Raw genomic sequence first — 57,671 nt, 5'->3', positions numbered from 1 at the left:
CGACCGTGGGCGCCCGGCTCTCCCGCTGGGACAGCTCGCTGATCGCCTTGGTCAGCGACAGCTTCAGCTCCTGCAGGCGGCGCGGGACCCGCACGGCCCAGCCCTTGTCGCGGAAGTGGCGCTTGATCTCGCCGACGATGGTCGGCGTCGCGTACGTGGAGAACTCGACGCCGCGGGCGAGGTCGAACCGGTCGATCGACTTGATGAGGCCGATCGTGGCGACCTGGGTGAGATCGTCGAGCCATTCCCCGCGGTTCCGGAAGCGGCGCGCGAGATATTCGACGAGCGGCAGGTGTAGCTCGACCAGTTCGTCGCGGATGCGCTGGCGCCTCGGGTCGTCGGCCGGCAGCTCCGACAGCTCCCCGAAGAGCGTGCGCGCCCGCACGCGGTCGGGCACCGCGGAGTCGCCGGAGGCCATGGCACTCGTCCTCTCGGTCACGCCGGCCTCGCCGCGCTCCGCCGCTTACGCAGCACGATCGCCATGTGGTCGGCGTTCTCCGACGTGGCGTCCACGTCGTCGGCCAGCGCCGTCAGCACCATCCAGGCGAAGTCCTCCCGGTTCGGGGAGCTGACCCCGAGCGTGTTGACCTCGACCCGGACGGTCATCTCCTGGCCGGTCAGCTCGAACTCGGCGATCAGGTCGGTGCCCGGCACGGCGTGGCGCAGGAGCATGGCGCACGCCTCGTCCACCGCGATGCGGAGGTCCTCGATCTGGTCGAGGGTGAAGTCGAGCCGTGCGGCGAGCCCGGCGGTGGCCGTCCGCAGCACGGAGAGATAGGCGCTCACGGCCGGCAGCCGGACACTCACAGCATCACGAATCCCGGTCAGATCCACCGCAGGCGTCTCGGTTTCCTCGGTCACGTTCCTCCTCGCCCTTCGAGCCGGCTGGGTGCCGTCGACTGCAACCTACCGCCACTCATCCCCTGCTGCTCCGGTTGGGCGCGCCGATTGTGGTGTTCCTTGGGAGTAACTCCTCGTAAATTCCGTGCTACCGAATCCAGATGGTCGCGGTGGTTTGACCACCCCGGAAAACGATCCGGCCCCGCACGCTCGTCATCGATCGTACGGGGCCGGGAAACAGGGCTCAGGCGGCCTTGGTCTCCCAGAAGATCTTGGAAATCTCGTCGATCTTGGCGAGCAGGTCGTCGGCCTGTGAGGCGTCGACCGTGCCCTTGGCGCCGGCGGCCCCCGCGAGCTTCGTGGCGTCCCAGAACAGCTGGTGGAGCTGCGGGTACTGCTCGAGGTGCGGCGGCTTGAAGTAGTCGGTCCACAGCACCCAGAGGTGGTGCTTGACCAGCTCGGCCCGCTGCTCCTTGATGATCAGCGCGCGGGTGCGGAAGACCGGGTCGTCGTTGTCGGCGTACTTCTTCATGATCGCCTTGACCGACTCCGCCTCGATCCGGGCCTGGGCGGGATCGTAGACCCCGCACGGGAGGTCGCAGTGGGCGGATGCCTCGTGCCTGGGTCGCAGCAGTCGTGCGAGCATCGGAATCCTTCCTTAGGAATGCTGGTGACAGCACTGTCCACGACCGACCTTACTCGTCTTCCGAATCACCGGACGGAGGGGGATGTTGTTCACCGCGGTACATGTCACGGGCGAGTCGATGTTGCCGGTTCTGCGGTCCGGCGACTGGCTGCTGGTCCGGCGCGGCGCCGGGATCAGGCCCGGCGACGTCGTGGTGGCCCGGCGGCCGCACGGCCTGATCGTCAAGCGGGCGTTCCGGCACACGGATGACGGCTGGTGGCTGGAGAGCGACAACCAGTCGGCGCCCGGCCGCCGGGACAGCTGGGACTTCGGCGCCGTACCCGAGGCGGACATCGTCGGCCGGGTCGTGCTGCGCTACTGGCCCCGCCCGTCCGCCCGGTTTCCCGCCCCGCCGGGCTGAGCCGTCCCTGGAACCGCCTCTTGGGTCGCCCCTTGGGGGTCGTCAGGCGCCGCGCCGGCGGGCCCGGTACGCGGCCACGTTGGCCCGGCTGGCGCACCTCTCGGAGCAGTAGCGGCGGGACCGGTTCGACGAGGTGTCGAGGTAGGCGTTGCGGCAGGGCGTCGCCTGGCACATCCCCAGCCGGTCGGCGCCGAGCCCGGTGACCACGCTGGCCAGGCCCATCACCGAGCCGACGGCGAGCGTGTCGGCCACCCGGCCGCCCTCGGTCAGGTGCAGGTGCCAGGGCTGGCCGTCGTGCCCGGAGATCTGCGGGTGCACCGGATGCCGGACCAGCAGCCCGTTCAGCCGTTCGACCACCTCGGCCTCGTCGCCCGCGGAGGCCGCCTCGAAGACCCCGGTGAGCTCCTCGCGCAGCTCGGAAAGGGCGTCGAGATCGCGGCGGGTGAGCCGGGCGGCTGCCTCGGTGCGGCCCGTCTCGTCGAGAAGGCCGCGCAGCACGTCGATGTTTCTGCCCTCGTCGCCCAGGTTGACCAGCAGAACGGCCAGCTCGGCGTATGACGTCAGGTCCACGGGGACGCCCAGGTGTGTAAGAGCCCGCTAGTGACACCGAGTATTACATGCCGTGCGCTGACTGGGAACACCCCGGAGCAGGGGATTCCCGCGTGATCGGCGGTCCGCCTCTTCCCGTGTGGCACAATCAGGAGACGGGTGACCCCCGTACCCCCTCTAGAGACGACCGTCAACGACGACGGCCTCCGGCGGCTACCGATGCCTGGGCTTTCGCCTGCTTGACGGCGTCACCGAAGGAAAACGTCCTTTCGACACTGGGGTCGCTGTGACCGTCTCACCTGCTTATTCGGCATCTCTCGAACTGGATCCCGCCTTCGCGCTGCACCGCGGCGGAAAGCTGGAGGTCCGGTCGACCGTCCCGGTCCGCGACGCGGACGACCTGTCGCTCGCGTACACGCCCGGAGTGGCCCGGGTCTGCACCGCGATCGCGGAGTCTCCCGAACTGGTCAACGAGTACACCTGGGTTCCCAACGTGGTCGCGGTGGTCACCGACGGCACGGCGGTGCTGGGCCTCGGCGACATCGGTCCCGCGGCGGCCATGCCCGTCATGGAGGGCAAGGCCCTGCTCTTCAAGGAGTTCGCCGGCGTCGACGCCGTGCCGATCTGCCTCGACTGCACCGACGTCGACGCGCTCGTCGAGACCGTGGTGCGCCTCGCGCCGTCGTTCGGCGGCGTCAACCTGGAGGACATCAGCGCGCCGCGCTGCTTCGAGGTGGAGGACCGGCTGCGGGAGGCGCTCGACATCCCGGTCTTCCACGACGACCAGCACGGCACCGCCATCGTGGTGCTGGCGGCCCTCCAGAACGCGGCCCGCCTCACCGGGCGGTCCCTCGGCGACCTGCGCGCCGTGGTCGCCGGCGCCGGGGCGTCCGGGGTGGCGGTGAGCCGCATCCTCCTGGGCGCCGGGATCGGCGACATCGCGGTCGCCGACTCCAAGGGCATCCTCCACTCCGGCAGGGACGGCCTGAACGCGCCGAAGGAGGCGCTGGCCCGCGACACCAACAGGGCCGGTCTCACCGGATCGACCGAGCACGCGCTGGCGGGAGCCGACGTGTTCATCGGCCTGTCAGGATCGACCGTCTCCGAGGCCGCCATCGCCTCGATGGCGCGGGACTCGATCGTCTTCGCGCTGTCCAACCCCACCCCCGAGGTGGAGCCGGCCGTCGCGGCCCGCCACGCGCGTGTGGTCGCCACCGGCCGTTCCGACTTCCCGAACCAGATCAACAACGTGCTCGCCTTCCCCGGCGTCTTCCGCGGCGCCCTCGACGTCCGCGCCACGACCATCACCGAGAACATGAAGGTCGCCGCGGCGTCGGCGCTCGCCGCGGTGGTGGGGGACGACCTGCGGGAGGGGTACGTCATCCCCTCGCCGTTCGACGCCCGCGTGGCTCCCGCGGTCACCGCCGCCGTGGCGCGGCAGGCCTGCGAGGACGGCGTCGCGCGGCGGTAGCCGCCGTAGCGGGGCCGGAGCGCGCATGCCGCGAATGGCCGTGATCCCCCGTATTCCGGGTGGTCACGGCCTTTTTCTTGGCCGCGAAGGTTTGGGAATTCCTTTAGCCGCTCACTGTGCGTGCTATAAAGAAAGCTCTCCGTTACCTATCGGCTATGCCTGTCCTGGTGAGGAGAGGGATGCGACGCGACCCCAACCCGCTGCTCCGGCAGCACCTCGCCGAGGCCGGCCTGTCCCCCACGGGGCCGGCCCGCGGGCCGGACGGCCTCGGTTCGGCCCGGGAGCTGCCGGGATGAGATACGACCACGGTTCGGTGCTCCGCTGGATCGGCGGCCGGCGTCTTCGTGAGCCGGTCCCCGGGCCGCCCGCGGAGGTCTTCTCCCCGGGGCTCGGGCGGCGGGTGCCCGCCGAGCACATCGCCCTGCCGCGGGAAACGGGCGGAACGGTCCCTCCTCACCTCGGACAGGAGTTCCCCCATTCGTGGGAGGAGGGTGTGGCAAGCGTGACAGCACTGTGGAGGGCCGACGTCGAGCGACGCAGGTTCCTGCTCGACTCCACCTTCGCCCTGGGAGCGGGCTCGGCCGGCGTCGTCAACTGGCTGACGAAGCCCGAAGGCGAGCGGCTCTCCGCCGAAGGTCCGCGCCGGGTGGGCGTCGCCGACGTGGCCGCGATCCGCGAGGTCACCCGCTCGTTCGGCGAGCTGGACAACCGGTTCGGGGGCGGCAGCATCCGCGGCCCGGTGGTCCGATACCTGCACACGGCCGTCACCCCGCTGCTGCGCGACGGCGCGTACGGCGAGGCCACCGGGCGTGCGCTCGCGACCGCCGCGGCCGAGCTGACCCGCCTGGCCGGCTGGATGGCCTACGACCTGGAGCAGCACGGCCTCGCGCAGCGATACCTGATCCAGGCCCTCGGCCTGGCCCGCAGCGCGGGCGATCACGGACTGGCCGGTGAGATCCTCGCGGGCATGAGCCACCAGGCCGTCTACGTGGGCCATCCCCGGCACGGGCTGGAGCTGGCGAGGGCGGCGATCGCCGCGGCGAAGCGGTCGGGCATCCACACCCTGACCGCCGAGGCCCGGGTGCTGGAGGCGCACGCCCACGCCACGCTGGGCGACGGCGTCTCCTGCGCGGCGTCGCTGCACGAGGCGGAGACGGCGTTCGACCGCAGGTCGCCCAAGGAGGAACCCGCCTGGATCGGCTACTTCGACGAGGCCTACCTCTCGGCCAAGGCCGCCCACTGCCTCCGCGATCTCGGCGACGGCGCGCGGGCGGTCCGGCACGCGCGGCGGTCGCTGCTGATGGACGGGCGGTACGTCCGGGGGAAGATGTTCAATCTCTCGCTGCTCGCGTCCGCCCTGATCCAGGAGGGCGAGCTGGAGGAGGCCTGCACGACGGCCGAGGCGGCGCTCGCGCTCGCGGGTGGGATCCAGTCGGCGCGGACCCGGTCGTACGCCGCGGACATGCGCCGCCGGCTGGAGCCGTACGCCGCGGAACCGCGGGTGGCGCGGGTGCTGGACAGCGCCGCGCTGGTCTCCCGGCACGAGGCGCTGGTCTGAGGGGCCGGTCTTAGGGCCGGGCTGAACGGCCGGGCTGAGGGCCCGGTCTGAAGGTCTGGTCTGAGGTCGTAGGCGGGGCCCGGCCGTCGGGGACGGGTCCCGCCTACGCCGGCTCAGCGAGCCTGGGTCTCGGTGATGCCCAGGCTGCCGTCGCGCCGCACGATCGAGCCCGACCACAACGAGTAGGCGGACTTGTAGACGGCGTAGGTCTCGCCGTCGAAGTACGCCGATGTGATCAGGTCACTGCGGTTGTCGCCGTCGGTGTCGCCGCCGAGGCTCGTGACGCCGTTGATGTAGCCGATCCGGCGGGAGCTCTGGTACTTCAGGATCCAGGGGCCGCCGGAGGAGCCGCCGGTCATGGCGCACTTCAGGCCGATCTGCTCCTCCGCCTTGACGGAGCTCTCCTGCACGGGGAAGAAGGGCTTCCCGTAGCACCACTTGAGCTTCTCGCCGGACCAGGCGTACTGGCCGTCGGCCTGCGGAGCGGCGGGGTAGCCGAACACGAAGACGGGAGCGCCGACCTTCTGGTTGTAGGCGAGGCCCTGGCCGCCGACCTTGTCGCCGAGCCGGCCGGCGTCGGACCACGTCTTCTTGGCGTGGTCGCGGACGATGCCGTTGTAGACCGTGACGAAGGCGTAGTCGTGGTCGGCGTCCTCGTAGACCTCGAAGTCGTGGTGAGTGTGGGCCGTCTTGCCGACGTAGATGCCCCATGGGGCCTTTCCGTCGTAGTAACCCGGGATGAAGATCCAGCGCTTCATCGTGCTCGCGTCGCCGGCGATGTCGTACACGCAGTGGGCGGCGGTGGCCACCAGGTTGCGGTAGCGCGACTGGATCGAGGAGCCGGAGCAGGAGTAGAGGCCGTCACCGATGGTGAAGAACACCCGGCCGGCCGTCTTCGGGAGATTGACGTTCTTGGTGACCCCGGCGGCCTTGCCACCCTGACCGATCGCCGGGACGACGCCCGGCTTGCCGTCGGCGGCGGGGCCGCCCTTCGACACCAGTTTGGGCGCGGACTTGTGCTCCATGCCATATGGTTCGGCGCTCTTGAGGTTGGCGCCGTCGTTCTCAGTCCAGAAGTCGAGGATGTCGGCGGCCGCCGCGGCTGAGGACAGCCTCGCGGCGGACGTGCTGGGCGCGGCCTGGGCCGGTATCGTCACGGCCGCGGCCGCGAGACCGGCGGCGGCGACGGCGCCGCCCAGGGGGAGAAGCGCGCGCTTCTTCATTAAGGATTCGCTCCTCGCGCTGTACGTGGGACGACACTCGCGTCCCATGCGTCAGTAAAGGGATGTCAGGGAACTTACAGCACACGAGCAGCACGGCATAAGCCGCGAGTATCGGGAAAGCCCGGATTTCCGAACTTTCCCGTCTCGGACGTCTTTTGTTTGCGGTCGCCGACCAGGAAAACGGACGGGAATGCTATTTCCGCCCGAATCTCTCAATCAGGTGTCGGTGTCGGCCGAGCCGGTCCTGAGGCGGCGGGCGGCCTCGTACACCGTGAACAACTCACCGTCGAAGTAGGGCGAGACGGCCGTCGCGCCGGCGCCGGCGATGGTGATGCCGTTGAGGTAGCCGAGCCCTCGCGCCGCCCGATACCGGGTGTACCAGGACGATCCCGCGACAGGGGGAGTCGTGGAGCGCAGGCCGAGCAGGGCGTCCGCCTTGAGGCGCGGATCGGCCAGGCCGACGGGCCTGCCGTACGAGCGGACCTGAGCGCCGGTGCGGCCGTATCCGAGGAGCAGCAGGGGAGCCCCGGCCGGCAGGTTGTAGGCGAGGCCCTGCCCGCCGACGCGATCGCCGAGACGGCCCGCGTCCGCGAGCCTGACCCCGACGTACGCGGCCGCGCCCCCGCCGGGCACGCTGTACTTGAGGCCGCCGGAGAACGCGGCGTACCGGGCCGCCGTCGCCAGCGGCGTGCGGGCCGGCGCGATTCCGTTGTAGACGGCGACGAAGGCGTAGTCGCGGTCGAGGTCGCGGTACGTGGCGAAGTCGGAGTGCGTGAAGACCCGGGCGCCGGCGTAGACGAGCCGGGGGAGCGGGTCATGGGTGGAGTCGGGCACGAAGACCCACTCGCGGAACGGGACGCCGCTCGCGATGTCGTATACACAGTGGCCCGCGGTGGCCACGAGGTCGCGGTGGTCCGAGCGGACCGAGGTGGCGGCGCACCAGTACGGCCGGCCGTCCGGGCCGAGGAAGTACGCCCGGCCCGTGGTGGCGGGCAGACGGTCGTCGGCGGCCCGGGTCGTCGTCCTGGTGGCCGGGGCGACGCCCGGCACATAGCCGGGCCTGCCGCCGGGGGCGGGGGCAGGCGGCGCGGAACGGCGGGGCGCGATCCGCGTCCCCAGTGAGTACGGCGTGGCGGCGGCGAGCGCGCGGCCGTCGCCGGTGAGCCAGTGTGCCACCGCGGCGCCGGCCTCGGCCGATGTGGCGAGCACGCGGGTGGCGGTGATGTCGTACGCCCGCGCCGGCGCGGGCGCGCCGGGGATCAGGGACAGGGCGACGGCCATCACACCCCACAGGGGGATGAGGACGCGTTTCATCGGGAACTCCTCGCGCTGTACGTGGAACGCCTCTGCGCCCCATGCGTCAGTAAAGGGATGCGTCGGAACATACAGCGCACAAGCTGCGTATCGGAAACTACGTCCGCGGTCCGGAATGACGGAGTGCCGGAAACGTCGCGGGAACACTGCGGAGACAGGCCGGGAAAAGGCACAGGGCCCGGCTGGAGAGCCGGGCCCTGTGGTGAGCGGGGGTCAGCGCGGTGGACCGCCTGACCGGGGACCGCCGTATCTCCTGGACGGAGATCAGACGATCTTGCCGGACCAGTTGGCCTTGGCCGAGCTGTAGACGCCGTAGGTCTCGCCGTCGAAGTACGGGGAGATGCTGGTGTCGATCCGCTTGTTGTTGTCGGTGTCCGAAACGGCGGCGGTGACGCCGTTCAGGTAGCCGAGGCGGCGGCTGCTCTTGTACTGCAGCAGCCACGCGGAGCCGATGGAGCCCTCGCCGGTGAAGGAGGACTTCACGCCCACCATCTCCTCGCCCTTGATGGACGGGGCGGTGGCGGCGAAGGTCTTGCCGTAGCTCCACTTGAGGGTCTTGCCGGTGAACGGCGCGGTCCCGTCCGGGTGCGACCCGCTCGGGTAACCGAACACGAACACCGAGCCGCCGACCTTCTGGTTGTAGGCCAGGCCCTGGCCGCCGACGTTGTCGCCGAGGCGACCGGCGTCGGCCAGCGAGACGTACTCGATGTACCAGGTGCCCTTGTAGTTGTACTTGAGGTAACCGGCGGCGTGAGCGTCAGCGTTCTTCTTCTGGTCAGCCGTCGCCTCGTTGTACTTGACCCGGAAGGTCTTGGCGGGGTCGATTCCGACGCCGTTGTAGACCGTCACGAACGCGTAGTCGCGGTCGCCGTCCTCGTAGACGTCGTAGTCGTAGTGGGTGTAGGCCGTCTTGCCGACGTAGATGCCCCACGGGGTCTTGCCCTGGTAGTAACCGGGGACGAAGACCCACTTGTCCAGGGTGGCCTTGTTGGACTCGGTGTCGTAGACACAGTGCCCGGCGGTGGCCACCAGGTTGTGGTACGTCGACTGCACCGACGTCGCCGTGCACCAGTGCGGCTTGTGGTCGGCGCCGATGAAGAAGACCTTGCCCGTGGTCTTGGGCAGGTTCACGTTCTTGGACGTGCTGGTGGTCTTCTTCTCGTCACCGATGGCCGGAACCACGCCGGGCTTGGTGTCGGGGGCCGGGCCACCGCTCGAGACGTGCTTCGAGGAAACGGTCGTCTCGATGTTGTACGGCGTCGCCTGCTGCAGGTTGGCCGCCGCCTGACCGAACCAGAAGGTGGCGATCTGCTGAGCCGCGAAGTTGGTGGTGGCCAGGTTGTCGGTGCTGACGGTGCTGTCGGCCTGAGCGGGGGCGGCCAGGCCGGCGGCGAGGAGGCCGGCGGTGGCGACGAGGCCACCGAAGGCGAGGGTGCGCTTCACAGGGGGCTCCTTGGTCTGTCGTGGGACGCCTCTTGCGTCCCATGCGTCAGTAAAGGGACGGTCAGGACCTTACCGGGGCGATCTTGAGCGCCGGAACCCGCACTTTGCCTCGTTACGGACACGCCAGGCTGTGAGACCGTTCTGTGATGTTTGTCGAGCGGGGCGGCGGCCGGCTCGCCGCGCTCATATGTGCAGATCACCGGTCGGTCACGGGCCCTGGGAATCCTGGGAGTTTTGGGAGAAATGGTGCTTTTGTGAAGCCGATCTGTGACGAGGATCACATGGTTGTGATGGCACCGATTGGGCGGCTGATGCGTCCGCGTGCGAAGGCGTGCGCCGCGTGGGGGAGAACAGACAAGGCCCCGGCGCGTGCGCCGGGGCCTTGTCCGGGAGCCCGTTCGCCTATGCGGACGGGGATTCCGGTCGTTATCCACAGGTCTCAGGTGAGGGGCCCGATGGTCGGACCGGGCCCCCAGTCAGGTCGTGAGTCAGGCCGTGGGTGGGTCCTGGCTCCCGTGGCGGCCGGTTCGGGGGTGCGTCCCGCCGTCCGCCTCCTGATGGATCAGACGCCTGAGAGCGATCAGACGAGCGAGCCGGACCAGTTGTTCTTGGCCGCGCTGTAGACGCCGTACAGCTCACCGTCGAAGTACGGCGAGATGCTGGTGTCGTAGCGGTTGTTGCCGTCGGTGTCGGAGACGCCGATGGTCACGCCGTTCAGGTAGCCGAGACGGCGGGTGTTGTTGTACTTCAGCAGCCAGGACGAGCCGAGCGCGCCCTCGCCGGTGAAGGACGACTTGACGGCCTGCAGCTCCTCGCCCTTGATGGCGGGCGCCTTGGCGGCGAAGGTCTTGCCGTAGGTCCACTTGAGGGTCTTGCCGGTGAAGGCCTGGTTGCCGTCCGGGTGGGTGCCGCTCGGGTAGCCGAACACGAAGACCGGCTGGCCGATCTTCTGGTTGTAGGCGATGCCCTGGCCGCCGACGTTGTCGCCCAGGCGGCCCGTGTCCTTCAGGATGAGCTGCCGCTTGACCCTGTCCCAGCCGGTGACCTGGACGCCGTTGTAGACGGTGACGAACGCGTAGTCGCGGTCGCCGTCCTCGTAGACGTCGTAGTCGTAGTGGGTGTAGGCCGTCTTGCCGACGTAGATGCCCCACGGGGTCTTGCCCTGGTAGTAGCCCGGGACGAAGACCCAGTAGTCGAGGGTGGCCTTGTTCGACTCGGTGTCGTAGACGCAGTGACCAGCGGTCGCCACCATGTTGTGGTAGGCGGACTGCACCGAGGTGGCGGAGCACCAGTGCGGCTTGTTGTCGGAGCCGCGGAAGAACACCTTGCCCGTGGTCTTGGGCAGGTTGACGTTCTTCGACTTGCTGGTCGACTTCTTCTCGTCGCCGATCGCCGGCACGATGCCGGGCTTGCTGTCGGGGGCCGGGCCGCCCTTGCTCATGTGCTTCGCCGCGACCGCGGTCTCGGCGTTGTACGGCGTGGCGTTGACGAAGTTGGAGTAGTTCTCGCCACGCCAGTACTTCACGACCTGGAGGGCCGCGACGCCCGACTTCGCCAGCGGGTCGCTGGAGACGTCGCCGGCGGCCTGGGCCGGGGCGGCCAGGCCCGCGGCGAGGAGGCCGGCGGTGGCGACGAGGCCACCGAAGGCGAGGGTGCGCTTCATAGGGGAACTCCTTGGTCTGTACGTGAGACGCCATATGCGCCTCATGCGTCAGGAAAGGGATCGCGAGGAACTTACCGGGGGATCTCTGGTCCAGGTAGCCGTAATCAGGCCGTCCCGGACGGTAGGCGGCGCCGTGATCCTCCCGTGACCACCGCTGCTTCTTTCGGCTGGACCGAAACAAAAAATCAAGTAGGCAGGTGGGACGGCATGGCGATCCCGGCCGTCCCGCCGGCTCCCGCCGCGACGACGGGCCGGTCCCGGTGACGTAAATCACACCCCGGGAATGCGCCCGGACACGCGGAAGGGCCCGGCGCACAGGCCGGGCCCTTCAGGGTGAGGCTCAGGCGATCGAGCCGGACCAGTTGCTCGCGGCCGACTTGTAGACGCCGTAGGTCTCACCGTCGAAGTACGGGGAGACGCTGGTGTCGTAGCGGTTGTTGCCGTCGGTGTCGGAGACGCCGATGGTCACGCCGTTCAGGTAGCCGAGGCGACGGCTGTTCGAGTACTTGAGCAGCCAGGACGAGCCGAGCGCGCCCTCGCCGGTGAAGGACGACTTGACGCCCTGCAGCTCCTCCGCCTTGATGGCGGGCGCGGTGGCGGCGAAGGTCTTGCCGTAGCTCCACTTGAGGGTCTTGCCGGTGAAGGCGAAGTTGCCGTCCGGGTGCGACCCGCTCGGGTAGCCGAAGACGAAGACCGGCTGGCCGATCTTCTGGTTGTACGCGAGGCCCTGGCCGCCGACGTTGTCGCCCAGGCGGCCCGCGTCGGCGAAGGCCCAGATGTAGTACTTGCCGTTCACGGTCTTGTAGCCGCGGTTCTCGCGGTAGAAGCCCGACTTGACGTACGCGTCGTACGTCGCCTTGTCGGTCTCCTTGTATCCGCCCAGGTCACTCGGCTTGGAGACGTCGGCGAAGCCGCCGGCCGGCAGCTTGAGGCCGTTGTAGACGGTGACGAACGCGTAGTCGCGGTCGCCGTCCTCGTAGACGTCGTAGTCGTAGTGGGTGTAGGCCGTCTTGCCGACGTAGATGCCCCACGGGGTCTTGCCCTGGTAGTAGCCCGGGACGAAGACCCAGTAGTTCAGGGTCGGCTTGTTGGTCGCCGTGTCGTAGACGCAGTGCCCGGCGGTCGCGACGAGGTTGTGGTAGGTGCTCTGCACGGAGGTGGCCGAGCACCAGTGCGGATTGACCGCCTTGAGGTGCTGCTTGCCGTCCGTGCCGGTCTCCCACTTGAAGCCGTCCGCGAAGAACACCTTGCCGGTGGTCTTCGGCAGGTTCACGTTCTTCGACGTGCTGGTCGACTTCTTCTCGTCGCCGATGGCGGGGACGACGCCGGGCTTGGTGTCGGGGGCCGGGCCGCCCTTGCTCACGTGCTTGGTGGTGACCTTGGTCTCGACGCCGTACGGGGTCGCCGTCTGCAGGTTGGCGGCGCCCTCCGCGAGCCAGAGCGCGGCGATGTTCTTCGCGGCGATGCCGGTCGAGGCGAGCGTGTCGCTGGAGACGTCGCCCGCGGCCTGGGCGGGGGCGGCCAGGCCCGCGGCGAGGAGGCCGGCGGTGGCGACGAGGCCACCGAAGGCGAGGGTGCGCTTCATGTGGTGCTCCTTGGTCTGTCGCGGAACGCCTCTTGCGTCCCATACGTCAGGAAAGGGATCGCCAGGACCATATCGGGCGGATCTGGGAGGAAAGCAGCGATCCGGCGACCTCACAGGAAGCGCACATCGCCGTTATCGTTCCGTTATCGACGTCACAGGGTGGCTTCGGGCGCCGGGAGCAGGATGAGTGCGCAGGTGGGGGCGGACGAGCCTCGCGGGGCCGGTGGGAGAGGGTGCCGGGATCCGGCCCGAGCGGTGTGGGCCAAATCACATCGAGGATCTGGATCCGAATCGAGCCCACGACCGTCTAAATCGCCCGATCTTGCTCAGGCTCTGATCGCCGGAAACGCGCGCGAGGCCCCCGGGAACGCCGAAAGGGCCCGGCTCGAAAGCCGGGCCCTCCGTTGGCCCGTCAGGGTTTGGACCCCTGACCGCCGATCGATTCGCCTCTCAGAAGAGAGAGTTAGGCGATCGAGCCGGACCAGTTGCTCTTGGCCGCGCTGTAGACGCCGTACAGCTCACCGTCGAAGTACGGGGAGACGCTGGTGTCGTAACGGTCGTTGCCGTCGGTGTCGGAGACGCCGATGGTCACACCGTTCAGGTAGCCGAGGCGACGGCCGTTGTTGTACTTCAGCAGCCAGGCCGAACCCAGCGAGCCCTCGCCGGTGAAGGACGACTTGACACCCTGCAGCTCCTCCGCCTTGATGGCGGGGGCGGTCGCAGCGAAGGTCTTGCCGTAGCTCCACTTGAGGGTCTGGCCGGAGAAGGCGTGGTTCCCGTCCGGGTGCGATCCGCTCGGGTAGCCGAAGACGAAGACCGGCTGGCCGATCTTCTGGTTGTACGCGAGGCCCTGGCCACCGACGTTGTCACCGAGGCGACCCGCGTCGGCGTACTTGAACACGAAGTAGTGGGTCTTGCCACCCTCAACCTTCGTGTAGTAGCCGAAGCCGGGCTTGTAGAACCCGCCCCTGACGTAGGCGTCGTAGGTGGCCTGGTCGACCTCCTTGTAGCCCTGGTACTGCGCAAGCTCGTCCCACTTGTGAGCCGCGACGAGGTCCGAGAGGTCCTTCAGGCCACCCGCGGGCAGCTTCAGGCCGTTGTAAACGGTGACGAACGCGTAGTCGCGGTCGCCGTCCTCGTAGACGTCGTAGTCGTAGTGGGTGTAGGCCGTCTTGCCGACGTAGATGCCCCACGGGGTCTTGCCCTGGTAGTAACCGGGGATGAACACCCAGTTGTTCAGGGTGGCCTTGTTGGACTCCGTGTCGTAGACGCAGTGCCCGGCGGTGGCGACCAGGTTGTGGTAGGCGGACTGCACCGAGGTGGCGGAGCACCAGTGCGGGTTGACCGCCTTCAGGTGCCACTTGTTGTCGGCACCCTTCTCCCACTTGACGCCGTCGGAGAAGAACACCTTGCCCGTGGTCTTGGGCAGGTTGACGTTCTTCGACTTGGCGGCGGTCTTCTTCTCGTCGCCGATCGCCGGCACGATGCCCGGCTTGCTGTCGGGAGCGGGGCCGCCCTTGCTGAGGTGCTTGACGGCGGCCTTCGTCTCGACGTTGTACGGCGTGGCCGCGATCAGGTTCGCGGCGTTCTCCGACAGCCAGAGCGCAGCCACGTTCTTGGCGGCGATGCCGCTCGCGGACAGCGGGTCACTGGCGACGTCGTTGGCGGCCTGAGCCGGGACGGCGAGGCCCGCGGCCAGGAGGCCGGCGGTGGCGACGAGGCCACCGAAGGCGATAGTGCGCTTCATTGGGGAACTCCTTGGTCTGTCGTGGAACGCCTCTTGCGTCCCATGCGTCAGTAAAGGGATAGCCAGAACCATACAGCGAAGATCTTTCGCCGGAATGCCCCAATTGCGGAGGTTGGCGGGGCGGTCGGCCTCGTGATGTTTTCGTGATGTTCATGACTGACGGTGGTTAAGACAGTCAGCAAAAGTCGCGGGTGTTCTCGCAGCTTGACCGGGATTCACGGAGGATTGGCTCCGGTTCGTCAGCCGGTTCCACGGGTGCATGTCAACCGCATGTGTGACCGACATCACATGTAGGTGATGGCACCAAAGGGAACCCTGACCCGTCTAAGGACCTCTTGATTGGGCCCAATGTCCCGTTTTGGTAGCTTTTGGCGAGTCGGCGGCGGCCGATGAGAGCTAGCGTGTCGACGTGCCGCGAAAGCGGCCCCGGCCGGACGCTCGACGGCCCGTCCGGGTTTACCACCGAATTAAATAAATATCGCGGAATTTCCGGGATGTTTAGTCTTCGGTCCGCACGGCGCGCGAGAGAACGCGCGGGAGAGCGGGAGAAAACGGAGGCCCCGCCGAGAGGTTGGGCGAACCGCTCGCCGGCCGTGAAACGCCGAAAGGGCCCGGCTGGCAGCCGGGCCCCTCGGGTGGATCTTCGGTTCAGAGAGTGCGACCTCTGACCCGTGACTAGTGCAGGGCGGGCGACTCGAACGGCACCGCGATGGAGCCGGACCAGTTGTTCTTGGCCGCACCGTAGACACCGTAGGTCTCACCGTCGAAGTACGGCGAGATGCTGGTGTCGAAGCGGTCGTTGCCGTCGGTGTCGGAGACGCCGATGGTCACACCGTTCAGGTAGCCGAGGCGACGGCCGTTGTTGTACTTCAGCAGCCAGGACGAGCCGAGCGCGCCCTCGCCGGTGAAGGACGACTTGACGCCCTGCAGCTCCTCGCCCTTGATCGCCGGCGCGGTGGCGGCGAAGGTCTTGCCGTAGCTCCACTTGAGGGTCTTGCCGGTGTAGGCGTAGTTGCCGTCCGGGTGCGACCCGCTCGGGTAGCCGAACACGAAGACCGGCTGGCCGATCTTCTGGTTGTAGGCAAGGCCCTGGCCACCGACGTTGTCGCCGAGGCGACCCGCGTCGACGAAGGCCCACACGTAGTACTTGTTGCCCTCGTGGCACCAGTAGCCGCTCTGCACGGCCTTGAACCACATCGGGAACTTGGCGAAGGTCTCCGCCGAGACTTCCTTCCACCCGCCCGGGTTGTCCCGGTACGGACGGACAACGCCGTCGTGGAGGAAGCTCAGGCCGTTGTAGACCGTGACGAACGCGTAGTCGCGGTCGCCGTCCTCGTAGACGTCGTAGTCGTAGTGGGTGTAGGCCGTCTTGCCGACGTAGATGCCCCACGGGGTCTTGCCCTGGTAGTAACCGGGGATGAACACCCAGTTGTCCAGGGTGGCCTTGTTGGACTCCGTGTCGTAGACACAGTGCCCGGCCGTCGCGACCAGGTTGTGGTACGCCGCCTGCACAGAGGTGGCGGAGCACCAGTGGGGCTTGTTGTCGGCGCCGGTGAAGAACACCTTGCCCGTGGTCTTGGGCAGGTTGACGTTCTTCGACTTCGCGGCGGTCTTCTTCTCGTCCCCGATGGCGGGAACGATGCCGGGCTTGCTGTCGGGAGCGGGGCCGCCCTTGCTCAGGTGCTTGGCGACGGCCTTCGTCTCGACGTTGTACGGGGTCGCGCCGATCAGGTTGGCCGCGTTGTTGGCCTTCCAGTAGGCGGCGACCGAGTACGCGGCGATGCCGTTGGTGGCCAGCGCGTCGGAGGCGACGTCACTGGCGGCCTGGGCCGGGACGGCGAGGCCCGCGGCCAGGAGGCCGGCGGTGGCGACGAGGCCACCGAAGGCGATGGTGCGCTTCATGGGGAACTCCTTGGTCTGTCGTGGAACGCCTCTTGCGTCCCATGCGTCAGGAAAGGGATGCGGAGAACATAGCGCACACACGCTGATGGCAAAGAGAGGGAAATCAACCCGAATCGCGTCGCGGCCCGACGGCCGGGCGTCCCGGTGTGTCCTTATGTCGGCCGCGTGCGGGACCGAAGCGGCCACGGCCCGGTGTTTACGCAGATTGCGGTCTTTCCCGATGGCTTTTCCACAGCCGGTAAAGCGCGACGGTGGAATTTTCGGCGCGACCGGTGTGACTGAGATCACACGTCGGGAAACCCGACGGCTGACCAGCCGATTTACCTCCTAGTAAGAGGCGCCGGGACGCGTCGCCCGATCGGGCTATCCGGTTTACCGGAAAAGGGGGCGAACAGCTGTCAAACCTCATGCCCGTGGCTTGGCCGGTTGTGCCAAGAATCGGGCCGGAAACACGACGGAAGGAGGAGTCTCGAAAACCCGCCTTACCGGATCGGCCGGGTTCCGTCGTGACGGGTCCGGAAAGCGGTCTGTTGGCGTCCTGTGCCGTCGCCGGACCGCTTTTTCGGCGGAATCCGCCCGAACACCGACCCGGAGAACGGCGGAGGCCCGGCCGCGACGCGCGCGACCGGGCCCCGTTGAGCCGGGTGAAGCCGGTGGTTGTCAGGCGATCGAGCCGGACCAGACGCTCGCGGCGGCCTTGTAGACGCCGTAGAGCTCGCCGTCGAAGTAGGGCGAGACGCTGGTGTCGATGCGCCCGTTGCCGTCGGTGTCGGAGACGCCGCTCGTGACGCCGTTCAGGTAGCCCAGGCGGCGGGCGCTCTTGTACTGGAGCAGCCAGGCGGAGCCGGAGGAGCCCTCGCCGGTGAAGGACGACTTGACGCCCTGCAGCTCCTCCGCCTTGACGGACGGGGCCTTGGCGGCGAAGGTCTTGCCGTACGACCACTTGAGGGTCTGCCCGGTGAAGGCGTGGTTGCCGTCCGGGTGCGACCCGCTCGGGTAGCCGAAGACGTAGACGTACTTGCCGAGCTTCTGGTTGTAGGCCAGGCCCTGCCCGCCGACGTTGTCGCCGAGGCGGCCGACGTCGGTGAACTTGATGATGTAGTACTTGCCGGCCTTGGCCTTGCGGATGTGCGCGTCGTACTTGTCGTACGTGGCCTTGTCGACCTGCTTCCAGTCCCATTCGGCGGTGTCGCGGAGGTTGCTGCCGCCGCCGGCCTTGATGCCGTTGTAGACCGTCACGAACGCGTAGTCGCGGTCGCCGTCCTCGTAGACGTCGAAGTCGTAGTGGGTGAAGGCCGTCTTGCCGACGTAGATGCCCCAGGGCGCCTTGCCCTGGTAGTACCCCGGGATGAAGACCCAGCGGTCGAGGGTGGCCTTGTTGCTCTTGGTGTCGTAGACGCAGTGCCCGGCGGTCGCCACCAGGTTGCGGTAGCGCGCCTGCACCGACGTGGCGGTGCACCAGTGCGGCCGGCCGTCGGCGCCGCGGAAGAACACCTTGCCGGTGGTGCGCGGCAGGTTCACGTTCTTCGACGTGCCGCCGGACTTCTTCTCGTCGCCGATCGCGGGGACGGTGCCCGGCTTGCTGTCGGCCGAGGGGCCGCCCTTGCTGAGGTGCTTGGCGGAGACCTGGGTCTCGTACGGCGACGCGTTGACCAGGTTGGCGGCCTTCTGGTTCAGCCAGTACGCGACGACGTTCTTGGCGGCGATGCTGCTGGTGGCCAGGTTGTCGGAGGCGGTGTCGCCGGCGGCCTGGGCGGGTGCCTGGAGGGCGGCGCCGACGAGGCCGGCGGTCGCCGCGACCCCGAGAGGGAGGATGAGGCGCTTGGCTCGGGTGTTCATGAGACTCCTGCGCTGTCGTGGGACGTCAGCTGCGTCCCAACGGTCAGTAAGGGGATGGTCAAGACACTACCGGCCCGATTTACCGCGTTTTTATGGCTTTTCCTGACCGATTCGGCAGTTACTTTTCCGTGATGTTCCACAGGTGCCGTCAAGTTCGAGATCATCTCGTGACAATGTGCAGGTCGCCTCCGGTCTCCGTGTTGTCAAAGATCGCCACGTCCGGACGTCCCCGGGGCGGGTGGATGTGACGCAGATCACATTCGTTCGATGGCACCGGAGGAGGCTCTGCTACGTCTAATCTCGCCCATCGTGATCGTGTCGCCAGACCTTCCGGGCGCACACGGAACCCCCGGCTCACCCGGAACACCCGGCGCGGGCGGGAAACGCGAAAGGCCCGGCACAGGGCCGGGCCTTTGGCGGAAGCGGGGCGGTCAGCCGGTCGACTGGCGGGTGGCCTGGTTGTACACGCGCTGCGTGAGCGCGTTGAAGTAGGGAGACGAGATGGCGTCGAGGCGTCCGCCGCCGTTGAGGTTCCAGGTCAGGCTGGTGACGCCGGTGAGGTAGCCGGTCCGCTTGGCCGCGTTGTACCCGATCACCCAGGGGCCGCCGCTCGCGCCCGACGTGAAGGCGCAGCCGGGGAGCCGCACCCCGTGCTCCAGCTGCCAGGTCGGCGCGCTGACGAACTTCTTCTCCGTCGAGCCCCGGCAGGACTTGAGGCTCTGCCCGTCGTACGGGCGGCTGCCGTCGGGGTTCGCGCCCGCGGGGTAGCCGAAGGCGAGCACCCCCCGCCCGATGGGCTTGCTGGAGGCGAACCGGAACGCGCCCACCCGGTCTTCCAGCCGGCCGACGTCGGCCGTGCGGTACCTGATGGTGTTCCCGTCCTTGTACGCCTGCCAGGTGAAGCCGCGGTGCACGGTGACGAAGGCGTAGTCGCGGTCGAAGTCGCCCTGCCCGGCGAAGTCCACGTGCATGTAGAGCGTGTGGCCGACGAAGATCCCCGCGCTCGTCACGCCGTCGTGGTAGGACGGGATGAAGATCCAGTTCTCCACCGGCTTGTCCGGCCCCAGCGCGTACGCGCAGTGCCCGGCCGTGGCGACGAGGTTGCGGTAGGCGGAGTGCACGGCGGACGCGGAGCACCAGTACTCCTTGTCGCCCACCTTGAAGAACACCTTGCCCACCATCGGAGGCGTGTCCGAGGTGCCCGCGGTGCTCGCCGCGGCGGTGGCGGCCTTTCTCACGGGCCCGGCGACGCGCGTCATCTCGGCCGCCGACGTCGTGGCCCGCGCCGACGTGGAGGGCTTCGTGCTCGGCTCGTAGCTGCTGGCCTGGCGGAGCCGCTCCGGGCTCCAGTACGACGCCACCCGCTGCATGTCGGCCTGGCTGGGCGCGAGCGGGAAGGTGCTCACCTCGTTCTTCGCGGAGCCGTACATGGGGACCGTCGTGCTCGCGGCCGCGCGCCTGACGGCGTCCTGCTGCCGGAGCGCGTTCACCGAGGCCGTCGCGGCGGAGTCCTGTGCCCAGAGCATGGCGGCGGCACCCATGACGGCGACGCCGCCGATGACGAGTGCGAGCTGCCGAGCCACTGGGGACACCCTTCAGATGGAGATATGGATGGTAAGGGGTGATTTTTCCAGATCCACATGCCTTTGGGACAGCTTCTTGGCCAGCTCGTTATGGAACGAGCGGAACCGGTGGGGTCTCCGGGACGTCAGATTACGTTCGCCCCGGAGTGGTCACTTGAAGTCACGCGGCTCGGTGAGGAGGCTACGACCAGCCGAAACGGGGGATCGACATGAAGCAACTCCACTCTCTTCTGGTCGGTGCGGCGACGGCCGCGAGCATCGCCCACCTGCCCGTGCCGCCCTTCCCGGGAACTCTGGGCCGCACCGTACCGTTCGACGTCGTCAAGACCACCCCCCAGAAGGTGACCGTCACACAGCCCGACCGGGCGTCCATGGTGCGGGCCGTGCTGCTGACGGCCGCCGCCGGTGAACGGTCCCAGCCCGCGCAGCGGTACGCGTTCCTCAACTGCGAGCCGGTCGGTGGTTCGCACCCGTCGGCGGCCGAGGCGTGCCGCATCCTCGGGCAGGCGATGGAGAACGGCCGGGACGACCTCGCCAGGTTCGATGTGAACCCGGGCGCCATCTGCCCCATGATCTGGCAGCCGGTCACCGTCACGATGAGCGGCATCTGGAACGGCAAGTACGTGTCGATGCAGCACACGTTCGGCAACGATTGCCAGCGCCGGGCGGCGACCGGCGGACTTTTCGACACCTGAGCCGTCCGGACGAGACGACGAGAAGGGCCCGGCGGAGAGCGCCGGGCCCCACAGCCTGACCGAATGGCCGCGCGGTCAGGAGACGGGCGTCACTGCGTCCACCGGCCGGCGGCGACCTTGTAGACGTCGTAGGTCTCGCCGTCGAAGTACGGCGACGAGACCCGGTCGTAGCGGTCGTTGCCGTCGGTGTCCCAGGCGACGCTGTTGATGCCGTTGAGATAGCCCTTACGGGTCTTGCTCTTGTAGCCGAACAGCCAGGGGCCGCCGCTCGCGCCCGAGGTCATCGCGCATTTGATGCCGATGTGCTGCTGGATGTTGTACTTCGGTGCGGCCGGCATCGGCGTGGACTGGCCATAGCACCACTTCATGGTCCGGCCGGAGAACGGGCGGTCACCGTCCGGGTGCGGCCCCGCCGGGTAACCGAACGAGAAGACCTTGACCTTGGGGCTTCGGTTCCAGGTCAGGCCCTGGCCGCCCACGTTGTCGCCGAGCCGGCCGACCGGCGTCCTGACGGCCTGCCAGGTGTTGCCGGACCTCTCCCACTTGATCTTGTATCCGGAGGAGACGTTGACGAACGCGTAGTCGTAGTCGTAGTCCTCCTTCACCACGAAGTCGTCGTGCGCCTGGAACCACTTGGCCGGATAGATCCCGTACGGGGCCTTGCCGTCCCACGCCTGGTCGCCGTCCCAGTACGACGGGATGAAGACCCAGTTGTCGTAGAACTGGTTGCTGACCGGGTCGTAGACGCAGTGACCGGCCGTCGCGACGACATTGCGGTAGGTGCCCTGCACCGACGTGCCGGAGCAGTACTTCCAGCTCTTCGGGTCCAGCGGGTTCTTGCCGGGCAGGGTGAAGAACACCCGGCCGACCGTGTTGGGCAGGTTGACCTGCTTGGAGAAACCGGCCGCGCTCTGCTGGCCGCCGATGGGCGGGACCGCCCCCGCCTTGCCGTCCGGCCTGGACTTGCTGACCTTGCCGAAGCCCTTGACGGAGTTGCCCAGATCCTCGGTGTAGTCCTTGGCGGCGCGCAGCCGGTCGGGGGACCAGAACGCGACGGCCCGGTCGGCGGGGCTCGCCGAGGCCTTGGCCGTGACGTCGTCCGAACCCGCCTGGACGGACGACACGGAGGGGCCGGCGGCGGCGGGGGCCGCCTGGGTGACGCCGACCACGCCGGACGCGACGAGCGCTCCGGCGAGGGGGATGGTCAGGCGCCGTGCTCGGGATGACATGGAGCTCCTTTCCCCGGGACGTGTGAGGGTGCGTCCCATTCGTCAGGAAAACGCTCCGAAGATTAATGACCCGTTCCTCGCGTCGGCCCGAGGTATAACCAGAACGCCCGTGAATTGCCCCATCCGTTATCCATGCCATGTGGTTATGATGACGTCTTACCAGTTCAGGCCGGTGTTTCGGTGATGTCGCCCGGTCGGGAGAAGTGGTTTACCGCCATTCTCGACCGGTCTCGATGTGCTCTTTTCTCATTTGATTCCGCTGCCTCATGAATGTCTTCCGTCCCCGCGGGTCACACGCCGGGGGGCGGCGGGGTAGCTTTCTGGCATGTTCGCCGTAACCGCCACGCAGACCGACTCGGACGACCCGCTCAAGGGCCTGACCCTGGGAGAGCGCCCCGAGCCCGCCGTACCCGACGGATGGACGACCGTCACCGTCAGGGCCGCCTCGCTGAACCATCACGACCTGTGGACGTTGCGAGGTGTCGGGATCAGCCAGGACCGGTTGCCGATCGTCCTCGGCTGCGACGCCGCGGGCCTGGACGAGGACGGCAACGAGGTGATCGTCCATTCGGTGATCGGCACGCCGGTGAGTGGTGACGAGACCCTCGACCCGAAGCGGTCGCTGCTGTCGGAGACATACGACGGCACGTTCGCGGAGAAGGTGGCGGTGCCCCGGCGCAACATCGTGCCGAAGCCCGCCGCGCTGTCGTTCGAGGAGGCCGCGTGCCTTCCGACGGCCTGGCTCACCGCCTATCGCATGCTGTTCGACAAGGCCGAGCTTGAGCCGGGATCGACCGTGCTCGTCCAGGGCGCGGGCGGCGGCGTGGCGACGGCGCTGATCGCGCTGGGCCGCGCGGGCGGGTTCCGGATGTGGGCGGCGAGCCGTTCCGCGGACAAGCGGGCCCGCGCGCTTGAACTGGGCGCCGACCGTGTCTTCGAGACCGGGGCGCGGCTGCCGGAACGCGTCGACGCGGTCATGGAGACGGTCGGCGAGGCGACCTGGAGCCACTCATTGAGCTCGCTGCGCCCGGGCGGCCGGATCGTCGTCAGCGGGGCGACCAGCGGCACGGTCGCCCCGACCCAGCTCGCGCAGGTCTTCTTCCTGCAGAAGTCGATCGTGGGGAGCACGATGGGCACCCGCGACCAGTTGTCCCGTCTGGCGGTCTTCCTGGAGCAGACGGGGCTGCGGCCGGTGATCGACCGGGTGCTGCCGCTCACCGAGGCGGAGGACGGCTTCGCCGCGATGTGGCGGGGCGACATCTTCGGCAAGGTCGTCTTCACGCTCTGAACGCCTCCTGGATGCGCCGGGCGGCCTGGTCGAGCGCGGCGCGGCACTCGGCCAGCGCGGCGTCGCTCAGCCCGCCCTCGCCGGCGGTCCGGCGCACCTTGCCCACGAACTCGCCCAGCAGGCGTCCGAGCTCGGCGTCGTTGGCGGCGTGCCTGCCGGCACTGTCACCGGCACTGTCACCGGCGCGGTCGCCGGCACTGTCACTGGCACGCTCAACGGCGATGTCACCGGCCTTGCCCCCGGCGCTGTCGTCGGCGTCGCCGCCGGCCGAGCCGGGCCGGGGCGCGCCGCCGGGCATCGACCAGACGTCCGTCCAGACCCGCTCCCATTCGCGCTGCCAGCGCTGGGTCTCCTCGCGCCACTGCCGCTTGTGCCGCCGCCAGTCCTCCTTCTGCTGGTCCCGCTGCCGCCGCCACTCCTCCTTCTGCTCGCGCCACGCCTCGCTGCTGTCGCGGGAGCTGTCCCTGCCGATGTCCCGGGCCATCTGGGTCAGCTCCTCACGCAGGGAGCGCACCGTCTGCCGGACGTCCTCCTTGACCTCCCGGGCGATGTCCTGCACCGAGGCGGAGATCTCCCGTTCGAGGTCGGCCAGCTCGTCCATCCGGTCGTTCAGCTCCGCACGCCCCCTGTCGGTGAGGGTGAAGACCTTCTTGCCCGCCACGACCTCGTGGGTGACCAGGCCCTCCTCCTCCAGCCGGGCGAGCCGGGGGTAGATCGTGCCGGGAGAGGGCGAGTACACGCCGAGGAAGCGGTCCTGGAGCAGCCGGATCACCTCGTAGCCGTGCCGGGGGCTCTCCTCCAGGAGCTTCAGCAGGTACAGCCGGAGCCGTCCATGCCCGAACACGGGGCTCATGCGCTCTCCTCTTCTCGCCGATCCGTTGTCTGCCTGCTGAGCAGGGTGACGCCTCCGGAGACGGAGGTCGCCGCCAGGTGTGCCATGCCGCCGCCCAGCCGCCCGGTGAGCGACCGGGGCCGGGGCCGGTCGTCGCGCCGCAGTTCCGGAAAGGCCGACTCGATCCTGCCGGACGTCGAACGCACGCTGACATCGGCGTCGACCGTACGCGGCACCCGTACGACGATGGAGCCGGACATGGTGGTCAGCGTCACGTTGCCGGTGGGGGTGAGATCCAGATCGGCGGTGATGCTTCCGGACACCGTGTTGGCCCGCAGCCGGTGCGGGACGCCGTCGGCCACGGTCAGGTCGCCGGAGACGCTGGTGAAGGCGAGATCGCCGGCGAGGCCCCGGCTCTCCACGGAACCGGAGACGGTCTCCGCGTGCACCTCGCCGCTCACACCGTCGAGCACGATCCCGCCGGAGACGCTGTTGACCCGGCTCCGGCCCTCGAAGCCCGCCACCACCACGGAGGCGCTCACCGCGGACACCTGAATCGGGCGGTCCCTGGGCACGGTCAGCGTCAGGGTCGCCGACCGGGGGCCCGGCCGCAGCCACCCGAGCACGCCGTCCCAGGTCAGGTCCTTGTCGGCCACCGTGAGGCGGCCGTCCGCCTCGTCGTGCGTGACCAGCAGGGGAGCCGAGGAGATCTCGCTGACCTCCAGCGTCGGCGGACCGTCGCTGGCCAGCACGGCGAGGCGTCCGGCCACGACGCGCACGCTCAGCGCGCTCACCGCTCCGAACGTCAGCTGCCCAGGTTCATCGATCATCCATTGCGGCATCGGCCGGCCTTCCCACGCGGATCGGTCATCGTGTCGGGGTCCCCGCGTCGCGAAAGGGCCCCGGCGCGGGGGACCGAGGAGTCTCACACAAGACACGATATGTCGCGTATATGGAAAGTCAAGATGTATCGCGTTTTCGGCCGCACCCGTACCCCGGTGCGTACGGGGCGCGGGGGGTGGTCAGTCCTCCTCGTCGAGCCGGGCCAGCCACGTGGCCAGGCGCTCGACCGGCGTCTCGAACTCGGGATTCAGATCGACGAACTCGCGCAGCCGCTCGGCCAGCCACGAGACGCTGACCTCCTCTTCGCCGCGCCGCTGGGCGAGCTCCTCGATGCCCCTGTCCGTGAAATACACGCTGCTCCACCTCCCTGCCCTGAGTACGGCGGAAGTCCCCCGCGGCCGTGCGCCGAGGGGGACTTCCGCCGTCTGGTCCTTCTAGCCGAAGATCTCCGCGGCCATGGCCGCCAGCTCCGCGTCGTGCTTGGAGTGCGAGCCGGTGGCCGGCGACGAGTTCGGCGTGCGGGAGACCCGCCGCATCGTGCGGCCGCCGAACAGGCCGGGCTTCTCGACCATCTTCAGGGTCAGGTACGGCCACGGGCCCATGTTGGCCGGCTCGTCCTGGGCCCACAGCAGCTCGACGTCCGGGCGGTACCGGTCGAGCTCGGCCTTGAGCGGGTTCTCCGGGAACGGGTAGATCCGCTCCAGACGCACCAGCGCCACGTCGTTGCGGCCCGACTTCTCGCGGTGGGCGAGCAGGTCGTAGTAGATGCGCCCCGAGCTGACGACGACCTTGGTGACGGCCGCCGGGTCGACGGTCGCGTCGCCGATGACCGGGCGGAAGGCGCCGGAGGTGAACTCCGCCGTCGCCGAGGCCGCCGCCTTGAGCCGCAGCAGCGACTTGGGCGTGAACACGATCAGCGGCTTGCGCCGTTCGGACAGCACCTGCCAGCGCAGGAGATGGAAGTAGTTGGCCGGGGTGCTCGGCTGCGCGACCGTCATGTTGTCGAGCGCGCACAGCTGCAGGTAGCGCTCGATCCGGCCGGAGGAGTGGTCGGGCCCCTGACCCTCGTAGCCGTGCGGCAGCAGCAGCACGACCGAGGAGCGCTGGCCCCACTTCTGCTCGCTCGAGGAGATGAACTCGTCAATGATCGACTGGGCGCCGTTGGCGAAGTCGCCGAACTGCGCCTCCCAGGCGACCAGGGCGTCCGGCCGGACCACGCTGTAGCCGTACTCGAAGCCCATCGCGGCGAACTCGCTGAGGAGCGAGTCGTACACGTAGAACTTGGTCGTGCCGTGGTTGAAGGTCTTGAGCGGCGTGTGCTCCTCGCCGGTGACCCGGTCGACCAGCACGGCGTGGCGCTGGCCGAAGGTGCCTCGGCGGGAGTCCTGGCCGACCAGGCGCACCGGGTGGCCGTCGATCAGCAGCGAGCCGAAGGCCAGGGCCTCGCCGGTCGCCCAGTCGATCGAGTTCTCGGTGACCATCGAGCCGCGGCGCTGCAGCACCGGGGCGAGCCGCGGGTGCACCGTGAAGCCCTCGGGCAGGTTGAACTGCGTCTCGATGACCCGCTTGACGACCTCGTCCGAGATGGCCGTCTTGGTGTCCTCGTGTGACCACGGGATCGCCTCGTCCGGCTCCGGCGCGACGACCGCCCCCGGCTCCAGCGGGCGCTTGGTCGCCTCGCGGGTCTCGGTGAAGGCCCGCTCCAGCTGCTCCTGGTAGTCGCGGAGGGCCTGCTCGGCCTCCTCGACCGTGATGTCGCCGCGGCCGATGAGCGCCTCGGTGTAGAGCTTGCGGGTGGACCGCTTGGCGTCGATCAGGTCGTACATCAGCGGCTGGGTGAACGCCGGGTTGTCCGTCTCGTTGTGGCCGCGGCGCCGGTAGCAGACCATGTCGATGACGACGTCCTTGCGGAACGCCTGCCGGTACTCGTACGCGAGCCGGCCGACGCGGACGACCGCCTCGGGGTCGTCGCCGTTCACGTGGAAGATCGGCGCCTGGATCATCTGCGCGACGTCCGTGGCGTAGACCGAGGAACGGGAGCTGGCCGGGCTGGTCGTGAAGCCGACCTGGTTGTTCACCACGATGTGAACCGTGCCGCCGGTGCGGTAGCCGCGCAGCTGGGAAAGGTGCAGCGTCTCGGCCACCACGCCCTGGCCGGCGAACGCGGCGTCGCCGTGGACGAGGACGGGCAGGACCGTGAAGCCCTCCTCGCCCCGCTCAAGCAGGTCCTGCTTGGCCCGGACCACGCCCTCGAGCACGGGGTCGACGGCCTCGAGGTGCGACGGGTTCGCCACCACCGAAGTGGTGATCTTGGCGCCGCCGGGGGCGACGAAGTCGCCGGCCGCGCCCAGGTGATACTTCACGTCGCCGGAGCCGTGCGCGCTGCGCGGGTCGATGTTGCCCTCGAACTCGCCGAAGACCTGGCCGTACGACTTGCCGACGATGTTGGCGAGCACGTTGAGCCGGCCGCGGTGGGCCATGCCGATGACGACCTCGTCGAGCTCCTCGCGGGCGGCCTCGCTGATCACCGAGTCGAGCAGCGGGATCAGCGACTCGCCGCCCTCCAGCGAGAACCGCTTCTGGCCGACGTACTTGGTCTGCAGGAACGTCTCGAAGGCCTCGGCCGTGTTGAGCCTGCGCAGGATGTGGAGCTGCTCGTCACGCCCGGGCTTGGCGTGCGGCTTCTCCACCCGCGCCTGGATCCAGGCCCGCTCCTCGGGGTTCTGGATGTGCATGTACTCGATGCCGACCGTGCGGCAGTAGGAGTCGCGCAGCACGCCGAGGATGTCGCGCAGCTTCATCAGCGGACGGCCGCCGAAACCGCCCGTGGCGAACTCGCGCTCCAGGTCCCACAGGGTCAGGCCGTGCGACTTGATGTCCAGGTCGGGGTGGCGGCGCTGGCGGTACTCCAGCGGATCGGTGTCGGCCATCAGGTGGCCGCGCACCCGGAACGCGTGGATGAGCTCAAGGACCCGGGCCGACTTGGCCACGTCGTCGTCGTGGGTGGCCGAGATGTCCGAGACCCAGCGGATCGGCTCGTACGGGATGCGGAGCGACTCGAAGATCTCGTCGTAGAACCCGTCGGAGCCGAGCAGCAGCTGGTGGATGCGGCGCAGGAAGTCGCCGGACTGGGCGCCCTGGATGATCCGGTGGTCGTAGGTGGACGTGAGCGTCATCACCTTGCTGATGGCCAGCCGGGAGAGGGTCTCCTCGGACGCGCCCTGGTACTCGGCCGGGTACTCCATCGCGCCGACGCCGATGATCGTGCCCTGGCCGGGCATGAGGCGCGGCACGGAATGCACCGTTCCGATGGTGCCGGGGTTGGTCAGCGAGATCGTCGTGCCCTGGAAGTCGTCGACGCCGAGCTTGCCGGCGCGGGCCTTGCGGACGATGTCCTCGTAGGCCACCCAGAAGCCGCGGAAGTCGAGCGTCTCCGCCTGCTTGATCGACGGCACCAGGAGCTGGCGGGTGCCGTCTTCCTTCTGCACGTCGATCGCGAGGCCGAGGCCGACGTGCTCGGGCCTGACGAGGACCGGCTTGCCGTCCACCTCGGTGTACGAGTGGTTCATCTCCGGCATCGCCTTCAACGCCTGGACGATGGCGTATCCGATCACATGCGTGAAGGAGATCTTGCCGCCGCGTCCGCGGGAGAGGTGATTGTTGATGACGATGCGGTTGTCGATCAGCAGCTTCGCCGGGACCGCGCGGACGCTGGTCGCCGTCGGGACCGCGAGCGAGGCCTCCATGTTGAGGGCCGTACGCGCGGCGGCGCCGCGCAGCCGCTCCTCCGTCGCGCCCGCGGGGGCGGGAGCGGCGGCCGCCTTCGGCTTCGCGGCGGGAGCCGCGGCCTTGGGGGTGACGGCCTCGGGAGCCGGCTTGGCGGCGGGTGCGGCGGCCGGCTTGGCCGGTGGCGCAGGCGGTGCCGGTGGCGCGGCGGGCGCGGCCTGCGCCGCCGGAGCCTGCGGTGCGGCGGTGGCCGTCGCGCCGTTCGACGTCCCGCCGGTACCCTTGGCGGCCTTCCCCGCGCCGTTGTAATCGGCGAAGAAGTGCCACCAGGCCTGATCGACAGACTCGGGGTCTTCGAGATACTTCTGGTACAACTCGTCGACAAGCCACTCGTTCTGCCCGAAGCTTGTCAGCGGGTTTGTCCGCGACGACTCAGACGACACGGCGGAAATCGCCCTCTTCCGCAGATCGGCGTTGATGTTTGGTGAACCTGTCCAAGGCTACTCGCCCTGGGCGGTGAGCCGCGCCGGTCGGGTCGCAGGTCTCGCCCCATCCTCCCAGGATCGATCAAACAGGTCACGCCCGAGTAGTCCGTCTGGGGGATCAGAGCATCCTCACCGCATGGTCATCCCGGCGCCCGGCGTCCAGTCCCATCTGACGTAGGCGCCCGTAGGCCGTGCCGTGTCCGGGCAGGCCGGCAGCGTGGCGCCTCGCGCGCCGCGGCCGGCCGGGAACTTGTCGTGTTGGACCTGCGTGACGCCGTTCTCTTCTTCACGCTCAGGTCTCAGCAATCTGGAGGGCCTGCCGGCGGTACTCATTGGGAGAAACGCCGTAGGCGGCGCGGAAGATGCGGCTGAAGTGGGCGGGATCGGTGATCCCCCAGTGCGCGGCGATCGCGTGGACGGGGCGATGGAGGAGAGCGGGGTCGCCGAGATCGCGCCGACAGCGATCGAGGCGACGTCGGCGTATCCAGGCGGATACCGTCAGCTCCTCGCCTTCGAAGAGCCGATGCAGGGCGCGGACGGAGATCTGGCAGGCGGCGGAGACGCTCTCCGGCGACAGGTGAGGATCGCCGAGTTGCCGCTCGATGTAGGCGCGGACTTTCAGCTGGAGGGTTCGACGGTGCGTCTCCGACGGCACCGCGCGGTCCCGTTCGAGGTGGTGGGCGCACAACGCGGTGACGAGATCGATGACGATCGAGGCCAGCCGCGGGCCGTCCGCGACCGTATAGGAGTCGGCGTGGGCGGCCATCCGGCTGAGGTAACCGGTCAGGAGGGCGCCGACGCCCTCCCGGCCCGATAAGGGCCGGACCATGAGGTCCCGGATTCCCCTCTCCGGAAGAGAAAGGGCAGCCCGGGGAAGTTGCACCATGAGTCCCCGGACCATGGCGGTCTTCGGGCTTGTCCAACCGTGCCAAGGGCGGGAGGTGTCGTAAAGCAGCAATTCACCTGGGGAAAACGTCGCGTCCCGGTCGCCCTGGAAGATCCTCTGGCTGCCCCTCCAGGGGATCATGAGCTGGAGCTCATCGGGATCGGACCGCCGGATCAGCCTGGCGTGCCGGTACGTCTCCAGCGGCAAGTAGCTCAGCGTGTTGAGCCGCACCATGCCGAAATCCTGCATGCGCAGCTCCGCCTGGAAGTCCGCCGCGTAATCGCTGCGCATGGCGTTGGGAACCAGCGCGTCGTTCGCCAGGTCGCACCAGGCGGTGAACCGATCGGCCGCCGGCAGGTCGCTCGTCCTGAACCTGAGCATCGCCACGAATCCCCTCCCGTTCTCCGATGGAGATCTCGACGCGCGAGACGGGCATCCCTTTACAGCCGCGGAAACGCGGCAGTGTTCCGTCCAGTCAATCGAACAGCAGGGCGGCGCCCAGATCCAGGGCAATCGCGGTCATGCGCGGGATTTCACGGCCCGACCGGCCGGATCGCCCGATCGATGAGCAGCTCACGCCTGACCGAAGGAGTTCGCTAATTCCAGAACTCCTGATTGTGGACGACAAAAAAATGGGCGAGGCCCGCGTACTCGCATTGGCGTGCGAACTGCCGCCGGCACGGGCGGCTTCAGCCGATGAGCCGGGTCTCTACGCGGACCGCCGGGGAGATCTCGGCCAGGAGCCGGCCGAGGTCGTCGCCCGCCGCCCGCAACTCGTCGTGGCCGAGCGGTTCCAGCCGTTCCAGCAGGAAGAGGGCGTCCGCCGTCTCCTCGGTGATCCTGGTGCGGACGCACTGCCGCCAGTTCCACCTGCGGCAGGTGATTCCCGCGTCGTCGCGCCACACCACCTCGCCGATCTCCGGCTCGCCCAGCGCCTCCTCGGACGGCTCGTCGCCGGCCGCCCGGACGAGCCGCGCAGCTCCCTCGTACCGCCGCAGGTCCTCGCCGCCGATGGGCAACCCGTGCCGTACGGAGACGGAGTTGTACGCGTCGACGACGAGGTTGATCTCGGGCAGCGGCATCCGGCGGACCAGGGCGTCGACCGACGGCCGGGTGCGCTGGGGCTTCGCCCCGAAGGCCCGGTAGGCCGCCCGCCAGGCCTCGATCCTGGGGTCGTCCAGTGGTGTGGCCGCGGCGGCCGCGTCCGCCAGCCAGGCGCGCGACCGGTCGTCCGAGGGCCCGTTGGCCAGGCCGTACGCGGTGATCACGAGCACCGCGAAGTCGGGGCGCAGGGCGGTCACGGCGGGGTCCACGCGGATGTCGTCGATCACGGCCACAGCTTACGGCCACGCCGGAGCGGGCCGTGATGGGTGGATCGGTGGCGGGCGGGCGCCGGCTCACCGGCGCGTCATCGGGTCCTGTGATCGCCCGCCGATGTCTCCGACAGCACCTGGAGGAGCCGTGCGGGCGTGCCGGCCACGGCGATGACGCCGGGAGCGTCGAATTCGGCGGGATCGCCGAATCCCCAGGTGACCGCGACGCTACGCACGCCGCACTCCGCCGCGCCCGCGACGTCCTCCCGGCGGTCGCCGATCATGACGGTGGCCTCGGGCGGGGCGCCGAGGACGTCGAGCGCGTGCCGGATCACGTCGGCCTTGTGCCGGCGGGATCCGTCCAGGGTCGCGCCTGCCACATAGGTGAAGAACCCGTCGAGCTCGAAGTGCGCCAGGATCTTCTCCGCGTAGACGCCCGGCTTGGACGTCGCCACGCCCAGGGTCCGGCCGTCGGCGACGAGGGTCTCCAACACGGCGGGAATCCCGGGGATGACCTCGTTCTCGTACATGCCGGTCGCGGTGTACCGGTCCCGATAGGCGTTCACCGCGTCGCCGAGACGTTCCTCCGGCACGCCGAGCCGGAGGAAGATGTCCTGGAGCGGAGGACCGATCAGGGTGCGCAGCAGCCCGTTGTCGGCCTGGGGGAACCCGATCGCCGCGAGGGCGTGCCGTATCGAGGCGACGATGCCCGTCTCGGAATCGGTCAGCGTGCCGTCGAGGTCGAAGAGGCAGAATCGGTCGTTTCTCACGTACGGCGGTCCGTTCCCTGGTCGACGCGCGGGACCGGACGGCGGGACCGATCCGCTGTCGAACCCTACTCGTGCCGCCTCGGGAACGAACGGCGAGGGAGGCGCGGCGAGGGACCGGACGGTGAGGGAGCGGCGGCCGCCACCCGGAGGTGACGGCCGCCGGTGAGACGGGAGATCAGGCGCAGGGGGCGCCGTTCAGCAGGAACAGGTCGGGGCCGGGGTTGGCCCCGGGCGCCGAGACGCCGTTGAAGCCGAACGTCACCGACTGGCCGGGCTGGATGATCTTGTTGTACGACTGGTTGGCCGCCGTGACCGTCGCCGCCTTCTGGGTGAACTCGGCCGCCCAGGAGTGGCCGACCTTCTGGCCGCCCAGGAACGACCAGGTCAGCGACCAGCCGTCGATCGCCTTGTGGCCCGTGTTGGTCAGCGTCACCTGGGTGGTGAAGCCGTCCGGCCACGACCCGTGCACGGTGTAGCCGACCTTGCAGTTCGCGGACGCCGAGATCCCGCCGTCGCCCTGACCGGCGATGAACGCCGCCACCCAGGACAGCGGGGCGTTCCAGTTCACGGCGACCTCGTTCGTCGAGTACGAGTTGATGTCGTCGATGTAGCAGAACTGCGGTGCGCAGCCGGGCAGCTTCGCCTGGGCCACCGGGTCCTGCAGCCCCGAGTTGGGACCGCCCGCCAGCGAGCCGTGCGGCGGGTTGGGCAGCGAGGTGTCCAGCGAGTGGGCGTACCACCTGCTGTGCTGGTTCTTCGAGGCCACCTCGCCGTAGCCGGTGACGTACGACTGGTTGAGGGCGTTGCGGCCCAGGAGGTAGTCGATGCCCTGGAGCACGCCGTCCCGGTAGGGGAGCTTCCCGGTGATGTCGTACGCCGCCGCCAGCACGATCATGTCGTTCAGCACCGCGCTGTTCGAGCCCCAGACGTAGTCGCCCGGGTTGTACGGCAGGCCGTACGGGTGCTGGTCGATCGTGGTGAGGTAGCGGTCGGCTCCCGTCACCACGGACTGGCGCACCGCGTCGCGGCCGGGCAGCCCGTTGGGCACCGTGGCCAGATCGATGCGGCCGAGCGCGGCCACGTGACCCCAGTCCATCGCTCCGCCCTGGCTCCACAGGTCGGCCGTGTGGTGGGGCGAGGCGAGCACGAAGTTCTTGTACTCGGCGTCACCGGTGGTGATGTACAGCTCGGCGGCCGCCCAGTAGAACTCGTCGCTCACGTCGGCGTCGTCATAGGTGCCGCCGCCGTTGCCGTCGGAGGGGGACGCCAGGATGGCCGGGTTGGCCTTGGCCGCCGCCCACGCCTTCTTCGCCGCCGCCAGGTTCTTGGCCGCGAAGGCCGCGTCGTACGGCGCGAAGACCCGGGCCGCCTGCGCCGCGGTGGCCGCGAGGTTGAGGGTGGCCGCTGTGGACACCGGGTGCAGCTCGCGCTTCTGCGGGTCGAGGTGGGGCAGCAGCGGCAGGCCGGTCCAGTTCTCGTCGTGGATCTTGTGGTGCACCATGCCGTCCGGCCGCTGCATCTTCAGCAGGAACTCCTGCTCCCACCGGGCCTCGTCGAGGACGTCGGGGACGTCGTCGCCGCTCTCGGGGATGGCCAGGGCGCCGATGGGCCGCGCGCTCGCCGCGTTCTTGGTCCGCTCGAACTCGCTCATCAGCTGGGCCACCGAGATGCCGCCGTTGACGACGTACTTGCCGTGGTCACCGGCGTCGTACCACCCGCCGGAGACGTCGAGGGAGTAGTCGCACACGCCCGGCTGGCACGGGACGTTCGTGTCGCCCTGGTTGGGGGCGGTCCCGATGTGGCCCGCGGGCCGGCCGTACCCGGGACGCAGCGCGTCGTCGATCGCGATGCCGCTGCGCTGGGTGTAGTAGAACTTCAGCGCGTCGACCTCGAGGCTCTGGTAGGCGTCGGCCCCGATGTCGAACGGGCGGCTGGTCTCGCCGTCGGCCGTCAGGGTGAAGCCGGTGCCGGCCTTGTGGTACGCGCTGAAATCGATCGAGTGGACGTTTTGGCGGGAGCTGGCGTCCACGCCGCGCGGGGTCGTGGAGCCCTGGGCGACGACCTTGCCCGCCGCGTCCTTGAGCTTCCAGGGCAGCGCGTCCGTGGCGTCGGTCACCAGTGTGGCGTTCTTCGGGCCCTTGGGCAGGTAGGCGACCTGGTTGACCCGTACGCGGGGGCCGGTGTCCGGGGTGTAGACCTCCGGCGGGGCGCCGCCCTGCAGCGAGACGTTGTCGACGCAGAACCGCCAGGGCGTGGCGCTGCCGCCGAGCTGGAACACGACCTGGGCGTTCGGCAGGTCGACCGGCGAGGTGAACGTGTAGTGGTAGGAGTCGCCCGACACGCTCAGCTCGGGCGCCGCCGAGATGTACTGCGTGTACGGGTCGACCGGGAGCTGGACGTACGCCCTGGCGACCTTGCCCGGGTCGGCCGAGGCGTAGAAGGCGAAGGCGTAGGTCTCGTCCTTGACGAGCGGGATGTCGTTGACGCCGATGATGGCGTCCCAGGGGTTGACCGTCCCGCCCGGGATGTCGGCGCAGAGGCGGCCGTCCGTGAGGGCGAATTCGAGGTTGGCGGTGTGCCACCAGGGATCGGCCGTGGTGTCGAAGGTCCCGTTGGGGATCTGCTCGGGACCTTCGGCGTGGGCGGGCACGCCCGTCAGGCCCGCCAGCGCCAGGGCGGCGGTGGCGAGGATGCTGAGGCGTCGTGACGTGAATCGTCTGAACACGGGTGTCCTCGTATGCGTGGGAGCGCTCCCAAGATGGTGAGCGCCTCGATCGTTCCCACGGTTCTCGGCCGCCGTCAACGATCAGGCGGTCCGCGGCGGCGCTGACCGGCAGGTCGAGGTCCGGGTGGCGCGAAAGTTTCATTTCCCCAAGAGGCTTTTGCAAAGATGTCTTTGTAATGTTACGGTCCATGGGACTGGAGGTGATCGGACGTGGACGGCGAGGTCTTCCATGTGAGCGATCCGCGCACGCTCAAGGCGGTGGCGCACCCGTTGCGGGTGCGCCTGCTCGGAGCGCTGCGGAACGACGGCCCGGCGACGGCCAGCGAGCTGGCCGAACGTTTCGGGGAGAGCTCCGGCTCGACCAGCTATCACCTGCGTCAGCTGGCCAGGTACGGATTCGTGGCCGAGGCCGAGGACCGGCGTGACCGGCGCGAACGCCGCTGGCGGTCGATCCACCGCCTGACCCTGTGGAACAACGCCGAGATGGCCGCGACGCCCGAGGGCCGGGAGGCGGTGGCCTTCCTGTCCCGGCGTCAGATCGAGGTTCTGGTCACCGACGTCGAGGCATTCGAGCGCGACCGTGACTCCTGGGGCGCCGACTGGATCGAGGCCGCGGGAGTGTCGGACGAGGTCGTCCGGCTGCGCCCGTCGTCCCTGGCCGAGCTGGGGGATCGCCTGCACGCCATGCTGCGGGAGGCGGCCGCGCGTGACAGGGGCGCCCCGGACGCGGAGCAGGTGTCCGTCTTCGTGGCGGCTCACCCGCGGCGCCCCGGTCCGCCCCCGCCGTCGGCGCCGGCCGAGCCGGGGTACGCGCAGGGGGCCGGGGATGAGTGAGGCCGTGGGTCATCCGTTCTCTGGACGGCCCCGTCCGCGGCGGGCGAGGGGACCGCTGAGGCGCTACGCGATCATTGAGTTCCTCACCTGGCTGCCCACGGGCCTCTACCTGGCTCCCATGGTGTTGCTGATGGCCGCGCGCGGGCTCGGCGTCGGCGAGATCGGCCTGGTCTCCGCGGCGTACGCCGTCACCATCGTGGTGCTCGAACTCCCCACCGGCGGTCTGGCCGACGTGCTGAGCCGCCGGGCCGTGCTCGCCGCGTCCGCGGTGGTCGGCGTGCTGGGGCTGGCCCTGATGGCGACCGCCGGGACCGTCTGGATGTTCTTCCTGTCGTCCGCGCTGAAGGGGGTGTCGAGGGCGCTGTCCAGCGGGCCTGCCCAGGCCTGGTACGTGGACGCGCTGCACGCTGAGGAGGGCGTGTCCGCCGACCTCAAGCCCGGCCTCGCCGCCGGGGACGTCGCGGGGTCCGTCGCCCTGGCTGTGGGAACCCTGGCCGGCGGCGCCCTTCCGCTGCTTCCTCTCGTCTCGCGTCTCTCGGCCGCGGACGCCCTGGCCGTGCCGGTCTGGGCCGCGACGGGGACGGCGGTGGTGCAGTTGGCGGCCGTGCTCGTCCTGATGCGGGATCCGTCAGCGAGTGCCGGGGGAGCGCCCACGACGGCCGGTGGCGGGGTACGGCGCGGGGGCCGCTTCGGCGAGGTGCTGCGCGGCGTGCCGCTGACGATCGTGGACGGGATCAAACTGGGGCTGACCGACCGGGGGCTGGGGCGGCTGCTCCTGATCGCCGCCGGAGCCGGGGTGACGCTCAACACGATCGAACTGCTGACGCCCGGCCGGCTGGCCGATCTCACCGGCAGCCCGCAGACCGGGAGCACCGCCTACGCCGTGGTGACGGCCGTCGGCTTCGTCGCCAACGCCCTGGGCAGTTCGCTCGCTCCGGCCGTCGCCAGACGGGTGGGGGGCTCGGTGCGGGCCGCGATCCTGGGATGCGTCGTGGTCTCGGTGGCGGTCGGGGCTCTCGCCGCGTCCGTGGCGCTGCCCGGCTGGGCCGGGATCGCCGCCGCCGCGGGCGCGTACATCGTGCTCTTCGCCGCCCTGGCGGTGGTCTCGCTGTTCCGTTCGGAGCTGGTGCACCGCCGGGTGTCCTCGGCCCAGCGGGCGACCGTGATGTCGGTGGACTCGCTCCAGCTCCAGTTCGGCGGCGCGCTGTCCTCGTTCGTCCTGGTGCCGCTGGCGGGCGTCGTGGGCCTCGGGCCTGTCTGGGCGGTGACCGCCGTCGTCGGGCTCGCCTTCACGCTGCTGTTCGTCCGGCTGCCCTCCCCGCGGGCCGAGCGGGTGGCCGATCCCGTCGCAGTGATTGCTGTAAAATGAGTAGGAAATGTTGACTATTGCCGATCGGGCCCCTAGCGTCGACGGCATGAGCATCGTGACACTGGTCGGCAACCCGAGAGGCGGATCGCGGACACTCGCCGTGGCGGTGCGGGCGGCGGAGGAGGTGGCCAGGGCGCTGGCCGCCCGGCCGGCCTCGGGCGTGGTGGCGGGGGTCGCCGTGGCGGAGACCGCGGGGCCGGGTGCCCCGGTGAGAGGCGATGGCGGCGGTTCGAGCCTGATCGACGTGATCGATCTCTCGGGTCTGGCCGGCCAGGTCTTCACACCTGAGCCGTCCGCGGCCGTGGAGGCGGCGCTCGACCTGGTCCTCGACGCCGACGTCCTGGTGGTGGCGAGCCCCACCTACAAGGGCACCTACACCGGCCTGCTGAAGGCGTTCCTCGATCGGCTGCCGCACCGGGGGCTCGCGGGGAAGGCGGCGCTGCCGCTGCTGGTGATGGGCGATCCCCAGCACTCGCTGGCCGTCGAGGTCCACCTGCGCCCGCTGCTGGTCGAGCTGGGGGCGATCGTCCCGACCCCGGGGCTCGTCGTTCTCGAGTCCCGCATTCCCGACCTCGACGACGTGGTGTCGAGCTGGGCCGCCCAGGTGGTGCCGCAGCTGCCCGTCCGTGAGGGAGTGCCCGTCTGATCACGCCGGTGGCTTGATCGCGGCTGCCCGAAACGGTCAGGCCGTCAGGGGGCGGCGCGGTGCGGGCTCCCGGCCCACCGGCTGGTGGACCTCCAGGTGGGGGAACGGGTTCGGCGGGATGGGACGGGTCACCGCCCGGCGCCCCACCGTGACCTCGCCTCCGTGATGGTCCACCGTGATGGGCGGCCCTTCCAGCAGCTCGTACGTCGCGGTGCCGGGCGTGACCTCGACCCGCAGCAGCCGCCCTCGGTAGCGCAGGCGGAACGCGAGCCGGGTGATGGCCGACGGGAGGCGGGGCGCGAAGCACATCCGGCCCCGCCCGGAGCGCATCCCGCCGAACCCGGCGACGAGCCCGGTCCACGCCCCGGCCAGCGAGGCCATGTGGACCCCGTCGCGAGTGTTGTGCTCCAGGTCGCGCAGGTCCATGAGGGCCGCCTCGCCCAGGTAGGCGTGGGCGAGCTCCAGCTGCCCGACCTCGGCGGCGAGCACGGCCTGGGTGCAGGCCGACAGCGACGAGTCGCGCACGGTCAGCGCCTCGTAGTAGGCGAAATCGCGGGCCTTCTCCTCCGCGGTGAACGAGTCGCCGCACATGTGGAGGGCGAGCACGAGGTCGGCCTGCTTCACCACCTGCTTCCGGTAGAGATCGAAGTACGGGAAGTGGAGCAGCAGCGGGTACTGCTCGGGCTTGGTCCCGGCGAAGTCCCACACGGCGTGACGGGTGAAGCCCTCGCTCTGCGGGTGCACCCCGAGGCGCTCGTCGTACGGGATGAACATGGCGGCCGCCGCGTCGCGCCACGTGGCGACCTCCTCCAGCGTGACGCCGAGCTGCTCGGCCCGGTCCTGATGACGGAGGCAGACGTCGACGGCCGCGCGCATGTTCCTACGGGCCATGATGTTCGTGTAGACGTTGTTGTCGGCCACCGCGCTGTACTCGTCGGGGCCGGTCACCCCGTCGATGCGGAACCGCCCTTCGACGTCGTGGTGACCGATCGCGCACCACAGCCGGGCGGTCGAGACGAGCAGCGGCACACCGCTCTCGCGTTCGAACTCCTCGTCCTCGCTGGCGTCCACGTACCGGACCACGGCGTCGGCGATGTCGGCGTTGATGTGGACGGCGGCCGTCCCTGCGGGCCAGTAGCCCGAACACTCCTCGCCGTTGATGGTGCGCCAGGGGAAGGCGGCCCCCTCGAACCCGAGCTGGGCGGCCCGCCGCTCGGCGAGCGGCAGGATCGACGCACGCCAGGCCAGGGCGTCCGCCGCCGCCCGGCAGTGGGTGTAGGTGAGCACGGGGAGTACGAAGGTCTCGGTGTCCCAGAACGCGTGGCCGTCGTAGCCGGAGCCGGTGAGGCCCTTGCCTGCGATGGGCCGCCGCTCCAGCCGCGCGCCCGCCTGGAGCAGGTGGAACAGCCCGAATCGCACGGCCTGCTGCACCTCCGTGTCGCCCTCGACCTCGACGTCGGCCCCCGCCCAGAAGTCGTCGAGGTAGCGCCGCTGCTCGGCGCGCAGACCGTCCCAGCCGGTGAGCCGGGCCGCCGCCAGCGCGGCCACCACCTGGTCGTGCATGGCGGGGCGGGAGCGCTGGGCCGACCAGCCGTACGCGAAGAACTTGATCAGGCGCAGTGAGTGCCCGCGCTCCAGGCGGGTCGCGACGGTGACCCGGTTCACGTCGCCGCCGCCGCTCGGCTCGACGCTGGTGTTCGCCGGCCCGTCGATCTCGTGCCGCATCGCGGCGGCCACCCGCAGGCCGCTGGCGCGGGTGCGGTGGACCATCACGGCCACGCCGTCGCGCGCGATGAGGTTCTCCTCCAGGAGGAGCGGCGCCTCCAGGGCCGCGGCGGCCCTGGGGTCGTCGCCCGGGCGCGGCACGGTCTCGTTGGCGACGAGCTCCGACTGCACGACGACGTTGAGGGCACGGTCGACGGCCCGCACCTCGTAGCTGATCGCGGCGACCGCCCGGTGGGTGAACGAGACCATCCGGGTGGAGGTGATGTGGACGTCGGCGCCCGCGGGCGACGTCCAGCCGACCTTGCGGACGAGGGTGCCCTCCCGCAGGTCGAGGACCCGTTCGTGATGGTGCAGCGTGCCGTACCGCACGTCGAACGGCTCGTCGTCCACCAGCAGGCGGATCACCTTGCCGTTCGTCACGTTGACCACGGTCTGTCCGGACTCGGGATAGCCGTAACCGGCCTCGGCGTAGGGGAGTGGGCGCAGTTCGTAGACCGAGTTGAGGTAGGTGCCCGGCAGCCCGTGCGGCTCCCCCTCGTCGAGGTTGCCGCGCAGGCCGATGTGGCCGTTCGACAGAGCGAAGACCGACTCCGTCTGGGCCAGCACGTCCGTGTGCAGGCGGCACTCGCGCACCGCCCACGGCTCCACGATGAAGGCGGGGTGCCGGATCATGGCCGGTCCAGCAGTTCGGCGAGGTCGGTGACGACGACGTCGGCGCCGTTGGCGCGCAGCGCGTCCGCCTGTCCCAGGCGGTCGACGCCGACCACGCACGCGAAGCCGCCGGCGCGGCCCGCCGCGACGCCCGCCTGCGCGTCCTCGAAGACCGCCGCCTCGTCCGGCTTGAGTCCGAGGGCGTCGGCGCCGGCGAGGTACATGTCGGGCGCCGGTTTGCCCGGCAGGTCGCGCCGCTGGGCCACCGCCCCGTCGATCCGCGCCTCAATGAGATCGCCCAGACCCGCGGCGGCCAGCACGCGCTCGGTGTTGGCGCTGGAGGACACCACGGCCCGGCGCATCCCCGCGTCGCGGGCCGCGCGCAGATAGCGGAGCGATCCCGGGTAGACCTCGACGCCGTCCCGGTCGAGGATGGTGCGGACGAGGTCGTTCTTGCGGTTACTCAGGCCGTAGACGGTCTCGGCGTCCGGCGGGTCGGCCGGACCTCCCTCGGGGAGCTCGATGCCGCGGGCGGCCAGGAAGCCCCGGGTGCCGTCGAGCCGCCGTTTGCCGTCGACGTAGCGCTCGTAGTCGGCCTCCTTGTCGAAGGGGACGAACGCGGTCCCCTCCCGCCGCGCCCGCTCGCGCAGGAAGGCGTCGAACATCTCCTTCCACGCCGTCGCGTGGACCGTCGCCGTGCGGGTCAGCACGCCGTCCATGTCGAACAGGCACCCCCGCACGCCGTCGGGCAGTCCCAGCATGCGCCCTCCCCCGGCTCGTCCCTGTCTGTCTCCTGTACCCGCGCGGACAGCCTCAACCAGCAATCCCGACTTTTGTTGATTTAAGCGAAAGATTGCATCATCTCGATAAAAGCTCTTCCGCTGCGTGGCGGAGGAGAGGTACGTTCACGCCAATTACGGCGATCACATCGGCGCACGGCCACCGTGAGCCTCGATCCGGAGGGGTAGTGAAGCGGACGACCATACGGCCGGAGAACCACCACCAGGCCAGGCTGTTACGGCTGCTGCGTGACGGCGGCCGTTCCCGCGCCGAGCTGGGTGACGTGGTCGACCTGTCGAGGTCGAAGCTCAACTTGGAGCTCGACCGCCTGGTCGAGCTCGGGCTCGCCGAACTCGACGGGCTGGCCGCCTCCCGGGGCGGCAGGCGGTCGAGCCGGGTGCGGCTCTCGTCGGACACCAGGTTCGCCGGGGTCGACATCGGCGCGACCTCCATCGACGCCGCCGTCACCAACGGCGAGATGGAGGTGCTCGGGCACCTGAGCGAGCGGTGCGACATCCGCAAGGGGCCGGCCGCCGTGCTGGGCCAGGCCGTCGAGCTGGTCGGAAAACTCCAGCACGACGGGCTCTTCACCCAGTTGAACGGCGTGGGCGTCGGGCTCCCCGGGCCGGTGAGCTTCGCCGAAGGAGTGCCGGTCGTGCCGCCGATCATGCCCGGCTGGGACCGCTACCCCGTGCGGGACGCCATGAGCCGCGAGTTCGGCTGCCCCGCGATGGTCGACAACGACGTCAACATCATGGCCCTGGGCGAGTCGCACTCCGGGCTTGCCCGGAGCGTGGACGACTTCCTGCTCCTGAAGCTCGGCACCGGGATCGGCTGCGGCATCGTCGTCGGCGGCGCGGTCTACCGGGGTGTGTCGGGCAGCGCCGGAGACATCGGGCACATCCGGGTCGACGATTACGGACCGGTCTGCGCGTGTGGCAACTCCGGCTGTCTTGAGGCGTACTCCGGTGGCCCGGCCATCGCCCGGGAGGCGGTCGCCGTCGCGCGGGCGGGCGAGTCGCCCTACCTGGCCGAGCGGCTCGCCGAGGCGGGCGTTCTCACTGGAGAGGACGTGGGCGCGGCGGCGGCGCAGGGCGACCCCGGCGCGATCGGGCTCATCAGGGACGCCGGTCGCAGGATCGGCCAGGTGCTGGCCAGCCTGGTCAGCTTCTTCAACCCCGGACTCGTGATCATCGCCGGTGGCGTGGCCAGGCTTGGCCACGTGCTGCTGGCGGAGATCAGGAGCGTCGTCTATCGCAGGTCCCTGCCGCTGGCCACGGGAAACCTGCCCATTGTCCTGTCCGAGCTCGGGGACACCGCCGGTGTCCTCGGCGCGGCCAGGCTCGTCAGCGACCACGTCTACTCCGCCACCTAGGAGACCCTTATGGACGAGGAACGTCCCCTGCTGCGGATGCGGGGGATCGTCAAGCAGTTCCCGGGCGTCCGGGCCCTCGATGGTGTGGATCTCGAGGTCAGGGCCGGCGAGGTGCACTGCCTGCTGGGCCAGAACGGCGCCGGGAAGTCCACGCTTATCAAGATTCTTTCGGGGGCGCAGGAGCCCGATGCGGGGGAGATCCTGCTCGATGGGGAGGCCGTTCGGCTGACGACCCCGACGGCGGCGATGGCCCGGGGGATCGCGACCATTTATCAGGAGCTCGACCTGGTCGACGGGTTGAGTGTGGCCGACAACATCTTCTTGGGTCATGAGCTGGCGTCGCTGGGGTTCTCCCGGCGGTCGCAGGCGCATCGGGCGACGGCCGGGTTGATGGAGCGGCTGGGTCACGGTGAGATCCGGCCGGGTACCGAGGTGGGGCGGCTGGCGCCGGCGCACAAGCAGATCGTGAGTATGGCGCGGGCGTTGTCGCACGAGGCCCGGTTGATCATCATGGATGAGCCGTCGGCGGCGCTGGCTCATGACGAGGTGGCGAATCTGTTCCGGGTGATCCGGGATCTGACCTCGCATGGGGTCGCGGTGGTCTACATCTCCCATCGGATGGAGGAGATCCGGGAGATCGGTGATCGGGTCACCGTGTTGAAGGACGGTCGTACGGTGGCGGTGGGGCTGCCGGCGCGGGAGACCTCGACGTCGGCGATCGTGGCGTTGATGACGGGCCGCAACGTGGAGTACGTCTTCCCGCCGCGCCCGGAGTCGTCGGCCGGTCAGGCCGGTGGGGATGGCGGGGATGATCGGGCTGAGGTGCTGCGGGTGGAGAACCTGTCGGTGCCGGGGCGTTGTCATGACATCTCCTTCAGTGTGCGTGCGGGGGAGATCGTCGGGCTGGCGGGTCTGGTGGGCTCGGGCCGGTCGGAGATCATCGAGGCGATCTACGGTGCGCGGCGGGCCAGTGGCCGGGTGGTGCTGGACGGGCGGCAGGTGCGGCTGGGTAGTACGAGCCGTGCGGTGCGGCTGGGTATGGGTCTGGCTCCCGAGGAGCGCAAGGCGCAGGCGTTGCTGCTGGACGAGAGTGTGGGCCGCAATATCACGCTGGCGAGTTTGGGCCGGTATTCGCGGGGTGGGTGGCTGGATCGGCGTAAGGAGGCGGCGGAGGCGCAGCGGCTGGTGGAGGCGCTGGGTATCCGGCCGCCGGATCCGCGCCGGGCCATCCGCACGTTGTCGGGCGGTAACCAGCAGAAGGCCGTGATCGGCCGGTGGCTGGTCGAGGGTCGCCGGTTGCTGCTGCTCGACGAGCCGACCCGTGGTGTCGATGTGGGGGCCCGCGCGGAGTTGTACGCGCTGGTCCGCCGGATGGCCGACGAGGGTGTGGGCGTGCTGCTGGTGTCCAGCGAGGTGCCCGAGGTCCTCGGCCTCGCCGACCGGGTGCTCGTCATCCGGGAGGGCCGCATGGTCCACCAGGCCGCCGCCGGCGAGCTCGACGAGCACCGCGTCCTCGACCTGGTGATGGTGTCCGCGGCCCCTTCGGACCACTCCGGCTCCGGAGCCCCCGCCGAGGACGCTCCCGCATCCGCCACCCCTGCCGAGGACGCCTCCACCGAGGAGGCCCCCGCTCAGGCCGCCGACTCCGATACTCCCGCCGCGGACGCCGCCGAACCGGCCGCTCCCACGGCCCCCTCGTCTTCCGATTCCTCCGAAGATTCCTCCACAGATTCCGCTGCAGATTCCGCTGATCCCGATTCGGATCCCTCCCCCAGGAGCCGTCAATGACCGAGGTCAACCCGGCGCCTACGGCGCCCGCCGGCGAGCGTCCACGCCCCGACGCCGCCCCCAGCCTGAGAGGCGGCCTGGCCCGTCTCGGTGAGGCACGGCATGTGGGGCTGATCGCGGCGCTGGTGCTGCTGGCGATCGTCGGTCTGGTGACGAAGCCGGAGAACTTCGCCACCTCGTCGAACCTTGTGAGTGTTCTGGCGCTCGCCTCGACCATCGGTGTGATTACGGTGGGGGCGACGTTTGTGATCATCGGTGGTGGCATCGATCTGTCCGTGGGCGCGGTGATGGCCCTGGCGTCGGTGTGGGCCACGACGTTGTCGACGCAGTCCTACGGGCCTGTCGTGATGGTGATCTGCGCGCTGGCGGTGGGGACGGGGGCCGGTCTGCTGAACGGCCTGCTGATCTCCTACGGGCGGATGGTGCCGTTCATCGCGACGCTGGCGATGCTGGTGGCGGCGCGTGGTCTGGCGCAGCGGATGTCGTCGCAGCGCACGCAGCTGGTGCAGCAGGACAACAGCGCGATCGTGGATCTGTCGACGACGCGGGTGCTCGGGCTGCCGTTGCTGGTGTATGTGTTCGCGCTGGTGGTGGCGCTGGGCTGGGTGCTGCTGAACCGGACGACGTTCGGGCGGCGGACGTTCGCGGTGGGCGGCAATCCCGAGGCGGCGCGGCTGGCCGGTATCGACGTGCGGCGGCACACGATGGTGCTGTACGCGCTGTCGGGGCTGTGCTGTGGGATCGCGGCGGTGCTGATCATGGCGCGGACCACGACGGGGTCGTCGACGCACGGTGATCTCTACGAGCTGGACGCGATCGCCGCGGTGATCATCGGTGGGACGCTGCTGACCGGCGGCCGGGGTTCGATCATCGGTTCGATCCTGGGTCTGCTGATCTTCACCGTGATCACCAACCTGTTCATCCTGAACGGCCTGAACACCAGCGACCAGCTGATCGCCAAGGGCCTGATCATCGTCATCGCCGTCCTCATGCAGCGACGGAGCATCCGAACTTCTACCTGAGTTCCACCCAGTTCCATATTCATCCCGATCTGCCCCTTTCTCACCTGAAATCCGTGACAGCGGGACCAAACGCCCGGGGGCGGCGCCCGCTGTCCGGCCGTCCATCCCCTTACACACCCCCACGCAAGGGAGCTCCACATGACGAACAACCCTGGTCGCCGCGGCTTCATCCTCGGTGGAGCCGTCATCGGCGCCGGTGCTCTTGTCACGGCCTGCACCAGCAACGAGCCGGCCCAGTCCGCCGCGACGACGGCGCCCGCCGCCGCGGCCGCTCCGGCGGGCGGCAACGACCAGCCCGGCACCCCGGTCACCATCGGGTTCTCCGCCCCCGCCGCCGACCACGGCTGGATCGCGGCCATCGCCAAGAACGCGCAGGACGCCGCCAAGCGCTACTCCGACGTGACGTTCAAGGCGGTCGAGCCGACCAACGACATCAACCAGCAGATCTCCGCGGTCGAGTCGCTCATCCAGGCCAAGGTCAACGTCCTGGTCATCCTGCCCAACGACGGCGAGCAGCTCAACCAGGTCGCCCGCCAGGCCATGGACGCCGGGATCCCCGTCATCAACCTCGACCGGGTCTTCCCCGACAAGCTGTCCTACCGGACCTGGATCGGCGGCGACAACTACGGCATGGGCGTGGCCGCCGGCCACTACATCGGCAAGACCCTCAAGGACAAGGGCGTGTCCAACCCGGTCATCCTGGAGATCCAGGGCATCGCCACCCTGCCCCTGACCCAGGACCGAAGCAAGGGCTTCGCCGACGCCCTCAAGACCTACGGCTTCACCGTGACCGCCCAGCAGGACGCCAAGTTCACCGTCGAGTCGGGCACCCAGGTCGCCGCCAACCTCCTGCAGGCCCACAAGAAGATCGACGCCATCTGGAACCACGACGACGACCAGGGCATCGGCGTCCTGGCCGCCATCAAGGAAGCCAACCGCAACGAGTTCTTCATGGTCGGCGGCGCCGGCTCGGCCAACGCCATGCGCGACATCCAGGCCGACAGCGGCGTGCTGAAGGCCACCGTCACCTACAGCCCCACCATGGCCGGCTCCGCCATCACCCTGGCCCGCCTCATCGCCCAGGGCAAGGGCATGAGCGACCTGCTGGAGAAGGAAGTCCCCCAGTCGCTCACCCTCGCCTCCGAGACCATCACCAAGGAAAACGCCGCGGAGTACCTGCCGCTCGGCTTCGAGTCCTGATCGGGGAGACATCTATGACAGACAGCAAGCCGACGCTCGGGGTCGGCATGGTCGGATACTCGTTCATGGGCCGCGTCCACTCAGAGGCGTGGCGCAACGTGAGCGCCTTCTTCGACCTGCCGGTCCGGCCCGTCATGGCCGCGCTCGGCGGCCGCTCGCGGGAGCAGGCGGCCGCCGCGGCCGCCTCGCTCGGCTGGGCGGCTGTGGAAACCGACTGGAAGCGGCTGATCGAGCGCGACGACGTGCAGATCATCGACATCTGCACTCCGGGCGACTCACACGCCGAGATCGCCATCGCCGCGCTCGCGGCCGGCAAGCACGTGCTCTGCGAGAAGCCGCTGGCCAACACCGTGGCGGAGGCGGAGGCCATGGTCGAGGCGGCGCGTGCCGCGGCGGCGCGGGGCGTGCGCAGCATGGTCGCGTTCAACTACCGCCGGGTCCCGGCCGTGGCCCTGGCCAGGAAGATGGTGGCCGAGGGCAGGATCGGCGAGGTCCGGCACGTGCGGGCGCAGTATCTCCAGGACTGGATCGTCGACCCGGAGTTCCCCCTGGTCTGGCGGTTGCAGAAGGACAAGGCCGGCTCCGGGGCGCTCGGCGACATCGGCGCCCACATCATCGACACCGCGGAGTTCATCACCGGCCGCAACCTGGTCGGCGTGTCCGCGGTGACCGAGACCTTCATCAAGGAGCGGCCCCTGGCCGAGGCGTCGAGCGGCCTCGCCGCCAGCAGCACCCAGGAGAAGGGCGAGGTCACGGTCGACGACGCGGCGCTGTTCCTCGGCCGGTTCGAGGGCGGTGCGCTCGGGTCGTTCGAGGCCACCCGGTTCGCCACGGGCCGCAAGAACGCGCTGCGCATCGAGGTGAACGGCTCCCTGGGCAGCCTGTCGTTCGACTTCGAGGCCATGAACGAGCTGTGGTTCTACGACAGCTCCGAGTCCGACGCCGGCTTCCGCCGGATCCTGGTCACCGAGCCGGACCACCCCTACGCGGGTGCGTGGTGGCCGCCGGGCCACGGCCTCGGGTATGACCACACGTTCGTCCACGAGGTGAAGGACTTCCTGGAGGCCGTCGCCGAGGGCGTCGACCCCGCGCCCTCCTTCGAGGACGGGCTGCGGGTGCAGCGGGTGCTCGCCGCGGTCGAGGAGAGCGCGGCCCACGAGTCTCGCTGGACGGCGCTGTGACTGGCGCCGAAAGTGGCATGAGGGTTACCTACATGAGCAGGAGCGGGAGATGACGCGACCGATCACGCTGTTCACCGGCCAGTGGGCCGACCTGCCCTTCGAGGAGGTCTGCCGGCTCGCCTCCGAATGGGGCTACGACGGCCTGGAGATCGCCTGCTGGGGCGACCACTTCGAGGTCGACAAGGCCCTCGCCGACGACTCCTACATCGAACGCAAGAAGGAGACCCTGGCCAAGTACAACCTCCAGGTCTGGACCATCTCCAGCCACCTGGTCGGCCAGGCCGTCTGCGACCACCCCATCGACGAACGCCACAAGGGCATCCTGCCCGCCCGCATCTGGGGCGACGGCGAACCCGAAGGCGTACGGCAGCGCGCCGCCGAGGAGATCAAGGACACCGCCCGCGCGGCGGCCAAGCTCGGCGTCAGCACCGTCGTCGGCTTCACCGGCTCGTCGATCTGGCACACCCTGGCCATGTTCCCGCCGGTGCCCCCCTCGATGCTCGAGGCCGGATACCAGGACTTCGCGGACCGGTGGAACCCGATCCTCGACGTCTTCGACGAGGCCGGCGTCCGCTTCGCCCACGAGGTGCACCCCAGCGAGATCGCCTACGACTACCACACCACCGTGCGGGCCCTGGAGGCCATCGGGCACCGCCCGGCCTTCGGCCTCAACTGGGACCCCTCCCACATGGTGTGGCAGGGCCTGGACCCGGCGGGCTTCATCCTCGACTTCGCCGACAAGATCTACCACGTCGACTGCAAGGACGCCCGGGTGGCCACCCGCGACGGCCGCCGCGGCCGCCTGGCCTCCCACCTGGCCTGGTCCGACCCCCGCCGCGGCTGGGACTTCGTGTCCACCGGCCGGGGCGACGTGCCGTGGGAGGAGTGCTTCCGCGCCCTCAACCACATCGGTTACGACGGCCCCATCTCCATCGAGTGGGAGGACGCCGGCATGGACCGCCTCCACGGAGCCCCCGAGTCCCTCGCCTACATCCGCTCACTCAACGCCATCACCCCGCCCGCCGCGTCGTTCGACGCCGCCTTCTCCTCCGACTGATCACTCGCGCCGGGGCCGGGTGGGCGACCACCTGGCCCCCGGCACGGGAGGTCAGAGTGGGTCGAGGAAGGTCAGAGCAGGGAGAGCTGGCCGGAGCCGGCCAGCGGGTCGCGATACTTCCTGAGGTGCCGCCAGCGGGGCAGATCGTCGAGATACGACCACGACAACCGGTGATGGGGCGTCGGACCGTGCTCGGCGAGCGCCGCCTGGTGAACGGGTGACGGATAGCCGGCGTTGCCCTCGAAGCCGAACGCGGGATGGTCGGCGCCGATCTCCGCCATCATGTGGTCGCGCCGCACCTTGGCCAGCACCGATGCGGCGGCCACGGTCACGGACCGCCGGTCGGCCTTGACCTCGCACCGCACCCGCCAGGGCGCGCCGAGGAAGTCGTGCGCGCCGTCGAGCACGACGACGTCGGGCCGGACCGGCAACGCCTCAAGCGCCCGGCGGGCCGCCCGGCGCAGCGACTCGGTCATGCCCACCTCGTCGATCTCCTCAGGCCCCGACTCCCCGAAGGCGTACGACGTCAGCCAGCCGGGCAGCACCCGCGCGAACGCCTCCCGATGCGCCGCGGGCAGCAGCTTCGAGTCGGTCAGCCGGACGGAACGCCCGCGTCCGGGCACCTCGGGCGGCGGGCTGAGGTCGGTCACGGCCGCGCAGACGACGACGGGCCCCGCCCAGGCCCCCCGGCCCACCTCGTCCACGCCCGCGATGACGGACGCCCCGGAGGCCCGCAACTCCTCCTCGATCCCGTATCCGGCGGGCTCGGGGCGGGCGTCCTGGGCCGCGTCCGCCGGGCCGGGCGCGTACGGGTCCTGATCCACACGGGGGTCCATCCGCTCATCATGGCAGCACTCGGGGCCGGTCCGAGCGGGGCCACACATACGGCAGGTCGTCCGGCTCGCCGGGGAAGAGCGGCCGGTAGAACTCGGGGTCCTTCCTGAGCAGGGCGGACCGGTGGCTGAGGTGCAGGGCGGGATCGCCGAGCCAGGGCGGCAGGTCGCCGGCGGCGGCGAGCTCCTCCTGGGTGCGCGGCACGGCCGTGCCGAGGAGGGCGCGCAGTTCGCGGGTCAGTGTGGCGGCGCAGGTGTCGGCCCGGCCCGCGGCGCTCCAGACGGAGCAGACCTCCAGGCCGTAGCGGACCAGGGCCTCCTCATATCCCGCCCACATGCGCGCGACCGGATGATGCCGCCAGCCGTACCCGGGCACGGTCAGCGAACGCAGCACCTGGATGACCTCGACCCGCTGCTTGCCGAGGCGGCGGGGGTCGAGCACGCGTGCGGTGGCCGCGAAGTCCGGGTACGGCAGGAACGTCTGCATCCACCGGTCGCGTACCCGCCCGGCGGGCGGCCATCCCCGTGGGCCGGGAGATCTCCCGGCCGGCGGCGGCGCACCGGGGAAGTATCAGTCGAAGACGACGATCTGCCGCAGGACCTCGCCGTCGCGGAGCGCGGCGACCGCCTCGTTGAGGTCGCCGAGCCGGATCCGTGAGCTGATCATGCGGTCCAGGTCGAGCCGGCCCGCCCGGTAGAGGTTCACGAGCAGCGGGAAGTCGCGGCGCACGTCGGCTCCGCCGTAGAGGGAGCTGAGGATGTTCTTGCCCTCGAACAGCAGGCTGAAGGCGTTGAGCGGCACCTGGTCGTCCACGGCCCCCGCCCCGACGACGATCACGTCTCCGCCGCGCCTGGTGGCCTGCCAGGCCGTCATGATCGCGGCGGACCTGCCCACGGCCTCGAAGCCGTAGTCGAAGCCCCGGCCGCCGGTCAGGGCGCCGACGGCCTCCGTCAGCCCGTCGGGCGTGCAGGCGTGGGTGGCGCCGACCTCCAGGGCCGGCCGGTGCTTCGACTCCAGCGGGTCGATCGCGAGGATCGTGGTGGCGCCGGAGATCCGGGCGCCCTGGATCACCGCCAGGCCGACCCCGCCGCAGCCGACCACCGCCACCGTCGTGCCGGGCCGTACCTTCGCGGTGTTGACCACCGCGCCCACACCGGTCGTGATGCCGCAGCCGATGAGGGCGGCCACCTCGTACGGCACATCGGGGTCGACCCCGATCGCGCCCTGCCACGGGACGACGATCTCCTCGGCCCAGGTGCCGCAGCCGGCCATGCCGAAGGCGGGGGTGCCGCCGCCGAAGCGGAATCGGGGCTCGGCGAACGACTTCGCCAGGTAGGCGGTGCAGAGGTTGGGCTGACCGCCGAGGCAGAGCGGACAGGTCCCGCACGCGGGCGTCCAGCTGACGATCACCCGGTCGCCCGGCCGGACCGAGGTCACGCCCTCGCCCACCTCGACGACGTCGCCCGCGCCCTCGTGCCCGGGGATCACGGGCAGCGGCATGGGCAGCACGCCCGTCAGGACCGACAGGTCAGAATGGCAGACGCCGGTCGCCCTGATCCGCACGCGCACGTCGCCCGGCCCGAGCGGGGTGAGGGTGAAGTCGTCGCGGATGTCGAGGGCCGCGTCGCCGACAGCGTGCAGGAGCGCGCCGAGCACGGGAGAGGCTCAGTCGTCCTCGAGCGCCAGCGCGGCCTTGGGGCAGGACCGCACGGCGTGGCGGACGCGGTCGAGCAGCTCGGCGGGCGGCTCCGGCATCAGGACGTTGAGCTGGTCGTTGTCGTCGACCTCGAAGACCTCCGGCGCGAGGCCCATGCAGACGGCGTTGGCCTCGCACACGTCGTAGTCGACCTTGATCTTCACGCCCAGCTCCTCCTCAGGTCCGGCTCGTGGTCCCGCCGCGCCGTCGCGATCCGCGAACGCCGCTCCACGAAGGGAAAGTAGAACACGGGCCACGGGGGCCGACAAGAGCCGGAGTGACGCGGACCACCCCGCGGTCGGTAGGGTGCCACCGCGACGGCCGTACGAAGGGACCACGATTGACCGCCACGATGCCGGAGAACCTGCGCCTTCTCGCCGAGCGGGCCAGGGGGTTCATGCCGCCGGATGAGGGTCTGGCCCTGTTCGAGGCCGCCTGCGCGTACGGCGGGCGGGGGCCGATCTGCGAGATCGGCACCTACTGCGGGAAGTCCGCGGTCTATCTCGGCGCGGCCGCCCGGGTGACCGGGTCGGTGGTCTTCACGGTCGATCACCACCGCGGGTCGGAGGAGATCCAGCCGGGCTGGGAGCACCACGACCCCGAACTGATGGATCCCCGCTTCGGCCGGATGGACTCGCTGCCGTTCTTCCGGGAGACGATCGCGACCGCCGGGCTGGAGGACGAGGTGATCGCCGTCGTCGGGGCCTCGGCGACCGTGGCGCGGCACTGGCGCACTCCGCTGGGCATGCTGTTCGTCGACGGCGGCCACTCCGACGCGCCGGTCACCGCCGACTACGAGGGCTGGGCGCCCCATCTGGCCGTGGGCGGGGCGCTGGTCTTCCATGACATCTACCCCGACCCGGCCGACGGCGGGCAGGCGCCGTACCGGGTCTATCTGCGCGCCCTGGCGTCGGGCGACTTCACCGAGGCGGGGGTGACCGGTTCGCTGCGGGTGCTGGAACGGGTCCGGGCCGGCTGACCGTTCCCCGCTCGCGCCGGTTCACGTCGGTCTACGCCCGGTCACGCGCGGGCGCGCTCGCAGCCGCAGCCGTCCACGGCTCCCGCCTGACGGGCTCCGGCGTCCCGGAAGACACCCGAGCCGGGAGTGGCCCGGGCGAGCGCGTCGGCGGCGAGGATCACCGCGGCGGCGGTGTAGCCCGACCGCTCGTGCGGGAAGTGCCGCTCGTCGGCGAACTGCCAGCCGGTCCAGTACGACCCGTCCGCGTGGCGCAGGTGCTGCATGTCGGCGAACACGGCGAGGGCGCGGTCGCGCCGCCCCGCCGCGTCGAGCGTCATCACCAGCTCGCACGACTCCGCCCCGGTCACCCAGGGTTGATCCGCCACGCAGCGGACGCCGAGCCCCGCCACCACGAACGTGTCCCACTCCAGGTCGAGCCGCTGGGCCGCCCGCGGTCCCCGGACGGCTCCGCCGAGGACCGGGTAGTACCAGTCCATCGAGAAGCGGCTCTTGTCGGCGAACGCCTCGGGGTGATCGAGCAGCACGTGCCCCAGCCGGTCGGCGGCCAGCTCCCAGTCGGGCTGGGGGTCGCCCAGCCGTTCGGCCAGCAGCACGCCGCAGCGCAGCGCCTGATGGATCGACGAGCAGCCGGTGAGCAGGGCGTACGGCGCGGGCCTGCCGTGCGCGTCGCGCTCCCACACGATCTCGCCGCGGGGGGTCTGGAGCTCGACGACGTAGTCGAGGGCCCGCACCACGATCGGCCACATCTCCCGGGCGAACCGCTCGTCGCCGGTGACGAGCAGCTCGTGCCACACGCCGACCGCGACGTAGGCCGCGTGGTTCGACTCGCCGCCGAGCTCGACGGGCCGGCCGCCGGTCACCTTCATCGGCCAGGAGCCGTCCGGCCGCTGGTGCGCGGCCAGCCAGGCGTAGCCCCGGCGGGCCTGCGCCCGCAGGCCGGCCACGGTGAGGGCCATGAGGCACTCGACGTGGTTCCAGGCGTCCACATGGCCCTCGGGCCACGGCACGCCGCCGTCGTCCTCCTGGATCGCGGCGATGCTCTCCGCCGTACGGACGACCTGCTCGGGGGTGATGATCCCGTCGACCGCCGGCAGGCGGGTCATGCGGGCTTCCGGACGTAGACCACCACGCTCTTGCCGATCACCGGGTTGAGCACCGCCTCCGCCAGCCGGGTGGCGAGAGGGCGCTTCATGATGTCCCACACCAGCAGCTCGTGGTAGGCCCGGGCCAGCGGGTGGCCGTCGTCGTTCACCCCCACCGCGCACTTGATCCACCAGTACGGCGTGTGCAGCCCGTGGGCGTGGTGGTGGCCGCCGACCTCAAGTCCCGCCGCCTTGAGCTTCGCCCGGAGCTCGGCCAGCGTATAAATCCGGATATGTCCGCCAGGGGCGGTGTGGTAGTCCTCGGACAGTGCCCAGCAGACGCGCTCGGGCAGGAAGCTCGGCACCGTGACGGCCGCCCGCCCGCCCGGCTTCAGCACGCGGACGATCTCCCGCATGGCGGTCATGTCGTCCGGGATGTGCTCCAGGACCTCGGCGGCGATCACCCGGTCGAACGACGCGTCGGGGAAGGGCATGCGCAGCGCGTCGCCGACCACGGTGTCGCCGGACGCTCCCGAGGGGATCTCGCCCTCCTTGTCCATCGCCGCGAACATCGCGGCGACGCCCTCCAGCTCGGCCGCGTCCATGTCGAAGGCCACCACGTCGGCGCCCCGGCGCAGCACCTCGAAGGCGTGCCTGCCGCCTCCGGCGCCGAGGTCGAGAACGCGGTCCCCAGGACCCACGGGCAGCCGGTTGAAGTCGACGGTCAGCACCCGCCCCACCTTTCGTGATCTCGTCGTGCGCGGCCGTTCATGCGCGAGCCGTGCGAACCCTGTCGCGGAGGGAGCTCAGCGGGAGGCGGCACGGGCCGCGATGGCCTCGCGATACGCCTCGACCGTGCGCCTGGCCACGACGGGCCAGGCGTACCGCTCCATCACCCGGTCGTAGCCCCTGCGCCCGACGGCCTCCCGCTCCTCGGGGGAGTCGAGCAGGCGGCGCAGGGCCGCGGCCAGCTCCTCCGGGTCGCCCGGGGCGACCTGTACGGCCGCGTCGCCGACGACCTCGGGCAGTGCCCCGGTCCTGGAGGCGATCAGCGGTGTGCCGCACGCCATGTGCTCGACCGCGGGCAGCGAGAAGCCCTCGTAGAGCGAGGGGACGACCGACACCTCGGAAGTGGCGATCAGCTCGGCCAACTCGTCGTCGGAGATGCCGTGGACGAACCGCACGCGGTCGTGCAGCGACAGCTCGTTCACCAGGGTCTCGGTCGGGCCGCCGGGCGTCGGCCTGCTGACGACGGTGAGGTCGACGTCCCGTTCGGTGGCGAGCTTGGCGATCGCCCGCAGCAGCGTCGCGACGCCCTTCATGGGAGAGTCGGCGCTGGCGACGGCGACCACGGACCCGGGCCGCTTGGGCAGGTGGGGCCGCGGGTGGAAGCAGCGGGTGTCCACGCCCAGGGGGATCAGCCGCATGTTCGACTGCGGCACGTTGAAGTCGCGGTGGATGTCGGCGAGGGACGACTCGCTCACCGTGAGGATGGGGCTGAGCCGGGGCGCGACGACGCTCTGCATGCGGACGAACCCGTACCAGCGGCGCATCGTCAGCCGCTTCCAGCCCGTGGCCGCCTCGAGCTCGATCCGCCGGTCGACGCTGATGGGGTGATGGATGGTGCCGACCACGGGAAACAGCTTCTGGATGCCGAGCAGGCCGTAGCCGAGCGTCTGGTTGTCCTGCACCACGTCGAAGTCGCCGCGCCGCTTCTTCAGCTCGCGGTAGGCGCGGAGGCTGAACGTCAGCGGCTCGGGGAAGCCCGCCGTCCACATGGTCGCGACCTCGAGCGCGTCGATCCAGTCGCGGTACTCGCCCGGCTTGGGCGTGCGGAACGGGTCGTCGTCGCGGTAGAGGTCCAGGCTCGGCACCTTGTTGAGGATCACGCCCTCGTCGAGCTCCGGATAGGGCTGCCCCGAGAAGACCTCCACATGGTGTCCCAGGGCCACCAGCTCGCGGCTGATGTGGCGGAGGTAGACCCCCTGGCCCCCGCACGTCGGCTTGCTGCGGTACGAGAGCAGCGCGACTCGCAGCCTCTCCGTCAAGCGGCACCCCTTTCCGTCGTGCCCCTGGGGGCGGCCACCGAACCCTACCATTTGCCTTTAGATTGGACAGGGTAGGGCGAAATGGAGTCTCGATCTACCCGCACCAGCCCCGAACTGCGCCGTTAGCTTAGTCGAATGCGGTTCTATAGAACGCGTTCTCGTGGACCTGGCGCGAGCGGATGAGGTCCGGAGACGGGCATGGCGGTACATTCGCCTCTCACGACCAGGGTTGGCCCGACGAGGAGGATCTCTTGGCCAAGCGTGCGCTGCTCACCGGCATCACCGGTCAGGACGGCTCCTATCTCGCCGAGCATCTCCTCGGCGCGGGATACGAGGTGTGGGGCCTGGTCCGCGGGCAGGCCAACCCCCGGGTCTCCCGGGTGCGCACGCTGCTGCAGGACGTGCGGCTGGTCCGCGGTGACCTGCTCGACCAGGGCTCCCTCATCTCGGCCGTGGAGAAGGTGCAGCCCGACGAGGTCTACAACCTGGGCGCCATCTCCTTCGTGCCGATGTCCTGGGAACAGGCGGAGCTCACGGCCGAGGTGACCGGCATGGGCGTGCTGCGCATGCTGGAGGCGATCAGGGTGTGCTCGGGCATCACCGCGTCCCGGGGCACCGCCGCCGGTCAGACCAGGTTCTACCAGGCCTCGTCGTCGGAGATGTTCGGCCAGGTCAGAGAGACGCCGCAGACCGAGCGCACGCCCTTCCACCCCCGGTCCCCGTACGGCGTGGCCAAGGCGTACGGCCACTTCCTGACGCAGAACTACCGCGAGTCGTACGGCATGTTCGCGGTGTCGGGCATCCTGTTCAACCACGAGTCGCCCCGGCGCGGCGCCGAGTTCGTCACCCGCAAGGTCTCGCTCGGGGTGGCCCGGATCAAGCTGGGCCGGTCGCGCGAGCTGCGCCTCGGCAACCTGGAGGCGCGCCGCGACTGGGGCTTCGCCGGCGACTTCGTCCGGGCCATGCACCTGATGCTCACGGCCGGCGAGCCGGAGGACTACGTGATCGGCACCGGCCGCACCCACTCCGTACGCGAACTGGTCGAGGCCGCCTTCGGCGCCGCGGGCCTCGACTGGGAGCGATACGTGGTGACCGACCCGGGGCTGCACCGCCCGGCCGAGGTCGACCTGCTGTGCGCCGACCCCAAGAAGGCCCGCACGCAGCTCGGCTGGGAGCCCACCGTCTCGTTCGAGGACCTCGTGGCCATGATGGTGGAGTCGGACCTGCGCCTGCTGGCCGGCGGGGGCGACCCGGGCCAGGACTCCTCCTGGCCCTGAGCCGCCCGCGCGCCGCCTACCCGAGGGTGACGGGCAGCGTCTTGGTGCCGTTGATGAAGAAGGACCGCAGCCGGGCGGCGGGACCCGCCTGGCGGATCGCCGGGAGGCGCTGCGCGAGCACCTCGAACAGCACCCGCAGCTCCAGCTTCGCCAGGTGGTTGCCGAGGCAGAAGTGGGCGCCGCCCCCGCCGAACCCGATCTGCGGGTTGGGGTTACGGCCCACGTCGAAACTGCCGGGCCGGTCGAACACCTCGGCGTCCCGGTTGGCCGAGGAGTAGAACACGACCACCTTGTCGCCCTCGGCGATCTTCTGGCCGTCGATCTCGGTGTCCCTGGTCGCCGTACGGCGGAACAGGTTGACGGGGGAGACCCAGCGGACGACCTCGTCGGCGGCGGTCGCGGCCAGCGAGGGGTCGGCGACCATCCGCTCCCACTGCTCCGGGTGCTCGAACAGGGCCAGCATGCCGCCGGACGCCGCGTTCCTGGTTGTCTCGTTGCCCGCCACGAGGAGGAGCAGCACGAACACGTCGAACTCGTCCGTGGTCAGCACCTCGCCGTCGTCGGCGGGTTGGAGGAGCCGGGTCGCGATGTCGTCCTTCGGCTCCCGCGTCCTGGCCTCGGCCAGCTCGTGGGCGTACGCGTAGACCTCGGCCGCCGCCACGGCCCCGTCGTCGGGCCCGCTCCCGTAGTCGGGATCCTGGCTGCCGATCATGCGGTTGGACCACTCGAAGATCTTGTCGCGGTCTTCCAGGGGCGCGCCGAGGAGCTCGCAGATCACGTAGAGGGGCAGCGGGGCCGCGATGTCGCGGACGAAGTCGACCTCCGGCTTGCGCAGGGCCTCGTCCACCAGTTCGTGGCAGACGTCCCTGATGTGGTCTTCGAGCCGGGAGATGACCCGCGGGGTGAAGCCGCGGTTGACCAGCGACCGCCGCCGGGTGTGCTCCGGCGGGTCCTGGTTGAGGATCATCAGCCGCTGGAGCGCACGCTGCTCCTCGGGCAGCTCGTCGAACAGCGCCAGCTTCCGGGCCGAGGAGAACAGGTCGGAGTGGCGCGAGACGTGTACGACGTCCCGGTGCCTGGTGATCGCCCAGAATCCGGGCCAGTCGCGCTCGGGGTCTCCCTCGTGCCAGAAGACGGGACTGTTCTCCCGCAACCAGGCGAACTGGTCGTGGGGGACCCCATGCCTCGCGTAAAGGTCCTGGTCGACGAGATTGATCTCCATGCACCCACCTGATCTGGTCACGCCGCCCCTCGAGAGCGCGGCGCCGAGACAGGGCGGAACCCGTCCTCGCTCGGGGGGAGGCTGCTCGATGAAACCTGTTTCATAACGGTACCCCGGCGGCGGCGCGTCCGGGGGTGACGAATCCCTGGCGCCCGCCCGTCGCGGACGGGAATGTCGGCGGGATTTGGTAGACCTGGGCCATGGGAGTGAGCATCGAAGAGTTCCTCGAAATGCTGGCCACGCTGCCCGGCGTCGAGCAGGCGCACACGAGCGAGTGGACCGCGCTGAAGGTGCACGGCAAGGGCTTCGGCTACCTGTGGGAGCGGACCGAGACGGTCGGCCTCAAGGCG

The 57,671-nt window shown here is 70.0% G+C and carries 49 protein-coding genes (2 of these 49 cut by a window edge); 17 read left to right on the top strand and 32 right to left on the bottom strand.

Going from position 1 to position 57,671, the window contains the following annotated elements:
• From JOL79_RS06305 to sodN, 3 genes are all read right to left on the bottom strand, one after another.
• On the bottom strand, positions 1-418 hold the 5' portion of the coding sequence (locus tag JOL79_RS06305; RefSeq protein ID WP_210154756.1) for an RNA polymerase sigma factor SigF. Its footprint begins 362 nt before the window's first position; the window shows 418 of its 780 coding nt (coding positions 1-418); its start codon is at positions 416-418; its stop codon lies beyond the left edge, outside the window.
• Positions 419-435: 17 nt separating this feature from the next.
• Positions 436-861 carry an ATP-binding protein gene (locus tag JOL79_RS06300; protein ID WP_210154677.1) on the bottom strand — a complete coding sequence of 142 codons (426 nt, stop codon included), beginning with the start codon at positions 859-861 and terminating at the stop codon, positions 436-438.
• A 223-nt stretch (positions 862-1,084) separates the two neighbouring features.
• Positions 1,085-1,486: a superoxide dismutase, Ni gene (gene sodN / locus JOL79_RS06295; RefSeq protein WP_210154676.1), complete on the bottom strand. Its 402-nt coding sequence runs from the start codon at positions 1,484-1,486 to the stop codon at positions 1,085-1,087.
• 82 nt (positions 1,487-1,568) lie between these two features.
• On the opposite strand from sodN, the gene JOL79_RS06290 reads away from it, so the two are divergent.
• Positions 1,569-1,886 carry a S24 family peptidase gene (locus JOL79_RS06290; RefSeq protein WP_210154675.1) on the top strand — a complete coding sequence of 106 codons (318 nt, stop codon included), beginning with the start codon at positions 1,569-1,571 and terminating at the stop codon, positions 1,884-1,886.
• 42 nt (positions 1,887-1,928) lie between these two features.
• On the opposite strand, the gene JOL79_RS06285 is transcribed toward JOL79_RS06290, so the two are convergent.
• Positions 1,929-2,456, bottom strand: a complete 528-nt coding sequence (locus JOL79_RS06285; protein ID WP_210154674.1) for a CGNR zinc finger domain-containing protein — start codon at positions 2,454-2,456, stop codon at positions 1,929-1,931.
• Positions 2,457-2,721: 265 nt separating this feature from the next.
• Here JOL79_RS06285 and JOL79_RS06280 point away from each other — a divergent pair, with 265 nt between their 5' ends.
• Together JOL79_RS06280 and JOL79_RS06275 are read left to right on the top strand one after the other, a co-directional pair.
• Positions 2,722-3,906 carry an NAD(P)-dependent malic enzyme gene (locus tag JOL79_RS06280; protein WP_210154673.1) on the top strand — a complete coding sequence of 395 codons (1,185 nt, stop codon included), beginning with the start codon at positions 2,722-2,724 and terminating at the stop codon, positions 3,904-3,906.
• A gap of 292 nt (positions 3,907-4,198) precedes the next feature.
• Complete coding sequence (locus tag JOL79_RS06275; RefSeq protein ID WP_230984250.1) at positions 4,199-5,464, top strand: NsdA family TPR-like regulatory protein; 1,266 nt, start codon at positions 4,199-4,201, stop codon at positions 5,462-5,464.
• Between the two features lie 113 nt (positions 5,465-5,577).
• On the opposite strand, the gene JOL79_RS06270 is transcribed toward JOL79_RS06275, so the two are convergent.
• From JOL79_RS06270 to JOL79_RS06230, 9 genes are all read right to left on the bottom strand, one after another.
• Positions 5,578-6,687 (bottom strand): trypsin-like serine peptidase, encoded by a 1,110-nt coding sequence (locus JOL79_RS06270; protein ID WP_210154672.1) that lies wholly within the window; start codon positions 6,685-6,687, stop codon positions 5,578-5,580.
• Positions 6,688-6,903: 216 nt separating this feature from the next.
• The gene (locus tag JOL79_RS06265; protein ID WP_210154671.1) at positions 6,904-8,001 is read right to left on the bottom strand and encodes a trypsin-like serine peptidase; all 1,098 of its coding nucleotides are present in this window, start codon (positions 7,999-8,001) and stop codon (positions 6,904-6,906) included.
• Positions 8,002-8,265: 264 nt separating this feature from the next.
• Entirely contained in the window at positions 8,266-9,444 is a 1,179-nt protein-coding gene (locus tag JOL79_RS06260; protein ID WP_210154670.1) for a trypsin-like serine peptidase, read from the bottom strand.
• Positions 9,445-10,024: 580 nt separating this feature from the next.
• A complete protein-coding gene (locus tag JOL79_RS06255; protein ID WP_210154669.1) occupies positions 10,025-11,107 on the bottom strand; it encodes a trypsin-like serine peptidase in 1,083 nt (360 codons plus the stop codon).
• A 340-nt stretch (positions 11,108-11,447) separates the two neighbouring features.
• Positions 11,448-12,692: a trypsin-like serine peptidase gene (locus tag JOL79_RS06250; RefSeq protein ID WP_210154668.1), complete on the bottom strand. Its 1,245-nt coding sequence runs from the start codon at positions 12,690-12,692 to the stop codon at positions 11,448-11,450.
• Positions 12,693-13,155: 463 nt separating this feature from the next.
• Positions 13,156-14,439, bottom strand: coding sequence for a trypsin-like serine peptidase (locus JOL79_RS06245; RefSeq protein ID WP_210154667.1), 1,284 nt, complete (start codon positions 14,437-14,439; stop codon positions 13,156-13,158).
• A gap of 675 nt (positions 14,440-15,114) precedes the next feature.
• Positions 15,115-16,341, bottom strand: a complete 1,227-nt coding sequence (locus JOL79_RS06240; protein WP_210154666.1) for a trypsin-like serine peptidase — start codon at positions 16,339-16,341, stop codon at positions 15,115-15,117.
• A 660-nt stretch (positions 16,342-17,001) separates the two neighbouring features.
• Complete coding sequence (locus JOL79_RS06235; RefSeq protein WP_210154665.1) at positions 17,002-18,180, bottom strand: trypsin-like serine peptidase; 1,179 nt, start codon at positions 18,178-18,180, stop codon at positions 17,002-17,004.
• A gap of 431 nt (positions 18,181-18,611) precedes the next feature.
• Complete coding sequence (locus JOL79_RS06230) at positions 18,612-19,763, bottom strand: trypsin-like serine peptidase (RefSeq protein WP_210154664.1); 1,152 nt, start codon at positions 19,761-19,763, stop codon at positions 18,612-18,614.
• A gap of 209 nt (positions 19,764-19,972) precedes the next feature.
• Here JOL79_RS06230 and JOL79_RS06225 point away from each other — a divergent pair, with 209 nt between their 5' ends.
• Entirely contained in the window at positions 19,973-20,458 is a 486-nt protein-coding gene (locus tag JOL79_RS06225) for an SSI family serine proteinase inhibitor (protein ID WP_210154663.1), read from the top strand.
• A gap of 89 nt (positions 20,459-20,547) precedes the next feature.
• Here JOL79_RS06225 and JOL79_RS06220 read toward each other — a convergent pair whose 3' ends face one another.
• Positions 20,548-21,687 carry a trypsin-like serine peptidase gene (locus JOL79_RS06220; protein WP_210154662.1) on the bottom strand — a complete coding sequence of 380 codons (1,140 nt, stop codon included), beginning with the start codon at positions 21,685-21,687 and terminating at the stop codon, positions 20,548-20,550.
• A 325-nt stretch (positions 21,688-22,012) separates the two neighbouring features.
• Here JOL79_RS06220 and JOL79_RS06215 point away from each other — a divergent pair, with 325 nt between their 5' ends.
• Positions 22,013-22,975, top strand: coding sequence for a zinc-binding dehydrogenase (locus JOL79_RS06215; protein ID WP_210154661.1), 963 nt, complete (start codon positions 22,013-22,015; stop codon positions 22,973-22,975).
• Here the strand turns inward: JOL79_RS06215 and JOL79_RS06210 are convergent.
• The 8 genes from JOL79_RS06210 to JOL79_RS06175 form a co-directional block, all read right to left on the bottom strand.
• Positions 22,965-23,828 carry a PadR family transcriptional regulator gene (locus tag JOL79_RS06210; protein ID WP_210154660.1) on the bottom strand — a complete coding sequence of 288 codons (864 nt, stop codon included), beginning with the start codon at positions 23,826-23,828 and terminating at the stop codon, positions 22,965-22,967. The two genes, JOL79_RS06215 and JOL79_RS06210, sit on opposite strands and share 11 nt — an antisense overlap.
• Positions 23,825-24,637, bottom strand: a complete 813-nt coding sequence (locus JOL79_RS06205; protein ID WP_230984249.1) for a DUF4097 family beta strand repeat-containing protein — start codon at positions 24,635-24,637, stop codon at positions 23,825-23,827. Before JOL79_RS06205 ends, JOL79_RS06210 begins: the two co-directional genes overlap by 4 nt.
• A gap of 192 nt (positions 24,638-24,829) precedes the next feature.
• Positions 24,830-25,003 (bottom strand): DUF6104 family protein, encoded by a 174-nt coding sequence (locus JOL79_RS06200; protein WP_210154658.1) that lies wholly within the window; start codon positions 25,001-25,003, stop codon positions 24,830-24,832.
• Between the two features lie 81 nt (positions 25,004-25,084).
• Positions 25,085-28,819 carry a multifunctional oxoglutarate decarboxylase/oxoglutarate dehydrogenase thiamine pyrophosphate-binding subunit/dihydrolipoyllysine-residue succinyltransferase subunit gene (locus JOL79_RS06195; protein WP_210154657.1) on the bottom strand — a complete coding sequence of 1,245 codons (3,735 nt, stop codon included), beginning with the start codon at positions 28,817-28,819 and terminating at the stop codon, positions 25,085-25,087.
• Between the two features lie 334 nt (positions 28,820-29,153).
• Positions 29,154-30,128, bottom strand: coding sequence for an AraC-like ligand-binding domain-containing protein (locus JOL79_RS06190; RefSeq protein WP_230984376.1), 975 nt, complete (start codon positions 30,126-30,128; stop codon positions 29,154-29,156).
• A 308-nt stretch (positions 30,129-30,436) separates the two neighbouring features.
• The gene (locus JOL79_RS06185) at positions 30,437-31,078 is read right to left on the bottom strand and encodes a B3/B4 domain-containing protein (RefSeq protein WP_210154655.1); all 642 of its coding nucleotides are present in this window, start codon (positions 31,076-31,078) and stop codon (positions 30,437-30,439) included.
• Between the two features lie 77 nt (positions 31,079-31,155).
• Positions 31,156-31,830: an HAD hydrolase-like protein gene (locus tag JOL79_RS06180; RefSeq protein WP_210154654.1), complete on the bottom strand. Its 675-nt coding sequence runs from the start codon at positions 31,828-31,830 to the stop codon at positions 31,156-31,158.
• A gap of 175 nt (positions 31,831-32,005) precedes the next feature.
• Positions 32,006-34,555, bottom strand: coding sequence for a glycoside hydrolase family 9 protein (locus JOL79_RS06175; protein ID WP_307848350.1), 2,550 nt, complete (start codon positions 34,553-34,555; stop codon positions 32,006-32,008).
• A 210-nt stretch (positions 34,556-34,765) separates the two neighbouring features.
• Here JOL79_RS06175 and JOL79_RS06170 point away from each other — a divergent pair, with 210 nt between their 5' ends.
• Genes JOL79_RS06170 through JOL79_RS06160 form a run of 3 tightly spaced genes read left to right on the top strand, consistent with a single transcriptional unit; the run spans position 34,766 to position 37,404 of the window.
• Positions 34,766-35,389, top strand: coding sequence for a helix-turn-helix domain-containing protein (locus JOL79_RS06170; protein WP_210154653.1), 624 nt, complete (start codon positions 34,766-34,768; stop codon positions 35,387-35,389).
• Positions 35,382-36,758, top strand: coding sequence for an MFS transporter (locus tag JOL79_RS06165; RefSeq protein WP_210154652.1), 1,377 nt, complete (start codon positions 35,382-35,384; stop codon positions 36,756-36,758). Before JOL79_RS06170 ends, JOL79_RS06165 begins: the two co-directional genes overlap by 8 nt.
• A gap of 46 nt (positions 36,759-36,804) precedes the next feature.
• On the top strand, positions 36,805-37,404 hold the full coding sequence (locus JOL79_RS06160; RefSeq protein WP_210154651.1) for an NADPH-dependent FMN reductase: 600 nt from the start codon (positions 36,805-36,807) through the stop codon (positions 37,402-37,404).
• A 36-nt stretch (positions 37,405-37,440) separates the two neighbouring features.
• On the opposite strand, the gene JOL79_RS06155 is transcribed toward JOL79_RS06160, so the two are convergent.
• Positions 37,441-39,801, bottom strand: coding sequence for a glycoside hydrolase family 65 protein (locus tag JOL79_RS06155; RefSeq protein WP_210154650.1), 2,361 nt, complete (start codon positions 39,799-39,801; stop codon positions 37,441-37,443).
• Complete coding sequence (locus JOL79_RS06150; RefSeq protein WP_210154649.1) at positions 39,798-40,541, bottom strand: beta-phosphoglucomutase family hydrolase; 744 nt, start codon at positions 40,539-40,541, stop codon at positions 39,798-39,800. Before JOL79_RS06150 ends, JOL79_RS06155 begins: the two co-directional genes overlap by 4 nt.
• 206 nt (positions 40,542-40,747) lie before the next feature.
• Between JOL79_RS06150 and JOL79_RS06145 the strand changes: the two genes are divergently transcribed.
• The 6 genes from JOL79_RS06145 (at position 40,748) to JOL79_RS06120 (ending at position 48,183) form a co-directional block, all read left to right on the top strand.
• Entirely contained in the window at positions 40,748-41,935 is a 1,188-nt protein-coding gene (locus JOL79_RS06145) for an ROK family transcriptional regulator (protein ID WP_210154648.1), read from the top strand.
• A 9-nt stretch (positions 41,936-41,944) separates the two neighbouring features.
• Positions 41,945-43,723, top strand: a complete 1,779-nt coding sequence (locus tag JOL79_RS06140; RefSeq protein WP_210154647.1) for a sugar ABC transporter ATP-binding protein — start codon at positions 41,945-41,947, stop codon at positions 43,721-43,723.
• A gap of 104 nt (positions 43,724-43,827) precedes the next feature.
• On the top strand, positions 43,828-44,745 hold the full coding sequence (locus JOL79_RS06135; RefSeq protein WP_307848349.1) for an ABC transporter permease: 918 nt from the start codon (positions 43,828-43,830) through the stop codon (positions 44,743-44,745).
• Between the two features lie 138 nt (positions 44,746-44,883).
• Positions 44,884-45,945, top strand: a complete 1,062-nt coding sequence (locus tag JOL79_RS06130; protein ID WP_210154645.1) for an ABC transporter substrate-binding protein — start codon at positions 44,884-44,886, stop codon at positions 45,943-45,945.
• A 14-nt stretch (positions 45,946-45,959) separates the two neighbouring features.
• Complete coding sequence (locus JOL79_RS06125; protein ID WP_210154644.1) at positions 45,960-47,126, top strand: Gfo/Idh/MocA family protein; 1,167 nt, start codon at positions 45,960-45,962, stop codon at positions 47,124-47,126.
• Between the two features lie 49 nt (positions 47,127-47,175).
• Positions 47,176-48,183 (top strand): sugar phosphate isomerase/epimerase family protein, encoded by a 1,008-nt coding sequence (locus tag JOL79_RS06120; RefSeq protein WP_210154643.1) that lies wholly within the window; start codon positions 47,176-47,178, stop codon positions 48,181-48,183.
• Between the two features lie 71 nt (positions 48,184-48,254).
• On the opposite strand, the gene rnhB is transcribed toward JOL79_RS06120, so the two are convergent.
• From rnhB to JOL79_RS06100, 4 genes are all read right to left on the bottom strand, one after another.
• Positions 48,255-49,019, bottom strand: coding sequence for a ribonuclease HII (rnhB, locus tag JOL79_RS06115; RefSeq protein ID WP_210154642.1), 765 nt, complete (start codon positions 49,017-49,019; stop codon positions 48,255-48,257).
• A 7-nt stretch (positions 49,020-49,026) separates the two neighbouring features.
• Positions 49,027-49,503, bottom strand: coding sequence for an MSMEG_6728 family protein (locus JOL79_RS06110; RefSeq protein WP_210154641.1), 477 nt, complete (start codon positions 49,501-49,503; stop codon positions 49,027-49,029).
• Between the two features lie 84 nt (positions 49,504-49,587).
• Positions 49,588-50,673 carry a Zn-dependent alcohol dehydrogenase gene (locus JOL79_RS06105; protein ID WP_210154640.1) on the bottom strand — a complete coding sequence of 362 codons (1,086 nt, stop codon included), beginning with the start codon at positions 50,671-50,673 and terminating at the stop codon, positions 49,588-49,590.
• Between the two features lie 9 nt (positions 50,674-50,682).
• Positions 50,683-50,877, bottom strand: a complete 195-nt coding sequence (locus JOL79_RS06100) for a ferredoxin (protein WP_210154639.1) — start codon at positions 50,875-50,877, stop codon at positions 50,683-50,685.
• Positions 50,878-51,065: 188 nt separating this feature from the next.
• On the opposite strand from JOL79_RS06100, the gene JOL79_RS06095 reads away from it, so the two are divergent.
• The gene (locus JOL79_RS06095; protein WP_210154754.1) at positions 51,066-51,692 is read left to right on the top strand and encodes a class I SAM-dependent methyltransferase; all 627 of its coding nucleotides are present in this window, start codon (positions 51,066-51,068) and stop codon (positions 51,690-51,692) included.
• Positions 51,693-51,733: 41 nt separating this feature from the next.
• Here the strand turns inward: JOL79_RS06095 and JOL79_RS06090 are convergent, their stop codons facing one another.
• From JOL79_RS06090 to JOL79_RS06080, 3 genes are all read right to left on the bottom strand, one after another.
• Complete coding sequence (locus tag JOL79_RS06090) at positions 51,734-52,795, bottom strand: glycoside hydrolase family 15 protein (protein ID WP_210154638.1); 1,062 nt, start codon at positions 52,793-52,795, stop codon at positions 51,734-51,736.
• Positions 52,792-53,505, bottom strand: coding sequence for a class I SAM-dependent methyltransferase (locus JOL79_RS06085; RefSeq protein WP_210154637.1), 714 nt, complete (start codon positions 53,503-53,505; stop codon positions 52,792-52,794). The genes JOL79_RS06090 and JOL79_RS06085 overlap by 4 nt, the downstream gene beginning before the upstream one ends.
• A gap of 75 nt (positions 53,506-53,580) precedes the next feature.
• On the bottom strand, positions 53,581-54,873 hold the full coding sequence (locus tag JOL79_RS06080; protein ID WP_210154636.1) for a glycosyltransferase family 4 protein: 1,293 nt from the start codon (positions 54,871-54,873) through the stop codon (positions 53,581-53,583).
• 200 nt (positions 54,874-55,073) lie between these two features.
• Between JOL79_RS06080 and JOL79_RS06075 the strand changes: the two genes are divergently transcribed.
• Entirely contained in the window at positions 55,074-56,099 is a 1,026-nt protein-coding gene (locus JOL79_RS06075) for a GDP-mannose 4,6-dehydratase (RefSeq protein WP_210154635.1), read from the top strand.
• Between the two features lie 16 nt (positions 56,100-56,115).
• Here the strand turns inward: JOL79_RS06075 and JOL79_RS06070 are convergent, their stop codons facing one another.
• Positions 56,116-57,321, bottom strand: coding sequence for a cytochrome P450 (locus tag JOL79_RS06070; protein ID WP_210154634.1), 1,206 nt, complete (start codon positions 57,319-57,321; stop codon positions 56,116-56,118).
• Between the two features lie 200 nt (positions 57,322-57,521).
• Here JOL79_RS06070 and JOL79_RS06065 point away from each other — a divergent pair, with 200 nt between their 5' ends.
• Positions 57,522-57,671 carry the start of an MmcQ/YjbR family DNA-binding protein gene (locus tag JOL79_RS06065; protein WP_210154633.1) on the top strand. Its footprint extends 222 nt past the window's final position, so the window shows 150 of its 372 coding nt (coding positions 1-150); its start codon is at positions 57,522-57,524; its stop codon lies off the right edge, out of view.

This window comes from Microbispora oryzae (genome assembly GCF_017896165.1).
Classification (GTDB): Bacteria; Actinomycetota; Actinomycetes; order Streptosporangiales; family Streptosporangiaceae; genus Microbispora; species Microbispora oryzae.
This window is presented reverse-complemented; position numbering and strand designations above follow the sequence as displayed.

Excerpts from the sequence above, each read along its gene's own strand:
- sodN (WP_210154676.1), bottom strand. The coding sequence starts at position 1,486 with ATGCTCGCACGACTGCTGCGACCCAGGCACGAGGCATCCGCCCACTGC.
- JOL79_RS06290 (WP_210154675.1), top strand. The coding sequence starts at position 1,569 with ATGTTGTTCACCGCGGTACATGTCACGGGCGAGTCGATGTTGCCGGTT.
- JOL79_RS06275 (WP_230984250.1), top strand. The coding sequence starts at position 4,199 with ATGAGATACGACCACGGTTCGGTGCTCCGCTGGATCGGCGGCCGGCGT.
- JOL79_RS06270 (WP_210154672.1), bottom strand. The coding sequence starts at position 6,687 with ATGAAGAAGCGCGCGCTTCTCCCCCTGGGCGGCGCCGTCGCCGCCGCC.
- JOL79_RS06265 (WP_210154671.1), bottom strand. The coding sequence starts at position 8,001 with ATGAAACGCGTCCTCATCCCCCTGTGGGGTGTGATGGCCGTCGCCCTG.
- JOL79_RS06255 (WP_210154669.1), bottom strand. The coding sequence starts at position 11,107 with ATGAAGCGCACCCTCGCCTTCGGTGGCCTCGTCGCCACCGCCGGCCTC.
- JOL79_RS06250 (WP_210154668.1), bottom strand. The coding sequence starts at position 12,692 with ATGAAGCGCACCCTCGCCTTCGGTGGCCTCGTCGCCACCGCCGGCCTC.
- JOL79_RS06245 (WP_210154667.1), bottom strand. The coding sequence starts at position 14,439 with ATGAAGCGCACTATCGCCTTCGGTGGCCTCGTCGCCACCGCCGGCCTC.
- JOL79_RS06240 (WP_210154666.1), bottom strand. The coding sequence starts at position 16,341 with ATGAAGCGCACCATCGCCTTCGGTGGCCTCGTCGCCACCGCCGGCCTC.
- JOL79_RS06235 (WP_210154665.1), bottom strand. The coding sequence starts at position 18,180 with ATGAACACCCGAGCCAAGCGCCTCATCCTCCCTCTCGGGGTCGCGGCG.
- JOL79_RS06225 (WP_210154663.1), top strand. The coding sequence starts at position 19,973 with ATGAAGCAACTCCACTCTCTTCTGGTCGGTGCGGCGACGGCCGCGAGC.
- JOL79_RS06220 (WP_210154662.1), bottom strand. The coding sequence starts at position 21,687 with ATGTCATCCCGAGCACGGCGCCTGACCATCCCCCTCGCCGGAGCGCTC.
- JOL79_RS06215 (WP_210154661.1), top strand. The coding sequence starts at position 22,013 with ATGTTCGCCGTAACCGCCACGCAGACCGACTCGGACGACCCGCTCAAG.
- JOL79_RS06210 (WP_210154660.1), bottom strand. The coding sequence starts at position 23,828 with ATGAGCCCCGTGTTCGGGCATGGACGGCTCCGGCTGTACCTGCTGAAG.
- JOL79_RS06205 (WP_230984249.1), bottom strand. The coding sequence starts at position 24,637 with ATGATCGATGAACCTGGGCAGCTGACGTTCGGAGCGGTGAGCGCGCTG.
- JOL79_RS06190 (WP_230984376.1), bottom strand. The coding sequence starts at position 30,128 with ATGCTCAGGTTCAGGACGAGCGACCTGCCGGCGGCCGATCGGTTCACC.
- JOL79_RS06165 (WP_210154652.1), top strand. The coding sequence starts at position 35,382 with ATGAGTGAGGCCGTGGGTCATCCGTTCTCTGGACGGCCCCGTCCGCGG.
- JOL79_RS06160 (WP_210154651.1), top strand. The coding sequence starts at position 36,805 with ATGAGCATCGTGACACTGGTCGGCAACCCGAGAGGCGGATCGCGGACA.
- JOL79_RS06155 (WP_210154650.1), bottom strand. The coding sequence starts at position 39,801 with ATGATCCGGCACCCCGCCTTCATCGTGGAGCCGTGGGCGGTGCGCGAG.
- JOL79_RS06150 (WP_210154649.1), bottom strand. The coding sequence starts at position 40,541 with ATGCTGGGACTGCCCGACGGCGTGCGGGGGTGCCTGTTCGACATGGAC.
- JOL79_RS06140 (WP_210154647.1), top strand. The coding sequence starts at position 41,945 with ATGGACGAGGAACGTCCCCTGCTGCGGATGCGGGGGATCGTCAAGCAG.
- JOL79_RS06130 (WP_210154645.1), top strand. The coding sequence starts at position 44,884 with ATGACGAACAACCCTGGTCGCCGCGGCTTCATCCTCGGTGGAGCCGTC.
- JOL79_RS06125 (WP_210154644.1), top strand. The coding sequence starts at position 45,960 with ATGACAGACAGCAAGCCGACGCTCGGGGTCGGCATGGTCGGATACTCG.
- JOL79_RS06120 (WP_210154643.1), top strand. The coding sequence starts at position 47,176 with ATGACGCGACCGATCACGCTGTTCACCGGCCAGTGGGCCGACCTGCCC.
- rnhB (WP_210154642.1), bottom strand. The coding sequence starts at position 49,019 with ATGGACCCCCGTGTGGATCAGGACCCGTACGCGCCCGGCCCGGCGGAC.
- JOL79_RS06110 (WP_210154641.1), bottom strand. The coding sequence starts at position 49,503 with ATGCAGACGTTCCTGCCGTACCCGGACTTCGCGGCCACCGCACGCGTG.
- JOL79_RS06095 (WP_210154754.1), top strand. The coding sequence starts at position 51,066 with ATGCCGGAGAACCTGCGCCTTCTCGCCGAGCGGGCCAGGGGGTTCATG.
- JOL79_RS06090 (WP_210154638.1), bottom strand. The coding sequence starts at position 52,795 with ATGACCCGCCTGCCGGCGGTCGACGGGATCATCACCCCCGAGCAGGTC.
- JOL79_RS06080 (WP_210154636.1), bottom strand. The coding sequence starts at position 54,873 with ATGGTAGGGTTCGGTGGCCGCCCCCAGGGGCACGACGGAAAGGGGTGC.
- JOL79_RS06070 (WP_210154634.1), bottom strand. The coding sequence starts at position 57,321 with ATGGAGATCAATCTCGTCGACCAGGACCTTTACGCGAGGCATGGGGTC.